Here is a 57,671-nt window from a genome sequence, read left to right as displayed (position 1 = left end):
TCATGCGTTAGCGCCCACACGCTGCGGGAGGACACGGATGCGGCCGGGCCGCCGGTGCGGCGGGCCGCGGTGGCGGCGCTGCCATTCGCGGCGGTGGCGCGGCGCGCTGCGCCTGCATCGCCGGCGCTGGCGCGGCACGAACGACCGGCGCGACCGGCGCGGGGCGCGGCGGCAGCGCTGCCGCACGCGGTGGCGGCGGCGCGGCCATTCGCGGCGGCGGCGGGGCGGCCATGCGCGGCGGCGGTGGCGCGACGCGTGCAACCGCCGGCGGAGCGACGGCGGCATGCGGTGCCGGCCGCACGACCGGCGCCGGTCTTGCGGGCGCCGCGCGGATCGCCGGCGCCGGAGCAGTCACCGGAGGCCTCACCGCACTCGGCGGCGGTGCAACGGCATGCGCGACCGGTGGCCGCACCGGCGGTCTGCCGGCAGCCGGCGGCGCGTTCGGACCGGGGAGGATCGCCGGTCTGCCGCCGGGCGCCGGTTGCGCACTGGGCGGCGCCATCGCCGCCGCCGGCGGCCTGCCGGACGGCAGCGCATTCGGCCGGGCGCCCGGTTGCGGCGCGTTGGGCGGTGCGGTCGCGCTCTGCGGCAGCGGCGGTGCGTTCCTGCCGCCCGGCAGGGTGTGGACGCCAGGTGCAGCGGGCGCGTTGGGCGCAACGGCCGCGTTCGGCACGGTCCCCGGCAAAGCTCCGGGCCGTCCACCAGGGCCGGCCTGACCGCCTTGCGGTGTGCCCTGCGGCGTCAAATTGGCGCGTTGCAAGGCGGCGGGCGGCAGCGACGGCGCTGCCGATATCCTGCCGCCCGGGATCGGCGGCCGCACTCCCGCGGCGCTAAGCTGCGCCGGCGTCGGGTTGCGGTTGTTGATCACCGTGTTGATCACGGTCGTGTTGTGAATGTTGTTGAACACGATGTTGTTCGGCGGCGGCACGACATAGCGCGGCGCGGCGATGTACGCCGGAATTGCCACGAACAGCGGCGTCGGCAGCACGTACAGATCGTCCGGCGGCGGCGGTGGCGGCAGGACCACGAAGTCCGCGGGCGGTGGCGGCAGGAAGAACACCGGCGACGGCGGTGGCGGCGCAAAGGCGAACACCGGATCGCCATAATAGAGCGCCGGACGGTCGACATATTCGATTTCATCCGGCGGCGGTGGCGGCACGTCGTAGTCGAGCGCCGCGAATTGCGGCGGCGGCTCCAGCGCGGCCGAGAGATAAGCGAGCCGGCGCCGCGCGTCGGCCGAATGCGGCCCGCGCGGATAGCGCTTCAGATAGGACCAATAGGCGTCCGGCGTGTCGGCGGAATAGGTGCGCCGCCAGGTGATGGCCTCGCGCCGCGCCGCCACGATGGCGCGCACGCGCTTGGCGAGCGGATCATTCGGATAGGCCTGCAGATATTCCTCGTAGCCCTGCAGCGTGTCGCGCTCGAGCGCCGCGGCATAGGCGTCCTGCGCCGAGAAATCGCGGATCGGTTTGGTGCGCAGCCCGGCGTCGACCTGCTGTGGCGGCGCATCCGGCTGGCGCTCGAAGAACACGAAGGGCGCATCGATCTTCTGCGCATCCCACGGGATCTGCGCGCCCTTGGTCATCTCGTTGACGCGCAGGCGGACGCGGTCGAACACTTCGGGCAAGGAGAGACCGCCGGTGCGGATCATCTCCGCCAGCGCCTGCGCATAGGGTCCGTAGGGCGGCGCGCCGTCGGGCGCGACCGTGCCGGGTGCGGAATTGAACGCGATCAAAAGCTTTGGATCGGGATCGACCAGCGCAAGACCGCCGGCCAGCGGCTGGCCTTCTTTCGCAAACGGATTGCTGCGCGCCGCATCGAGCACGATCACGCCCGCCTTGAGCGGCAGCGCCGCGAGCTGACGGCTGTAGTCGGAGATGCGGATCGCCTCGACCGGCACATCGATGTCGCGCGCGATCTTGGCATCAACCGGCACGAAATAGTTCTCGCCGGTGAGCTGCACGCCGTAGCCGGCGAGATAGACGAAAGCGACCGTATTCGGTCCGGCCTCCTGCACCTTCTGGACGAAATCGCGGAACGATTTGCGCAGCGTCTCACCGTCGAGGTCGCGCGCGCCGATCACGTCGAACCCGGCGGCCTGCAAGGTCTGCGCGATCAGGCCGGCATCGTTGGCGGCGGTCTGCAATTCGCCGGCTCGGTAGGCGCCATTGCCGACGACGAGCGCGAGCCGCTTTTCCTGCTCCTGTGCATGCGCGGGGAACGACGCCAGCGATAGACCAACGAGCAATGCCCACCAAATTCGCGCCATCGTTGTTGTCCTTCTCGACTGGAGGTCGGCGCTCACATGGAAGTGCAAGGTCTGTGAACGCGCCCTGAACAGCATTGCAGCATTGTGGCAATCCTTGGTCTCCGCGCCGGGAACCCGCTTCCCTGACCCGCCATTCGGCGATATGGAGCAGGCAAAACAGGCAAAGAGGAGCAATCGATGCCGATCGCCGGACAAGGCATGCTGCTGACGTCGATGGATGTCGACGCCCACGACGAAGCCGAATTCAATCGCTGGTATGACCGCGAACATCTCGAGGAGCGCGTCGCCATCGACGGGTTCCTCGAAGCGCGGCGCTACGTCGCCCATGACGGCAAGCCGAAATATCTGAGCCTGTACTCGACCGCGACCTTCGACGTGCTCGACAGCCCGGCCTACCGCAAGGCGCTCGCCAACCAGACCGACTGGTCGAAGGCCAACATCGCGCGCTTCAAGAACATGATCCGCGGCGTCGCGCGCATCACCATCAGCCGCGGCGTCGGCAGAGGTGCGACACTTGGCATCATCCGCCTGCGGCCGCCCGCCAATGGCGCGGACAAGCTCCGCGCTGCGTTGCGGGAACAGCTCGATCCGTCCGCGCAGGACGGCATCATCTCGATGCATCTGCTCGAGAACGATCCTGACCTGTCGAAGCCGCTCACGTCAGACGCGGCGAAGCCCGATCCGGGCGCCGGCGACTGGTTCGTGCTGATCGACGCCACCGATTTAAATGCGGCGCCGGCTGCTTCGGCGCGCATCACCGACAACGCGGCGTTCAAGCCGCTGGTCGTTACCCACGGTGTCTATCGGCTGCTGTGGGACATCGCGAAGAGCGACCTTCCGCACGGTTAACGCGCATGATGTGCGGTGCGTCATGCTGCACCGCCACATAACAAGATCGAGATGGACGCCAGACGCGCATCAGCCACGCGAAAGCTGATGATCGCCCAATTTTGCCTTTGCCTTCTCTGGAACGGCTCTAATAAGATAAGCCTATGATCCAATTCAAAAACCAAAACAACGTCGCGTGAGCGCTCGTCAACGATAAGGCCGCGCGGTCAGGCATTTCGCGCGGGTCAAAGGTAGGAATGAAACCGACTGATATCTCGGCGCCGGACTACTTCCATAAAGTGGTCGATTGCCAATGGGCCTGTCCCGCACACACCCCCGTTCCCGAGTACATCCGGTTGATTGCTGAGGGGCGTTACAGCGACGCCTACATGATCAATTGGCAGTCGAACGTGTTCCCGGGAATTTTGGGACGCACCTGCGACCGTCCCTGCGAGCCGGCCTGCCGTCGCGGCCGCGTCGAGGACAATCCGGTCGCGATCTGCCGCCTGAAGCGCGTCGCGGCCGACTTCAAGGACGACATCACGCAGCGCCTGCCGCGGCCTGCCGCAAAGAACGGCAAGCGCATCGCGCTGGTCGGCGGCGGTCCCGCCTCGCTCGCGGTGGCGCGCGACCTCGCCCCGCTCGGCTATCACTGCACGGTGTTCGACGGCGATCCTAAGGCCGGCGGCATGATGCGCAGCCAGATCCCGAAATTCCGCCTGCCCGACAGCGTGATCGACGAGGAGACCGGCTACATCCTGAACCTCGGCGTCGAGTTCAAGGGCGGCCAGCGCATCGACAGCCTGAAGCAGCTGCTCGCCGAGAACTACGACGCGATCTTTGTCGGCAGCGGCGCGCCGCGCGGCCGCGAGCTCGACATTCCCGGCCGTAAGGAGGCCGCCGCCAACATCCATATCGGAATCGAGTGGCTCGCCAACGTGTCGTTCGGCCATGTCGGCAAGATCGGCAAGCGCGTCATCGTGCTCGGCGGCGGCAACACCGCGATGGACTGCTGCCGCACCGCGCGCCGCCTCGGCGGCGAGAACGTCAAGGTGATCGTCCGCTCCGGCTTCGAGGAGATGAAGGCCTCGCCGTGGGAGAAGGAAGACGCGCTGCACGAGGACATCCCGATCCTCAACTACATGGTGCCGGTCGCATTCAAGCACGTCGCCGGCAAGCTGATCGGCGTCACCTTCCAGAAGGTGAAGGCGGAGTACGACGACAAGGGCCGCCGCAGCCTGGTGCCTTCAGGAGAGCCCGACGAAACCGTGCCCTGCGACGACGTGCTGGTCGCGGTCGGCCAGGAGAACGCATTCCCCTGGATCGAAGCCGATTGCGGCATCGAGTTCGACAAGTGGCACATGCCGAAGGTCGATCCCAAGACGTTCGCCTCCACCAATCCGATGGTGTTCTTCGGCGGCGACGCGGCGTTCGGCCCGAAGAACATCATCTGGGCGGTGGCGCATGGCCATGACGCCGCGCTCTCCATTCACAAGATGATATCAGGCGAGGACATCAACGAGCGTCCGCTGCCGGAGGTGCACGTCTCCTCGCAGAAGATGGGCATTCACGAGTGGAGCTACGACAACGACATCTCCGCCGACAAGCGCTTCAAGGTGCCGCATCGCGACAAAGTGATCGCACTGAAGGACATCCGCGCCGAGGTCGAGCTCGGCTACGACGTCAAGCTGGCGCTCGGCGAGGCGCAGCGCTGCCTGAACTGCGACGTGCAGACGGTGTTCTCCACGCCGCTCTGCATCGAATGCGACGCCTGCGTCGACATCTGCCCGATGGACTGCATCAGCTTCACCGAGAACGGCGAGGAGGATGATTTGCGGCAGCGCCTGAAGGCGCCCTCGCCGCACCACGACCAGGCGCTTTACGTCTCCGGCGACCTGAAGACCGGCCGCGTCATGGTCAAGGACGAAGACGTCTGCCTGCATTGCGGGCTGTGTGCCGAGCGCTGCCCGACCGGCGCCTGGGACATGCAGAAATATCTCATCGATATGGTTCACGCAGGATCAACATGTCAGTCCAAAGCCCGATCAGCAGCGTAAACGACTTCGTCGTCCGCTTCGCCAACGTCAACGGCTCGGGCTCGGCCTCCGCCAACGAGCTGTTCGCGCGCGCGATCCTGCGCCATGGCGTGCCGGTGTCGCCGCGCAACATCTTCCCCTCCAACATCCAGGGCCTGCCGACCTGGTACGAGGTGCGCGTCACCGAGGACGGCCATCTCGGCGCCCGCGGCGGCGTCGACATGATGGTGGCGATGAACCCGCAGACCTGGGACAAGGACGTCGCCGGCATCGAGCCTGGCGGCTATCTGTTCTACGATTCGACCAAGCCGATGCCGTCGTCGAAATTCCGCGCGGACATCACCGTGATCGGCGTGCCGCTGACCGCGATCACCAACTCGACCTACAACGATCCCAGGCAGCGCCAGCTGTTCAAGAACATCATCTATCTCGGCGCGCTCTGCGCCCTGCTCGACATGGATCCGAAACTGGTCGAGCAGCTGATCGGCGAGCAGTACAAGGGCAAGGAGAAGCTGCTCTCCTCCAACGTCCACGCGCTGCATCTCGGCCGCGACTGGGCGCTGCAGAATTTGAAATGCCCGATTGGCCTGCGGGTGAAGAAGGCCGACAAGGTCGGCGACCGCATCTTCATCGAGGGCAACAGCGCGGCCGCGCTCGGCGCGGTCTATGGCGGCGCCACGGTGTGCGCCTGGTATCCGATCACGCCGTCGTCGTCGGTGGCGGAGGCCTTCACCAGCCACTGCAAGAAGTACCGCCACGATCCGGAAACCGGAAAGGCAAAATACGCCATCGTGCAGGGCGAGGACGAGCTCGCCTCGATCGGCATCGTGATCGGCGCCTCCTGGAACGGCGCGCGCGCCTTCACCGCGACCTCGGGCCCGGGCATCTCGCTGATGACCGAATTTATCGGCCTCTCATACTTTGCCGAGATCCCGGCCGTGATCATGAACATCCAGCGCGCCGGCCCCTCGACCGGCATGCCGACCCGCACCCAGCAATGCGACGTGATCGCCTGCGCCTATGCTTCGCACGGCGACACCAAGCACGTGCTGCTGTTCCCGGAAGATCCGGCCGAAGCCTTCGAGTTCGCCGCGCATGCGTTCGATCTTGCCGAGCGGCTGCAGACCACGATCTTCCTGATGCTCGATCTCGACATCGGCATGAACCACCGTCTCTGCCGCCCGCTGAAGTGGGACGACGCAAGGCAATACGACCGCGGCAAGGTGATGACCGCAGAGATGCTCGAGGAAGGCCGCGACTTCGGCCGCTATCTCGACGTCGACGGCGACGGCATTCCCTACCGCACCTATCCCGGCACCCATCCGACCAAGGGCTCCTACTTCACCCGCGGCACCTCGCGCGACCGTTACGCGCGTTATTCGGAGGAAGGCGCGGTCTACGCCGACAACATGCAGCGCCTGGTGCGCAAGTTCGAGACCGCGCAGGACCTGGTGCCTCGGCCGCTGCAGGCCAATGCGGCGAAGCCGACCAAATACGGCGTGATCTATTTCGGCTCGACGTCGCCGGCGATGGACGAGGCGATCGGCCTCCTGGAAGCGCGCGGTCACCAGCTCGACCGCATGCGCATCCGCGCCTTCCCGTTCCACTCCAGCGTCGCGAGCTTCATCGCCGACCACGATTTCGTGTACGTGGTGGAGCAGAACCGCGACGCCCAGCTGCGCCAGCTGATCGTCAACGAGAACGGCATCGATCCGGTGCGGCTGGTGCCGATCCTGCACTATGATGGCACGCCGATCACCGCGCGCTTCATCGCCAATTCGATCGGCGACCACCAGGACCACCTCAAGGTGACCCCTCTCCGCAAGGCCGTGTCATGACCTACATTGCAAAGCCGAAATTTCATCACCCCGGCCTGAAGAAGAACGAGCTGGGCTACACCCACCGCGACTACGAGGGCAAGATCTCGACGCTGTGCGCCGGCTGCGGCCACGATTCGATCACCGCCTCGATCATCGAGGCCTGCTACGAGCTCTCGATCGAGCCGCACCGGGTGGCGAAGATTTCCGGCATCGGCTGCTCGTCGAAGACGCCGGACTACTTCCTCGGCAATTCGCACGGCTTCAACTCGGTGCACGGCCGCATGCCGTCGGTGCTGACCGGCGCCAATCTCGCCAACCGCGATTTGATCTATCTCGGCGTCTCCGGCGACGGCGACAGCGCCTCGATCGGCTTCGGCCAGTTCGCGCATTCGATCCGGCGCGGCGTCAACATGACCTACATCGTCGAGAACAACGGCGTCTACGGCCTGACCAAGGGCCAGTTCTCCGCGACTGCCGACCGCGGCTCGAAGTCCAAGAAGGGCGTCACCAACACCGACAATGCGATCGACCTGGTCGCGATCGCGCTGCAGCTCGGGGCCACCTTCGTGGCCCGCAGCTTCTCCGGCGACAAGACGCAATTGGTGCCGCTGATTGCGGCTGCGATCCGGCACAAGGGCGCCTCGTTCATCGACGTGATCAGCCCGTGCATCGCCTTCAACAACCACGCCGGCTCGACCAAGAGTTTTGACTATGTCCGCGAGCACAATGACGCGGTGAACCGGCTCGACGTGCTGGTCGGACGCGATCCGATCAGCGTCGACTATGCGCCGGGTACCGTTCAGGTGGTCGAGCAGCATGACGGCTCGCGGCTGGCGCTGCGCAAGCTCGACGCCGACTACGATCCGCATGACCGGCTCGGCGCGCAGACCTTCCTGCAGAAGCATGCGGCAAAGGGCCAGATCGTCACCGGGCTGCTCTATGTCGATCCGGACGCCGAGGACATGCACAGCCATCTCGAAACCGTCGAGACGCCGCTCAACACGCTGGATGAAGAGGACCTATGCCCGGGGTCAGCGGTACTGGACAAGATCAACTCCAGCCTGCGGTGATCGCAGCGCGGCCTCGTGGTAGGTCCTGCACAGATCGAACAGCTCGTCAGTGTCCATCGTCAGCGCTGTCGTGCCGATCATGATGCCGTCACCTCCGAGCAGCCTGTTGCTCCACGCCACGAAACGCATTGTCCTGGTCGTGTAAAGCTGCGCTTCCGCCGCAGGGCTGAGCTTCAGGAGCACGCTCTTGTTGGCGCGGGATTGCCAGAGCGAGATCGCCTCCACCGAGTGCCACGGGATCAGCCCGTGCGATGTCCGCGAATCCCGGATGCCGTGGCGGCTGACAACGATGACCGGCGCCCTCGGCGACATGAAGATCCGGATCGACTTCCAGATGGCAACAGCAAAGAGGATGATGCCGCCATAGCCGACGTAGAGATGGGCCGTATCGCCCGGCTTGTGCGGAAGTATGCCAAGGGCAATACAGGTGCACAGCACCAGCATCAGAACGAAGACGCCAGCCCAGCCCACAAGCCGCACCAGCGAATAGCCGATCTCGACGTCGGGAAGCGGCGGATAGGCGTAGGTCTTGCGAAGCATCGCTCTACGACAATCGATGGCACTGACTGTCCGGATGTTTCGCGTGGAACGTGTTAAGGACGCCTTGCAGCGATCAGTCCAAAATCGGCGGATCTGGCCGGCCAAAGCGTGACGGATCGTCGCGCTCCGGCCGGCCAGACGGCAAGCTGCTACTTGTCGCTCAAGACGTCACCGAACAGCGCCCAGGACTTGCCGTCGAACCGCGCCATCTGGATCTGCCGGATCGGCGTGACGTTGTCGGGCTCGGTCTGCACCTTGATGCCCGGCAGCAGCATCGGCAGCTCGAGCGGCTTCAGATTGGCCGCCTGCTTGATGACGTTGTCGCGGCTGTAGTCGCCGTTGCAGTTCTTCAGCACCGCAGTCATCAGCTGCGCGACGGTGTAGCCCTGCACGTTGAAGAGATCGCCGGCGTTGGCGTTCGGCTGGTACTTCTTCATCCAGGCCGAAAATTCCTTCTGGGCCGGATCATCGGCCCAGCGCGGATCGGTCGGGTCCTTCAGATAGAGGCCGGTGACGACACCGACCACGTTCTCGAAGCCGGCCGGCTCGAGCACCGCCGAGACCGAATTGGACACCGACGGCAGGATGGTAAGCGGCTTCCAGCCCAGGCTCGCCGCCTTGCGCAGCGCCTGCGCGGCGAATTTCGGCGTCGCCTCCGCGAAGAACACATCGGCGCCGGACTCGCGCATCGTCACCACCTGTGAATCGATGGTCGGATCGCTTGTCTGATAGGTGGTCTCAGCGACGATCTGGCCGACATGCTCGCCGAGCCCGTCCTTGAAACCCTTCAGGTAATCCTTGCCGGCGTCCTCGTTCGGCGTGATGACGGCGATCTTGGCATCCGGCTTGGTCTGCAGGATGTACTTCGCGTAAAGCCTACCCTCGAGCTCGTAGGTCGGATTGAAGCCGACCGTCCAGGGGAAGTGCTTTGGATCGTTCCAGCGCGTCGCGCCGGACGAGACGAACAGCTGCGGCACCTTCTTGATGTTGAGATACTTCTGCACGGAGATGTTGGGCGCGGTGCCGACCGCGCTGAAGATCGCCAGCACCTCGTCCTGCTCGACGAGCTTGCGGGTCTGCTCGACCGTCTTCGACGGCGAGTAGGCGTCGTCGAGGCTCTCGAACTCGATCTTGCGGCCGTTGATGCCGCCCTGATCGTTCAGCATCTGGAAATAGGCGCCTTCGGCGCGCGCGATGGTGCCGTAGGCGGAGGCCGGCCCGCTATAGGGCGCGGTGTTTCCGATCTTGATCGCACCTTCGGCGGCTGGGGACGGCGAGATCGACGAAGCGGTGAGAACAGTGACGGCGAGCAAGCCCGCCAGGCGTGAGTGAGTTGACAAGAGCGTATCCTTTTCTTGGTCTTCTTGACGCGGCGCACCTTATCAATCGCGTCCGCGCAGGCAATCACCAAGAAGCGCTCAAGAAATTTCGTATGCCGGCAATCACATTCGCGCGCGCAACGCGCGGTGCCCGAACGTTGCCGCGATGTTCATGATGTGAGCCGTCGATGGAATCAAAAGTTCGCCGAGCAAGACACGCATTCCGCATGACGGCGCGCGGTTGCAGGCGCGCCGTCAGTGGCGTGTTTGCTACGCCGCGACAGCTGCGGCGCGCGGGCTGATGACGTATTCCTTCAGCACATTGTCGGCGCCGTCGACCTCGGTCAGCGCGACGTCGTAGGACCAGAGGTCGGCGAGGTGCTGCAGCACCCGCCTGGTGTCGGTCTCGTTGAGCTGCGCGCCCTTCACGGTGGTGTGACGCAGCAGCAGCCGGCGGTCGCCGTCGAGATCGACGTCGACGACCTCGATATTGGCATCGACGAAGCCGACGTCGTATTGCCGCGACAGCTCGCGGCGAACCCGCCGATAGCCGCGTTCGTCGTGGATCGCGTCGACCCTGATGCCGGCGCTCTCGGCCGGATTGTCGTGCAAATGGAACATGCGGAAGCGCCGGATCAGCGCCGGGCTGAGGAACTGATTGATGAAGCTCTCGTCGCGGTAGTTGCTCCAGATCTCGCGAAGCACGCCTTCGACGTCGCCCTTGCCTGCGATGTCCGGGAACCACTCGCGGTCCTCATCCTCCGGATTGGACACGATCCGCTCGATGTCCTGCATCATGGCGAAACCGAGCGCGTAAGGGTTGAAGCCGGAGTAGCGGCGGTCGTCGAACTCGGGCTGGAACACCACATTGGTGTGCGACTGCAGGAATTCCAGGAAATTGCCGTCGGTGATCCGGCCCTGCCGGTGCAGCCGATTCAAGATGCGGTAATGGACGTAGGTCGCGGCACCCTCGTTCATCACCTTGGTCTGGCCCTGCGGGTAGAAGTACTGCGCGATGTGGCGCACGATGCGGATCAACTCGCGCTGCCAAGGGGCCAGCCGCGGCGCGGTCTTCTCGAGGAAATAGAGGACGTTCTCCTGCGGCAGCCCGAGCAGCGCGCGGCGGCGCTCCGCCGACAGCGTCGCCTTGCTCTTGGCCTTGACGTTCGGCACCGTCCGCCACAGGTCGTTGAACACGCTTTCCTCGTGCTGGCGGCGCTCACCGGCGCGCTTCTCCTCGTCGCGGAGGTCGAGCGTCTTCTTGCCGGGATAGCGATCGACGCCGTGTGACATCAGCGCATGCGCGGCGTCGAGCGTCCGCTCCACCGCCTCGCTGCCATGGCGGTCTTCGCAGGCCGCGATGTAGCCCTTGGCGAATTCGAGATAATCGAGGATGCCTTCGGCATCGGTCCACTGCTTGAACAGATAGTTGTTCTTGAAGAAGTGATTGTGCCCGAACGCCGCGTGCGCGATCACCAGCGTCTGCATGGTCGCGGTGTTCTCCTCCATCAGATAGGAGATGCACGGCGAGGAGTTGATCACGATCTCATAGGCGAGCCCCATCAGCCCCTTGCGGTAGGAGGCTTCCTGGAAGGCGAACTGCTTGCCGAACGACCAGTGCTTGTAGAACAGCGGCATGCCGACCGACGAATAGGCGTCCAGCATCTGCTCGGCGGTAATGACCTCGATCTGGTTCGGATAGACGTCGAGCCCGAGCTCCTTGCGCGCGATCTCCTCGCAGGCATCGTGAACTCGCTGCAAGGTCGGAAAATCCCAGTCGGCGCCCTCGAACAGGCGATCGCCGGAAGAAGCCATTACGCAACCCTCTCTTGCTTGCTGCGGCGCTTGAACAGGTCCTGGAACACCGGGAAGATTTCGCCGCGCTCGCTCACCTTGCGCATCGACAGCGGCGCGCCTTCATTGCGCAGCCGCTCGTAGAGCGTCCACAGCGAGGAGTCCGGCATGTCGAAGGTGTAGTTGGCGGCCTCGCCGACCTCGAGATAGGCGAAGAACTGGCACACCGGCAGGATGTTGTTGGTGAGGAGCTGTCCGGTCAACGCGCTGTCCGACGTCATGTTGTCGCCGTCGGAGGCCTGCGCAGCATAGATGTTCCAGTCGGCCGGGCGGAAGCGGGTGCGGACGATATCGTTCATCGCAACCAGCGCGCTCGACACCAGGGTGCCGCCGGAGGCCGGCCCGTGGAAGAACGTATCCTCGTCGACCTCCTCGGCGCGGTCGGTGTGACGGATGAACACGATCTCGACGTGCTTGTAGCGCCGCTTCAGGAACACGTAGAGCAGCATGTAGAACCGCTTCGCCAGGTCCTTCATGTGCTCGGACATCGAACCGGAGACGTCCATCAGGCAGAACATCACGGCCTGCGCCACCGGCTTCGGCACGGTCTCAAAACGGCGGTAGCGGATGTCGATCGGATCGATGAACGGGATCCGCTTGGCCTTGGCCTTCAGCGCCTCGAGCAGGGCCAGCAGCTCGCGGCGGCGTGGGCCGTCCTCGCACTCGGCGAGCTCGGCCTCGAGCGCCTCGATGTCGTCCTTGCGTGGCCGGCGCAGCGCGACGCGGCGGGCCAGCGCCCGGCTCACGGTGCGGCTGATCGAGATGTTGGCGGGCGAGCCCGAGGTGGCGTAGCCGGCGCGCTGGATGCCCTCGCTCTCGGTCTCCGCGAGCTTGCGCTTGGCGAGATCGGGCAGTTCGAGATCATCGAGGAACAGGTCGACGAACTCGTCGCGGCTGAGCACGAAGCGGAAGGCATCCTCGCTGTCGCCCTCGCCGGCGCCGGAGCCCTTGCCGCCACTCTGGTTCGGGCGCGGCAGGTAATCGCCTTCGACGAATTTCTTGTTGCCGGGCAGCACCATGTCGCGGGTGCCGCCTTCGCGGCGGAACCGCGGCTCGTCCATGCCGTCCAGCGGGATCGTCACCTCACCGCCCTCAAGGACGTCCTTGATGTCCCGACTTTGCGACGATTTCTTCACGGCTCCTTGCACCAGCGCCTTGGCGCGGCGCAGGAAACGCTGCCGGTTCTCCAGGCTCTTGCTACCCGGATTCAGGCGCCGATCGACGATATGCATGACCACGTTGCATCTGCCTCACGCCGGGATGCGACCACAAGCGATCGCATCATTGTTGTTTGTCGTTAGTCGAGCATGGAGCACGCAGTGTCCACCTCGGGATCCTGTCCAAATTCTTGATACGCTAGCCGGCCTGCTTCACCCGCATGTACCATTCGACGAGGCGGCGGACCTGGCGCTCGGTGTAGCCGCGCTCCACCATCCGCGCCACGAACTCGCCGTGCTTCTTCTCGGTCTCGCCGTCCTTTTTGGAACCGAACGAGATGACCGGAAGCAGATCCTCGACTTGCGAGAATATCCGCTTCTCGATCACGTCGCGGACCTTTTCATAGGAGGTCCAGCTCGGGTTCTTGCCGCCATTGTGCGCCCGGGAGCGCAGCGAGAACTTGACGACCTCGTTGCGGAAGTCCTTCGGGTTGGCAATGCCGGCCGGCTTCTCGATCTTGGTCAGCTCCTGGTTCAGCAGCTCGCGGTTCATCAGCTGGCCGGTGTCGGGATCCTTGAAGTCCTGATCCTCGATCCAGGCGTCGGCGTAGTCGACGTAACGGTCGAACAGGTTCTGGCCGTAGTCGGCGTAGGATTCCAGGTAAGCCTTCTGGATCTCGTTGCCGATGAACTCGGCATAGCGCGGCGCGAGGTCGGCCTTGATGAATTCGAGATAGCGCTTCTCGGTTTCGTCAGGCAGCTGCTCGCGGCGGATCGACTGCTCCAGCACATACATCAGGTGCACCGCGTCGGCGCCGACCTCTGTGGTGTCGTGGTTGAAGGTCGAGGCCAGCACCTTGAAGGCGAAGCGGGTGGAGACACCGTCCATGCCCTCGTCGACGCCGGCGGCGTCCTTGTATTCCTGGACGCTGCGCGCCTTCGGATCGGACTCCTTGAGGCTCTCGCCGTCATAGACCCGCATCTTGGCGAACAATGTCGAGTTCTCGTGCTTGCGCAGCCGCGACATCACCGAGAACCGCGCCATCGTCTCCAAGGTCGCCGGCGCGCAGGGCGCGGCGGCGAGCTCCGAGCTCTGGATCAGCTTCTCGTAGATCTTCTGCTCCTCGGCCACGCGCAGAACGTACGGCACCTTGATCACGCAGATGCGGTCGATGAAGGCCTCGTTGTTCTTGTTGGTCTTGAAGCTCTGCCACTCGGCCTCGTTGGAGTGCGCGAGGATGATGCCGGTGAACGGGATCGCGCCGATATTCTCGGTGCCGATGTAGTTACCCTCCTGCGTCGCGGTCAGCAGCGGGTGCAGCATCTTGATCGGCGCCTTGAACATCTCGACGAATTCGAGCACGCCCTGGTTGGCGCGGTTGAGACCGCCGGAATAGCTGTAGGCGTCGGGATCGTTCTGGGCGTAGGTCTCGAGCTTGCGGATGTCGACCTTGCCGACCAGCGAGGAGATGTCCTGGTTGTTCTCGTCACCGGGCTCGGTCTTGGCCACCGCAATCTGGCGCAGCCGCGAGGGCTGGATGCGCGCGACGCGGAATTGCGAGATGTCACCGCCGAACGCCTCGAGCCGCTTGTAGGCCCAGGGCGACATCAGCCCGCTGAGCCGGCGGCGCGGAATGCCGTACTTCTCCTCGATCATCGGCCCGAGCTGATCCGGATCGAACAGCCCTAGCGGCGACTCGAACACCGGCGAGAGTTCGTCACCGGCCTTCAGCACGTAGATCGGATGAATTTCCATCAGCGACTTGATGCGCTCGGCGAGCGACGACTTGCCGCCGCCGACCGGCCCGAGCAGATAGAGAATCTGCTTGCGCTCCTCGAGGCCCTGCGCGGCGTGGCGGAAGAAGCCGACGATGCGCTCGATCGTATCCTCCATGCCGTGGAAGCCGGCGAAGGCAGGATAGGATCTGATCGTGCGGTTCAAAAAGATACGGCCAAGGCGTGGGTCCTTGGCCGTGTCGATCATCTGGGGCTCACCGATCGCCGCTAGTAACCGCTCGGCCGCATTTGCATATCGCATCGGATCACTTCGACACGACTCCAGATACTCGGCCATCGACATGTCGGTTTGGCTTCGTGCTTCAAACGACCTGGCAAAGGCGTTGAACAAAGAATCGTTGTACATGATCCCTCTCTCCACGATATGTATCGCCGCACGACTGACACGAGTCGCAACCAGAGCGTCCTAGGATCGAATCAGCGTCGGCACGCTACGTCCATTGGACACTCGACCGACTCACTTCGGCAATGCACGGCGCGTGCAGCCACCGCCTTATCAACAGGCAGGAAGCTTAATAGTTCATCAATATCCCCCTGTTTTTGGCCGTTGTAGCCCCGCCGCCACATCCGTGGTTTACCGGGGCCTGGCCTCCAAAGGCGGGACTTCCGAACGGGCGACTTCCTGCCCGGCGATCAACGCTGGCCTCCCTGAAAAGGTGTGACTGTCCAGCCTTGGCGTCAAGATGGTGCGTCACAGCGGCGGATGAACAATCATTCAGGCACGCCTGAACGCGCCTCCTTGTCGCCGCGACTAAGGCAGCGAGCCCACACAGTTCCTGACGGCATCCACGTGCCGCGCAGGACGGTGATGCGGCACCGGCATCGCTTATTCCCGAGGCCCGTCATGAAGCTGTCTTCCTTCGTTGTCCTCGCAGTTGCGGCATGCGCCGGAGCCCTGTCGACCGCCCAGGCGCAGGAGGCCGCCGGCAAGGCGCAGGCAGCCGCCTTCGACAAGCGGATGTTCGCGGGTCCCCTTGGCGCCAAAAGCCTCGCCTGCTTCGTACGGCGCTACGACGCCAACCATCTCGCGCAGCATCCGAAGCAGAAGGTCAGCGCGATGAAGCTCTTGGTCGAGGCCAAGACCGTGCCGCAGGACAAGACCATCAACTACTCCTTCCGCGTCGGCATTCAGTACCGCGATCGCCCGGGCAATTTCGACTCCGGCGGCTACTGCAATCACGCGCTTCCGACCAAAGCCGGCCGCGTCACGGCTTACGAATGCGGCGTCGATTGTGAGGGCGGTGGCCTAACTGTGGCATTGTCGAACGATAATAAATCGGCGACTGCCCGCATCGGGCGCATCATGGTCTCGGATCGCAGCAAGCCGGATGCCGAACCGGCCGAGATGCAAACCGACGGCAGCGACGACAAGGTGTTTCGGGTCGATCGCGCCGAGGCAAGCGAATGCGCCGAACTCGTGACCGATCGGAACTCGCCGCCCTCAGCCACAAGTGATAGGCTGCAAGTGATGGGCCTTAAGTGATCGGGCGTTAGGTGATCAGGCTTGGCCTGATCAACAATAATTGTGGGAGGATGCCATGCATCGACGCAGCATCTTGTCGGGCGCGCTCTCGGCGATCGGCGCCGCCTTCGCCACCTCGCGCGCGCACGCCGCGACGGAAGCGCCCGCGAAGCTGAAGGTGGTCTATCACCTCAACGACCTCGACAAGGTCAGCTTCGTGATCGGCAACATCCAGAACCATCTCGACGGCGTCGGCGGGCCGGACAACGTGACGATCGCGCTCGTGGTGCACGGTCAGGCGCTGAAGGCGTTTCATTCCGCCGCCGCCAATCCCGACCTGTCGCGGCATGTCGGGCAGTTCTCCAAGGCCGGAATCGAGCTTGCCGCCTGCGGCAACACCATGAAATCGCAGCATATCACGCTGAATGACCTGCTTCCCGGCTTCGTCGCCGCCGAGCGGGGCGGCGTGGTCCGCCTCGCCGAGTTGCAGTCGCAGGGCTACCTGTATCTGCGGCCATAACCTGACCGGACCAGCTGACCGGGCGCCGCGACACGTCATAAAAATGTGCTGAGATGGGGTTCAGGCTTGGATCGCGTCCGAGGGATCGAACTTTTGTGAATGGCGTTATCCCTTGGGAATGCTGACATTCCGCCCCGGGGCCCCCCATGTTGACAATCCGCCTCCGCGCCCGAAAGCTGCCCGGGAACCCAAAAATCGACCCTCGATCGAACGAGAACAGGCATCCATGAACCCCGTCAAAGCACTCGAAAATCACGGCCAGGCGGTCTGGCTGGACTTCCTCGCCCGCGGCTTCGTCGCCAAGGGCGACCTGAAGCGGCTGATCGAGACCGACGGCGTCAAAGGCGTGACGTCCAACCCGTCGATTTTCGAAAAGGCGATCGGCAGTTCGGACGAATATGACGGGGCGATCGGCCAGGCCCTCAAGTCAGGCGACCGCTCGGTCGCCGACCTGTTCGAGCATCTGGCGATCGAGGACATCCAGCACGCCGCCGACGTGCTGCGCCCGGTCTACGACCACAGCGACGGCGGCGACGGCTTCGTCAGCCTCGAAGTGTCGCCCTATCTCGCGATGGACACCAAGGGCACGATCGCTGAAGCCGAGCGGCTCTGGAAGGAGGTTCATCGCAAGAACCTGATGGTCAAGGTGCCGGCGACGCCCGAAGGCCTGCCGGCGATCGAGCAGCTGATCGGCGAAGGCATCAGCATCAACATCACGCTGTTGTTCTCGCAGAAGGTCTACCGCCAGGTCGCCGAAGCCTATCTCAAGGGGCTGGAGAAATACGTCGCCAAGGGCGGCGATCCCTCCCATGTCGCCAGCGTCGCCAGCTTCTTCGTCAGCCGGATCGATTCGGCCGTCGACAAGCAGCTCGACGAGAAGATCGCCCGCGCCAACGACCCGTCCGAAAAGGAGCGGCTGGCCGCGCTAAAGGGCAAGGTCGCGATCGCGAATGCAAAGCTCGCCTACCAGGACTACAAGCGCCTGTTCGCGGGCGGCCGCTGGGACAAGCTGAAGGCAAAGGGCGCCAAGCCGCAGCGGCTGCTGTGGGCCTCGACCGGCACCAAGAACAAGGACTACAGCGACGTGCTCTATGTCGAGGAGCTGATCGGCCCCGACACCGTCAACACCGTGCCGCCGGCCACCCTCGACGCCTTCCGCGACCACGGCAAGACCCGCGACAGCCTCGAAGAGAATGTCGAGGACGCCCGCCACGTGCTGGAGGAGCTGGAGAAATCCGGCATCTCGCTCGACGCCATCACCGAGGAGCTGGTCAAGGACGGCGTCAAGCTGTTCGCCGACGCGGCCGACAAGCTCTACGGCGCCGTCGCCCACAAGCGCGCGACCTCGCTCGGCGGCGGCATCGACCGCCAGAAGCTTGCGCTTGGCGCGACCATCGAGAAGGCGGTCGAGAAGAGCACCGAGGAATGGCGCGCCGCGGCAAAAATCCGCCGGCTCTGGCAGAAGGACAAGTCGGTCTGGACCGGCGACGACGAGAACAAATGGCTGGGCTGGCTGACCAGCGCCGCCACCGCCGATGTCGCCGACTACGAGGATTTTGCCCAGCGCGTGAAGGGGCAGAATTTCACCGACGCCGTCGTGCTCGGCATGGGCGGATCGAGCCTCGGGCCGGAGGTGCTGGCCGAGACCTTCCCGCACCGATCGGGCTTCCCGCGACTGCACGTGCTCGACTCCACCGATCCGGCGCAGGTGCGCGCGATGGAGGAGTATGTCGACATCTCGAAGACGCTGTTCATCGTCACCTCCAAATCCGGCGGCACCACCGAGCCGAACGTGATGAAGGACTACTTCTTCGACCGCGTCAGCCAGGCGATCGGCAAGGACAAGGCCGGCCACCGCTTCATCGCGGTGACCGATCCCGGCTCGTCGCTGCAGAAGGTCGCGATCAAGCAGGGCTTTGCCCGCATCTTCTACGGCGACCCCGCGATCGGCGGCCGTTATTCCGTGCTGTCGCCGTTCGGCCTGGTGCCGGCGGCCGCCGCCGGCATCGATGTCCGCAGCCTGCTCGGGCACACGCTGTCGATGGTGCGCTCCTGCGGCGCCGACGTGCCGCCGCATGAAAACCCCGGCGTGCAGCTTGGCCTGGCGATGGGCATCGCCGGGCTCGAGGGCCGCGACAAGGTGACGATCTTCGCCTCGCCCAGCGTTGCCGATTTCGGCGCCTGGACCGAGCAGCTGATCGCGGAATCGACCGGCAAGGACGGCAAGGGCCTGATCCCGATCGAGGGCGAGACCATCGGCGACGCCGCCGTCTACGGCAACGACCGCTTCTTCATCGACCTGCGTACCGAGGACGAGCACGATGCCGCGCACGAGTCAAAGCTCGCGGCGCTGGAGGCCGCAGGCCATCCGGTGGCGCGCATCGTGATGAAATCGATCGATCACATCGGCCAGGAGTTCTTCCGCTTCGAGATCGCGACCGCGGTCGCGGGCTCGATCCTCGGCATCAACCCGTTCAACCAGCCCGACGTCGAAGCCGCCAAGATCAAGACCCGCGAGCTCACCGCAGCGTTCGAGAAGACCGGCGCGCTACCGGCGGAGGAGCCGGTGGTGTCGGCGGCGGACGTCGAGCTCTATACCGACGCGCAGAACGCCGACGAGTTGCGCAAGGCCGGCGCCAATGGCGATCTCAACTCCTGGATCAGGGCGCATCTGTCGCGCTCCGGCCGCGGCGACTATGTCGCCCTGCTCGCCTATATCGAGCGCGACGGCGACACCATCGACGCCATGCAGGCGATGCGGCTGAGGCTGCGCGACGCCAGGCACCTGGCGACCTGCGCCGAGTTCGGCCCGCGCTTCCTGCACTCGACCGGGCAGGCCTACAAGGGCGGGCCCGACTCTGGCGTGTTCCTGCAAGTCACGGTCGATGACGCCGAGGACCTCGCGGTGCCCGGCCAGAAGGCCAGCTTCGGCGTGATCAAGGCGGCGCAGGCGCGCGGCGATTTCGACGTGCTCACCGAGCGCGGGCGGCGTGCGCTGCGCGTGCATCTCAAGGGCGACCTCACCTCCGGGCTCGCGGCGCTCCACGCCGCGATCTCGGCGGCGCTGAACTGACGGGAGGCAGGCAATGCAACTCGGCATGATCGGCCTCGGGCGGATGGGCGGCAACATCGTCCGCCGCCTGATGGCGCACGGCCACACCACCGTCGTCTACGACAAGGATCCCAAGGCGGTGGCGGCGCTGGTCGCCGACAATGCCGCGGGCGCCGCCTCGCTGGAGGATTTCGTCCTCAAGCTGGAAGCGCCGCGCACCGCCTGGGTGATGCTGCCGGCCGGCAAGATCACCGAGGCCACCATCGAGGCCTTGTCGAAGCTGATGTCGCCCGGCGACGTCATCATCGACGGCGGCAACACGTTCTGGCAGGACGACGTCCGCCGCGGCAAGACACTGCGGGAGCGCGGGCTGCACTATGTCGATGTCGGCACCAGCGGCGGCATCTGGGGCATCGAGCGCGGCTACTGCATGATGATCGGCGGCGACAAGGCCGTGGTCGACCGGCTCGACCCGATCTTCAAGGCTATGGCGCCCGGCATCGGCGACATCCCGCGCACGCCCGGCCGCGAGGGCCGCGATCCCAGGATCGAGCAGGGCTACATCCACGCCGGCCCGATCGGCGCCGGGCACTTCGTCAAGATGATCCACAACGGCATCGAATACGGCCTGATGCAGGCCTATGCCGAAGGTTTTGACATCCTCAAGAACGCCAGCAGCGAGACGCTGCCTGCGGAGCATCGCTTCGACCTCGACATCGCCGACATTGCCGAAGTGTGGCGGCGCGGCAGCGTGATCCCGTCCTGGTTGCTCGATCTCACCGCGATCGCGCTTGCCGAGAACCATACGCTCGACAATTACTCGGGCTTCGTCGAGGATTCCGGCGAGGGCCGCTGGACCGTCAACGCCGCGATCGACGAGGCCGTGCCGGCCGAGGTGCTGACGGCCGCGCTGTTCGCGCGTTTCCGCTCGCGCAAGGATCATACCTTCGCGGAGAAGATCCTCTCGGCGATGCGCGCAGGTTTTGGCGGCCACAAGGAACCGCCGAAGAAAGCTTAAGATCAACCGCGGAAGGTCACGTGCAGAAGAAACCCGATCCCTGCTCCTTCGTCATCTTCGGCGCCACCGGCGACCTGACCCACCGCCTGGTGATTCCGGCGCTCTACAATCTCGCCGCCGGCAATCTGCTGCCGGACAAATTCTGCGTCGTCGGCATCGTCCGCAGGGGCATGTCGAGCGAGCAGTTGACGGACAGCCTGATGCAGGGCTTGCGCAAGTTCGCCACCCGCCCCGTCGACGAGGCGATCGCCAAGCGGCTGTTCGAATGCGTGACCGCGATCGAGGCCGATCCCCGCGACCCTGCATCGTTCGATGCCATGAGCGAGCGGCTCGACAGGCTGGAGAAGGCGCGCGAGACCGGCGGCAACCGGCTGTTCTATCTCGCGACCCCCCCGAGCGCCTTCCTGCCGATCAGCGAGCAGCTCGGCCGCACCGGCATGCTGGAAGAGAACGGCGCCTGGCGGCGGCTGGTGGTGGAAAAACCGTTCGGCACCGACCTCGCCTCGGCCAAGGCGCTGAACGCCGCGCTGCTGAAGCTGGTCGATGAGCATCAGATCTACCGGATCGATCATTATCTCGGCAAGGAAACCGTCCAGAACATTTTGGTGCTGCGCTTCGCCAACGGCATGTTCGAGCCGATCTGGAATCGCAACCACATCGACCACGTCCAGATCACCGTCGACGAGAAGCTCGGCGTCGGCCACCGCGGCAGCTTCTACGACGCCACCGGCGCGCTGCGCGACATGGTGCCGAACCATCTGTTCCAGCTGCTGTCGCTGGTGACGATGGAGCCGCCGGCGCGCTTCGACGCCCATGCGGTGCGCTCGGAGAAGGCCGAGGTGCTGAGCGCGATCCAGATCCAGACCGAACAGGAAGCGCTGTCGAATTCGGTGCGTGGCCAGTATCACGCGGGCAAGATCGGCGACACCGAGATCAGCGATTATCTGAAGACCCCGGACGTCAGACCCGACAGCTCGACCGAGACCTATGCCGCGCTGAAGCTGACCATCGACAATTGGCGCTGGGCCGGCGTGCCGTTCTACCTGCGCACCGGCAAGGCGCTGACCAGCAAGCGCACCGAAATCGCGATCAAGTTCAAGCAGGCGCCGTTCGCGATGTTCCGCGATACGGCGGTCGACCGGCTGTCGCAGAATTACCTCGTCATCTCCACCGAGCCCACTGAAGGCATCGAGCTGCAGTTCAACACCAAGGTGCCGGGCCCCGTCATCAACATCGACGGCGTCGAGATGAAGTTCCGCTACAAGGACTACTTCAAGGCCGAGCCGTCGACCGGCTACGAGACGCTGATCTATGACTGCATGATCGGCGACAACATCCTGTTCCAGCGCGCCGACAGCGTCGAGGCTGGCTGGCAGGCGGTGCAGCCCTTCCTCGACGCCTGGAAGAGCGCCGGCGGCCGCGGTCTGCAGCCCTACAAGGCCGGCAGCGAAGGGCCGGAAGCCGCCAACGCGCTGCTGACCCGCGACGGCCGCAGTTGGCGAAAGCTGGGCTGACCATGGCCACCAGCCACGAGCGCAAGATCATCCCGGTCGCCGACCCGGCGGCACTGGCGAAGGCGGCGGCCGAGCGGGTGATCGCAAGGATCGAACAAAACCCCGGCCGGGTGGCGGTCTGCCTCACCGGCGGCTCGAGCCCGAAGGCGCTCTATCAGCTGCTGGCAACGCGGGAGTATCGCGACACTATCCCGTGGGACCGCATCGACTGGTTCATCGGTGACGAGCGGCTGGTGCCGAGGAAGGATCCGCTGCACAACATGTGCATGGCGCGCCAGGCCTTCCTCGACCGTTGCGCGCCGGCCGCCAACGTCCATCCGATCGCGACCGATACCGCCGATCTCAACGACCCCGACGTCAGCGCCGCGCTTTACGAGAACGAGTTGATGGCCTTTTACGGCGCCGAGCAGCTCGACCCGGCGCGGCCGCTGTTCGATCTCGTCCTGATGGGCGTCGGCCCCGACGGCCACACCGCCTCGCTGTTTCCCGGCTACCCCGCGGTCGCGGAAAGCGCACGCTGGGTGGTTGGCGTGCCCAAGGCCAATGTCGAGCCGTTCGTGCCGCGCGTCACGCTGACCCTGCCGACGCTCGCCTCCTGCCGCGAGATGCTGTTCGAGATCGCAGGCGAGAGCAAGCGCGCGATCCTGGCGCGGCTGCTCGCCGGCGAGGACCTGCCGGCGAACCGCGCGCGGTCGCAGCACGAAACCGTCTGGCTGGTCGATCAGGCCGCGCTGCCGGAGGATTTTCGTGGCTGACGGGGAAAACCCCTGCGCGCTGGTGGTGATGGGCGTATCGGGCTCCGGCAAGAGCACCATCGCCGATCACCTCGCGGTCAGGATCGGTTGGCGCTACGAGGACGGCGACACGTTTCACCCGCCGAGCAACGTCTCGAAGATGCATTCCGGGCAGCCGCTGACCGACGAGGACCGCTGGCCATGGCTAAGAGCCATCGCCGCAGAGATCGACCGCACCTGCAAGGCGAACGAGCGCGCGGTGATCGCCTGCTCGGCCTTGAAGCGCAGCTATCGCGACATCCTGGTGCATGGCCGCCGGGATGTCCGCATCGTCTTCCTCGACGGCACGCAGGAGCTGATCGCCTCACGGCTGATCGTGCGCAAGGGCCATTTCATGCCGCCGGGCCTCTTGGCGAGCCAATTCAAGACGCTGGAGCCGCCGACGCCGGATGAACGCCCGATCACCGTCGCGATCGACCGCACCGTCGACCTGATCGTCGAAGACATCGTCAACCAACTGAAGCTGGACCGCCCATGACCCGCATCGCCCTTGTCGTATCAGACGTCGACGGCACGCTCCTGACCAAGGACAAGATCCTGACCGACGGCGCACGGGCGGCGGTCCGCAAGCTGCACGAGGCCGGCATCGGCTTCACCATCGTCTCCAGCCGGCCGACGATCGGAATGGGATTCCTGGTGGAGCCGCTCGCGATCACGCAGCCGATCGGCGCCTTCAACGGCAGTTCGATCGTCGATCCAAAGCTGCGGCCGCTGGAGCAGCACGTCATCCCGCCCGCCGTGGCCAAGCGCAGCGTCGATATGCTGCGCGATCATGGCGTCGACATCTGGCTGTTCACCAACGACCGCTGGCTGACGCGCAATCCCGAGGGCGAATACACCGCCCACGAGCAGCACACCATCAAGCATGATCCGACCATCATCAGCGATTTCACGCCCTATCTCGATCAGGCCTGCAAGATCGTCGGCGCGAGCCCGGATGCCGCGCTGCTGCAGCGCTGCGAAAAGGAGATGCAGCAGATGGTCGGCAATCAGGCGACCGCAGTCCGCTCGCAGACCTATTATCTCGACGTCACCCCGCCCGGCCACGACAAGGGCACCTTCGTCGAGGCAATCGCGAAACGTCTCGGCGTGCCGCTGGAGAACGTGGCAACGATCGGCGACATGCAGAACGATCTGCCGATGTTCGCGCGAAGTGGCACCTCCTTCGCGATGGGCAACGCCAGCGACGACGTCAAGGCGCGCGCAACGCATGTGACCGAGAGCAACGAGCACGACGGCTTCGCGCGCGCGATGGACCGCGTACTGCAGCTCCGCTGAGCCCGCGAATCCGATCTGCGCCCAGACGGAGCGCAGCTTCACCGTGATCTACAGCACATTTCCAGACGCCGGATCGCGCCATACTGGTTGTGTGATCACGTCACACTGATCATGCGACCGTTTGTCGCACTACGGTGTCACATCGACCGGGTTCGCGGTTCCCGGCGCCCCATCAAAGGCGGCATGCCGCCCGTCGCCCACCCAAAGGAGTCGCCCCAGCACATTCGCGTCAGATCCCCTCTCAGCCGTTTGCGTTCCGGAATTTTTTTGACGTCGTCCGATCCCACCTTGTCGAGCCTCGCGGATCAGTCCCCGCACGTTTTGCGGACACGGACACGTCAGCGCTTTTTGGAGTCATGCCATGGCCGTCATCGCCAATCTCGCCGCTGGAACCCTCACCGTCACCGGCGATGCCGCTGACAATTCCATCACCACCAGCCGCGACCTTGCAGGCACCCTTGAGATCAACGGCGGCGCGGTACCGATCGCGGGAGGGCCCTCCACCACCGCCAATACGACGGCGCTTCAGGTCCTGGGCCAGGACGGCAGCGATACCCTCACGCTCGACGCAAGCAATGGCGCGCTACCCAATGTCGTGCTCGAGGGCGGCAACAACACCGACACCGCGGACATCGAGGGCGAAGACGCAGGCGAAGTCTTCACCATCGTCCCGAACGGCTCGCGCGTCAGATTCGATCGGGTCAGCCCGGATCCGTTTTCCGTGGACATCGGCACCACCGAGAATCTGGTGCTGCATGCCAATGGCGGCGACGACACCATCACGGCCTCGAACGGGCTCGCAGCCCTGATCTCGCTCACGCTGGATGGCGGCGCCGGCAACGACACCATCACCGGCGGCGACGGCGCCGACCTCCTGATCGGCGGGACCGGCAACGACACCGTCGCCGGTGGCCGCGGCAACGACACCGCGCTGCTCGGCGACGGCGACGACACCTTCATCTGGAATCCCGGTGACGGCAGCGACAGTGTCGAGGGCCAGGACGGCAACGACACGCTGCAGTTCAACGGCGCCAATATCGCGGAGCAAATCGACATCTCCGCCAACGGCTCGCGCGTGCGCTTCACCCGCGACGTCGCCAGCATCGTGATGGACCTCAACGGCGTCGAGAAGGTTGCCTTCCTGGCCCGTGGCGGCGCGGACCACGTCACGGTTCACGATCTCACCGGCACCGACACCAATCAGGTTCTGGTCGATCTCGCGGCCACGCCCGGCGGCAGCACCGGTGATGGCGCGGCCGACACGGTGACTGTCGAGGGCACAGCCGCCGCCGATCAGATCAACATATCCCAGAGCGGCAGCAACATCCTGGTGAACGGCCTGGCCGCCGAGGTATCGATATCCGGCCAGGAAGGCGCCAACGACGCGCTGGAGATCAATGCGTTCGGCGGCAACGACACCATCAATGCGTCCGCATTGCTCGCCGGCCAGCTTCACCTCACCATCGATGCCGGCGACGGCGACGACACCGTGATCGGCAGCGCTGGCGCCGACACGATCATCGGCGGCATCGGCAATGACACGGTCACCGGCGGCCGCGGCGACGACACCGCACTGCTCGGCGACGGCGACGACACCTTGATCTGGAATCTCGGTGACGGCAGCGACGTTGTCGAAGGTCAGGCCGGCACCGACACGCTGCAGTTCAACGGCGCCAACATCGCCGAGAAATTCGATATCTCCGCCAACGGCGGCCGCGTTCGCTTCACCCGCGACGTCGCCAACATCGTGATGGATCTCAACGGTGTCGAGAAGATCAACATCGATGCGCTGGGCGGCGCCGATACGGTCACGGTCAACGATCTCTCCGGCACCAACGCACAGCAGATCGCAATCGACCTCTCCGCTTCGGGCGGCAGCGCCGATGGCGCGCTCGACACGGTGGTCGCCAACGCCACGGCCGGCGCCGACACCATCAGCGTCACCAACAGCGGCAACGACGTGCTGGTGAACGGCCTCGCCGCCCAGGTCGTGGTGCACGGCCAGGATGCGAGCGACGTCCTGCAGGTCAACGGATTGGGCGGCGACGACCAGATCAACGCCTCCGGCCTTGCCGCCGGACTGATCGCGCTCGCCATCAATGCCGGGGCCGGCAATGATCTGATCATCGGCAGCGCCGGTGGCGACACCGTGATCGGCGGACAAGGCAACGACACCGCCCTGCTTGGCGGCGGCGACGACACCTTCACCTGGAATCCCGGCGACGGCAGCGACACCGTCGAGGGCCAGGGCGGCAACGACACGCTGCAGTTCAACGGCGCCAATATCGCCGAGAACATCGACATCTCGGCCAACGGCTCGCGCGTGCGCTTCACCCGCGACGTCGCCAGCATCGTGATGGAACTCAACGGCGTCGAGAAGATCGCCTTCCAGGCCCTTGGCGGCGCGGATCACGTCACCGTTCACGATCTCACCGGCACCGACACCAATCAGGTTGTGGTCGATCTCGCGGCCACGCCCGGCGGCAGCACCGGTGACGGCGCGGCCGACACGGTGACAGTCGAGGGCACGGCCGTCGCCGACCAGATCAACGTAACCCAGAGCGGCAGCAAGATCCTGGTGGACGGCCTGGCGGCCGAGGTGTCGGTAACCGGCCAGGAAGCCGCCAACGACACGCTCACCATCAACGCCGGTGACGGCGACGACATCATCGATGCATCCGGGCTCGGCGCCGGGCAGATCAAGGTCGTCATCGACGCCAGCATCGGCGACGACATCATCACGGGCAGCGCGGGCGGCGACCGGGTCACGCTCGGCGCCGGCAACGACTCCTATGTCTACAAGCCGACCGGAGGGCCCGACACCGTCACGGACTTCGTCGCCGGCGCAGGCACGGACGACAGGATCGATCTCAGACCATTTGCCAGCCTCGGCTTTCACGAGCTCGCAACTGTGCTGCCGCTCGCGGCCCAGGTCGGCGCGGATACGGTCATCAATTTTGGCGGCGGCAACACGCTGACGCTGCTGAACGTCCTCAAGACCAACCTGAGCGACGACGATTTCATCTTTGGCGGCCCCGGCGTCACCTCGGTGACCACGTCGGGGACGGGCATTACCGCCGGCAACGGCCTGCTGACGGTCAATGACGAAGTCACCTTCACGGTGACGTTCGACGAGCCTGTGATCGTGACCGGTCAGCCGGCCCTGCTTCTCAACGATGGCGGGATTGCGACCTTCTCCACCGGCAGCGGCACTGCAACGCTGACATTCATCTACCAGGTCGCGGCAGGTCAAAGCACATCCGACCTCGCCATTGCCGGCATCGATCTCGACACCGCCACCATGACAGACGGTCTCGGCAAGGACGCCGAGCTGTCCGGCCTCATCGTCAATCCTGCAGGCGTTCTGCAGATCGACGCCGTTGCGCCGCAGGTCACCGCCGTGACCGCCACACCGGCGGATGGTCACGAGGGCGTCGGATCGGTGATCACGCTCGCTGTCGCCTTCGACGAGGCTGTCACCGTCACTGGCACCCCGCTGCTGACGCTCAACGATGGCGGCCTCGCGCATTATGTGAACGGCAGCGGCACCGGGACGCTGACCTATCAGTACATCGTCGCAGCCGGCGAAAACACCGCCGATCTCGCCGTGACCGGTTCGAATCTCAATGGCGGGACGATCAGGGACCAGGCCGGCAATGACGCCGATCTCGCAGGCGCCGCGGTCAATCCGGCCGGCACCTTGCAGATCGATACGACGGCAGCGCATGTGACCGGCGTCGCGGCCACGCCTTCGGACGGCCACGAAGCCGCGGGTTCGGTCATCACCTTCGCGGTCGCCTTCGACGAGATCGTCAATGTTGCCGGCGGCAATCCGACCTTGACGTTGAACGACGGCGGAGTAGCGCATCTCGCCGGCGGCAGCGGGACCGCTACGCTGACCTATCAGTACACGGTAGCCGCCGGTGAAAACACCGCCGACCTTGCAGTCACCGGCTCCAGCCTCAATGGCGCGACGATCAGGGATCAGGCCGGCAACGACGCGGATCTGGCGGGTGCAGTGGGCAACCCGACGGGCACGCTGCACATCGATACGACAGCGCCGCAGCTCGGCGACATCACCGCGTCGCCTGCGAGCGGCAATCAGGCGGCCGGGGCGCTGATCCAGTTCACCCTCGACTTCGACGAAGCGGTGCAGGTGGCCGGCGGAACGCCGACGCTTTCGCTCAACGACGGCGGCACAGCCAGTTTCGACGCCGTGGCTTCGGCCCTGCTCGGCGATGCGAGCAAGCTGGTGTTCGACTATTTCGTTGCCGCCAGCGATGCACCGACGGCATCGCTTGCGATCATCGGCCTCGATACGCATGGCGCTGTCGTGACCGATCTCGCCGGCAACCTCGCCGACCTCGGTCACGTCTCGGAGCTGTTCAGCGGTCTGTCGGTGAACGAGAACGCGCCCCCGGCAGGCAATCCTCCACCCGACAATCCTCCGCCCGGCAATTCTCCGGGGGGCAATTCCAATGTCCTTCCGGCGTTCACGATCAACGGCTTCACGCGGCCGGAGCTGCACCTGGATTCGACAGGCCACATCCTGCTCGACGCGACGGCCGCCGCATTTGCTGGCCAATTTGGCCTTGAATACCTCTATCTCGGCGCACCTTCGGGAACGCCGTTCCCGCCGGTCGACCTGCACTGACCGGGAAGGCGCGACGGAATTCGCGTCAGGTGGAGCGCTGCACCGCCGGCTTCTTGGCCTCGGCCTGCGCCGCGCTGAGATTGTGCGCGGTGTTGATCAGCGCGATATGGGTCAGCGCCTGCGGAAAATTGCCGGTCTGCCGGCCGGCGCCGGAATCGAACTCCTCGGCCAGCAGGCCCAGGTCGTTGGCGACCGCCACGACGCGGTCGAACATGGTCTGCGCCTTGCCGATCTCGCCCGCCAGCACATAGGCGTCGGCGAGCCACAGGCTGCAGGCCAGGAACGCGCCCTCGATCGGCTGCGTCTCGTCGGAGACTTCGCGCGGGTCGTGGCGCAGCACGAAGCCGTCGCGCATCATGTGCTGCTCGATCGCCGCGATGGTGCCGCGGATCTGCGGATCGGTCGGCCGCAGGAAGCCGACCGCCGGCAGCAGCAGCAGGCTGGCATCGAGCAGCTTCGAGCCGTAGCTCTCGACAAAACTGTTCAGCTCGCGGTCAAATCCGCGGTGGCAGACGTCGCGATGAATCGCCTCGCGCATCACCCGCCATTTGACCAGCGGCGCCTTGAAGCCGAACCGCTCCGCGCTCTTGATCGCGCGGTCGAACGCGACCCAGCACATCACCTTGGAGAACACGTAGTGCCTCGGCACGCCGCGGCGCTCCCAGATGCCGTGGTCGGGCCTGTCCCAGACCTCGGCAAGGTGATTGACCACGGTGCACTCCAGCGCCCAGTTTTCCTCGTCGAGCTTCAGCTCCGCCATCCGGGACTGGTGGAAGGCGTCGATCAGCTCGCCATAGACGTCGAGCTGCAGCTGCGCATGGGCAGCGTTGCCGACCCGCACCGGCTGCGCGCCTTCATAGCCGGGCAGCCATCCGGCCTCCCACTCCAACAGGCGCCGCTGGCCCACGATGCCGTACATGATCTGCATGTTGGCCGGCGCGCCCGCCGCCGCGCGCAGCAGCCAGTTGTGCCAGGCCGCTGCCTCTTCGGTGTAGCCGGAGTTCATCAGCGCCAATAGCGTGAAGGTGGCGTCGCGGAGCCAGCAGAACCGGTAGTCCCAGTTGCGCGCGCCGCCGAGCTTTTCCGGCAACGAGGTGGTGGGCGCGGCGACGATGCCACCGGTCGGCCTGAAGGTCAGCGCCTTCAGCGTGATCAGCGAGCGCATCACGAGGTTGCGCGCATAGCCGCCGTCATAGGTCGCGCGGCTGCACCATTCCCGCCAGTACTCCTCGGTGTCCTTCAGCGCAGCCTCGGGATCGATCGGGTCCGGCACCGGGGAATAGGACGCGCCGTAGGTCAGCACGAACGGCATGGTGTCGCCCTCGCCGACCTCGAAATCGGCGATCGTGGTCAGATCCTTGCCGCGGGTCTCGACCGGCGTGCGCAGCACGGTCATGTCCTGCCCGGCGATCGCGAGCAGCCCGTCGCCATCCGGATTTTTCCTGACCCAGGGCACGTCGACGCCGAAGCCGAAGCGCAGCACCAGCTCCATGTGCATTTTCACGCGGCCGCGGATGCCGCGGACCAGACGCACCACGTCGGAGGCGTTACCGCGCGGCGGCATGAAATCGATCAGCGCCACCACGCCGCCTTGGGTCTCGAACCGCGTCTCCAGGATCAGCGTATCGTCCCAGTAGCGGCGCGACGTTGCGGTGACCTCCTCGGCGGGCGCGATCAGCCAGCGGCCATGGCGGGACGTGCCGAGCAGCGCCGCGAAGCAGGCGTCGGAATCGAAGGCCGGCCAGCACAGCCAGTCGATCGAGCCGTCACGGCCGACCAGCGCCGCGGTCTCGCAATCGCCGATCAGTCCATAGTCTTCGATACGCGAGGCCAAATGCAGCGCTCCGCATCATGATCCGTTGCGCGAGCGCTCGCGGGTCGCGTGCTTCAGCGCATCGACGTCGATCGCCGAGGCCAGCTGCGCGATCGAGACCGGAAGCCGCCGCTTCCAGTTCGGGTGCTCATAGACTGTGCCGGGGATATTCGGCTGGTCGACCAGGCCCAGCAGGTCCTCCATCGAGACCACCATGATCCGCGACCGGGTCCGCGCCAGAAAACTCACCACCGAATAGAGATCGTGATGGTGGATGTCGTGCCGGCGCAGCACGGCGTCGAGTTGGCCGAGCGCATCCCAGCGCATCTGGTCGGTCTCGCCGGGATCGATGCCGAGCGCGCGCTTGGTCTTGAGATCGCTGAACGAGCGCCAGCCGGCATAGGTCGAGAGGTCGTGGGTGTTGAAGGTGACGAGCGCATCAGTGAGGTAATGGTCGGCGTTGTAGAACACGCCCCCTCCGTCACGCTCGAACATCATCACCAGATAGGACCAGATGCCCCAGCCGTTCATCTGCTCGCGAAAACCCTCGGGCACGGTGCCGAGATCCTCGCCGATCACGACGCAGCGGCTTGCGACGCTCTCCTGCGCCGTCGCCGCCAGCAGCGCCTCGAACGGCATCAGCACATAGGCGCCGTTGGCGGGACCGAAGCCGCGCGGCACCAGATAGAGCCGCTTCAGCCCGAAGGCGTGATCGAGCCGGATCGCGCCGGCATGGCGCATCGAGGCGCGCAGCATCTGCTTGAACGGCGCAAAGGAGCGCAGCTCGAGGCCCGCGGCATTGAAGCCGGCGAGCCCCCAATCCTGGCCAGCGGTGTTGAGCGGATCGGGCGGCGCGCCGACGCCGAGCTGGCGCGAAATCGCGGTCTGCTCATTCCAGGCGTCGAAACCATCCGACTGCACGCCGACCGCGACGTCGAGATAGAGGCCGACGCGCATGCCGAGCTTGTGCGCCAGCGCCTGGCAGGCGGCGAGCTGGCGGTCGGCGGTCCATTGCACGAACTCGACGAACTCGACCTCGCCGGCGGTGTCGCGCGCCCGGCGCAGCCTGGCACAGGCCGCATCGTTGGGCTGCCGCCATTCGTCCGGCCATTCCCACCACGGCGTGTTGAAGCTGTGCCGCATCACCTCGAAGCAGGCGAAGCGCGACAGCAGCGCGCCCTGCTCGGCGCGATAATTCTCAAAGTCCTGCCAGCGGCCGAGCCCCGGATTGGCCTTGAAAGCCGTAAACGCCGCACGCAGCGCGCGCCATTTCAGCGGGCCGACGGCGACGTAATCGACCATGTCGCGGGTGCGGAGCTGCGCCAGCGCGGCCCGCGTCTCGGCATCGATGCGGAATTCGGGAATCTTCTCGACGTCGATATAGAGCGCGTTGAGGAACAGCCGGCTGTTCGGCGAATACGGGCTGCAGTCGCCCGGCCGATCGTCGAACAGCGCGTGCAGCGGGTTGAGCCCGATGCCGTCGGCGCCGACCGAGTGCGCGAATTCGAGCAGGTTTTGCAGGTCGGCGAAGTCGCCGATGCCCCAGTTGCGCGCCGAGCGCACGCCGTAGAGCTGCACTGCGATCACCCAGCAGCGGTCGAACTCGCCGCCGAACGCGGCCTGCGGCCCAACCAGCAGCGGTATTTCCTCGCGCGCGCCCGATGCGTCCGATAGCTGGAGCCGATGCACGCCTTCGGGCAGACCGGATGGCCATGCCACGGTCCGCTCGCGCGCCTCGCCCTGCGCAAGCAGGCTGGAGCCATGCGTAACCTTCCAATGCACCGGAAGCTGCGCGGCCTCCGACAGTTCGGTGTGCGCGGCGCGGCCCGCTCTGATCACCACGGGCTCGGCGACGATCCGCCGCGGTGTCTCCGGCGGCAGCGCCGCGAGGATCGCCGCGAGCGCCTCGGCGGTCGTCACACGCAGCTGACCGCTGCCGTCGATATACTCGGTCTGGATACCCAGGGTCTTGGCTTTGGAGTAAAGGTCCATTGGGCACGCTGCTGGCTCGCAACGGGATCCGGACCGTTGCTAAATTGTACAGATAAGGGAAAGGGATAGATGATGATTAACGCTCTACCCTGTCCGGCGTTCCGCCGGGAACCATTACCCGGCGAGCGGCTTACTATATGGGTCTGGCGTGCCTCCTTTGCAGCGCCGGGACGTCATTTGCATTTCTAATGGCGGCGGCATCACCGTGAACAAAACTGCCCGGCCTGTCGAGAGTGCGCACGGCACTTTTCATATCACCGATGTTTATCCATCGGTCGATGGCGGTCGCTTCCCGGTCAAGCGCATCGTGGGCGAGCCGGTCGAGGTCTGGGCCGATATCTACCGTGACGGACATGACGTGATCGCGGCCGCGCTGGTGTGGCGGCACGAGGGCGACGGCGAATGGCAGCACGCGCCGATGACCTTGCACAGCGACGACCGCTGGGGCGGCGCCTTCGTGCCCGACCGGCCGGGCCGCTACACCTACGCGATCGAGGCCTGGACCGACCAGTTCGCCAGCTGGCGGCATCGCTTCGCGCAGAAGCAGCGCGACGGCAGCGACCACACGCTGGACGCGCTCGAAGGCGCAGGCATGCTGACCCAGGCGCAGGCCGGTGGCCCGGGAGCGGCCGCCGTGATCATCAGGCAGTGCGAGATCTATCTGCAGACCGGCGAGGCCGGCGCGCTGCTCGCGCCGGAATTGCAGGACGCGATGGCCGGCAGCCAGTTTCGCCCCGACCTCACGCGTTCGCAGCTGTTCCCGCTGATTGCCGACCGGCCGCGGGCGCGCGCCGGCGCCTGGTACCAGATGTTTCCCCGCAGCCAGGGCAAGGTGCCGGGCGCGCATGGCACCTTCGGCGATTGCATCGCGCGGCTGCCCGATATTGCGGCGATGGGCTTTGACGTCGTGCTGCTCGCGCCGATCCATCCGATCGGGCGGCAGCACTGCAAGGGCCGCAACAATGCGGCGATCGCGCAAGGCGGCGATCCCGGCAGCCCCTATGCGATCGGCGCGGCCGAGGGCGGTCATGACGCCGTGCACCCGGAGCTCGGGACGCTTGACGATTTCCGCGGCTTCGTGGCGGCGTGCGAGGGTCATGGCCTTGAGGTCGCGCTCGACTTCGCAGTGCAGTGCTCGGCCGATCACCCCTGGCTGACGCAGCATCCGCAATGGTTCAAGCGCCGCCCGGACGGATCGATGCGCACCGCCGAGCACCCGCCGCAGCGCTGGGATGACGTCGTCAACCCGGATTTCGGATGCGAGGACGCCGGCGCATTGTGGCACGCGCTGCGCGACGTCGTTTTGTTCTGGGTCGAGCAGGGCGTCAAAATCTTCCGGGTCGACAATCCCCACACCAAGCCGCTGCCGTTTTGGGAATGGCTGATCCGCGAGGTGCAGCAGCACGATCCCGAAGTGCTGTTCCTGGCGGAAGGCTTCGTGCGGCCGAAGCTGATGAAGGGCCTGGCCAAGCTCGGCTTCACCCAGTCCTACAGCTATTTCACCTGGCGCACGCAGCGCTGCGAGCTCGAGCAATATCTCGGCGAATTGACCGGTTATCCCGAGCGTGACTTCTTTCGGCCGAATTTCTTCGTCAACACGCCGGATATCCTGCCCTTCCACCTGCAGAGCGGCGAATCCTGGATGTTCAAGTCGCGTCTCGCGCTGGCCGCGACGCTGTCTGGCAACTATGGCATCTACAGCGGCTTCGAGCTGCTGGAGCACACGCCGATCCCGGGCCGCGAGGAATACCTCAACTCCGAGAAATACGCGATCAGGGTGCGGGACTGGGACCAGGCGGGGAACATCAAGCCGTACATCGCGGCGCTCAATCGGATCAGACGCAGCCACTTAGCGCTGCAACAATTCGCCAATCTGCGCTTTATCAATACCGATGACGGCGGCGTGATCGGCTTCGTCAAGGAGGCGGTCGATCAGAGCAACGTGATCGCGGCCGCGATTGCATTGTCGCCGGAGGCACGTGACGTCTGGCTTCCGCTCGGCGACATTGCGGTCGGCCGCGGCGAGGCGCGTCGTCCCGTCACGGCCGTGGAAGATCTTGTCACCGGCGAGCGCCATCCGCTCGAATGGGGAGGCATCCGCCTGCATATCGATCCTGCGCGCGATCCCGCGTTGCTGCTGCGCTGTATCGCCTGAAGGAGCCGTCATGAACGTATTCTCCACTGTCGATATCAAGGAGAAGATCGCGACCGCGACCGCGGACGAGCTCTGGTACAAGGACGCCATCATCTACCAGCTGCACGTCAAGGCGTTCGCCGACAGCAACAATGACGGCATCGGCGACTTCGCCGGCCTGACGGAGAAGCTCGGCTATTTGCAGGAACTCGGCGTCACCACGCTGTGGCTGTTGCCGTTCTATCCCTCGCCCGGCCGCGACGACGGTTACGACATTGCCGACTATGGCGACATCAATCCCGATTTCGGGACGATGAAGGACTTCAAGCGCTTCATCCAGGAGGCCAAGAAGCGCGGCCTGCGCGTCATCACCGAGCTCGTGGTCAACCACACCTCCGACCAGCATGCCTGGTTCAAGCGCGCACGCCGCAGCCCGCCGAATTCGAGCGCGCGGAGCTGGTACGTCTGGAGCGACACCGACCAGAAATACCTTGATACGCGGATTATTTTTACCGACACGGAAAAGTCGAACTGGACCTGGGATCCCGAAGCCGGCCAGTTCTACTGGCATCGCTTCTTCTCGCACCAGCCGGACCTGAATTTCGACAATCCCCGCGTCGTCAGCGCCATCGTGCAGGTGATGAAGCGCTGGCTCGACACCGGCGTCGACGGCTTCCGGCTCGACGCGATTCCCTATCTGTGCGAGCGCGACGGCACCAACAACGAGAACCTGCCGGAGACGCATGCCATCATCAAGCGGCTGCGCAAGGAGCTCGACGCCTACGCCAAGGGCAAGGTGCTGCTTGCCGAGGCCAATCAATGGCCGGAGGACGTGCAGGAATATTTCGGCCATGGCGACGAATGCCACATGGCCTACCACTTCCCGCTGATGCCGCGCATCTACATGGCGATCGCCCAGGAGGATCGCTTTCCGATCACCGATATCCTCCGGCAGACGCCCGACATCCCGTCCGCCTGCCAGTGGGCGCTGTTCCTGCGCAATCACGACGAGCTGACGCTGGAAATGGTCACCGACGTCGAGCGCGACTATCTATGGTCGACCTACGCCAACGACCCGCGCGCCCGCATCAATGTCGGAATCCGCCGGCGCCTTGCCCCGCTGATGGACAATGACCGGCGCAAGATCGAGCTGATGAATTCGCTGCTGCTGTCGTTCCCCGGCACGCCGATCATCTATTACGGCGACGAGATCGGCATGGGCGACAACATCTATCTCGGCGACCGCAACGGCGTGCGGACGCCGATGCAATGGTCGCCGGACCGCAATGGCGGTTTTTCGCGCGCCGATCCCGCACGGCTTTATGCGCCGACGATCATGGACCCGGTCTACGGCTACGAGGCCGTCAATGTCGAGGCACAGTCGCGCAGCCTGTCGTCGCTGTTGTCGGCGACCAAGCGGCTGATCGCGGTGCGCAAGTCGACGCTCGCCTTCGGGCGCGGCACCATGACCTTCATCCGCCCGGAGAACCGCTCGGTGCTCGCCTATGTGCGCCAGTACAACGGCGAGGTGATCCTCTGCGTCGCCAATCTGTCGCGTTCGGCACAGGCCACGCAGCTCGACCTCTCCGCGTTCAAGGACCGCATTCCGCTGGAGATGCTGGGCCGGACGCGCTTTCCGGCGATCGGCGAACTGCCCTACATGATCACGCTCGCGCCGTACGGCTTCTACTGGTTCCAGCTGCAGGAGCGCGACAAGTCCGAGCCGGTCGTCCCGCGCGCGGTGCCGGAGTTCGAGACGCTGGTGGTGCCGCTGAACTCGACCTGGACGTCGCTGGCGCGCGAGCGCGGCGTGTTCGAGCACGACGTGCTGCCCGGCCATCTCGCGCGCTGCCGCTGGTATTCGGAACATTCCGCCAAGGCGATCCAGCCAAAGCTGGTGTCGGCGATCCCGTTCTGCGACATCGGCGACAACCGCCCCTGGCTGATCTTCTTCGAAACCACCGAGCGCGGCACCACCAGCCGCTACGTGCTGCCGATGCAGATCGAGTGGGTGCGCTTCGACCGCGAGCGCTACAATCCGCGCGCGTTTGCCGCCGTGCGCCAGGGCGCGCGCGAAGGCACGCTGCTCGATGTCGCCACCGACCAGATCTTCACCGGACTGTTCCTGCGCAATCTGCGGGAGAACCTCGTGGTCGACGAAAGCGAGCAAGGCCTCAGGCTCGAATTCCGGCCGACCAGCCGCTTCTCGGACCGGCCGGTCCGGCAGCCGGAGCGCATCCGTGTTTTCGAGAACGATCAGCCGCACTCGACCGCGCTGGTCGACAATGAGTACGTCACCAAGATCTACCGCAAGCTCGAGGTCGGCCTCAATCCGGAGATCGAGATGGGCCGCTTCCTCACCGAGGTGATCGGCTTCCCCAACACGCCTGCCCTGCTCGGCACCGCCGAGCTGGTCGAGGGCGACAAGCGCAGCGCGGTCGCCGTCCTGCATGCCATGGTGGTCAACCAAGGCGACCTCTGGACGGTTGGGGCCTCGCACCTCGATCGCCTCGTCGAAAGGCAACGCTTGCTCGCCGCGAGCGAGGACCCGGCGGAGAACGGCGATCACGCCACTTACATGCGTCACATGGCGCAGGGCGGAAAGCGTCTCGCCGAACTGCATATTGCGCTCGCCAGCAAGGACATGCCGGACTTCTCGCCCGAGCCGACCAAGCCGGAGGACCTCCAGCGCTGGAGCGACGAGATCATGGCGCGCGCCGAGCGCGTGTTCGACACGCTGAAGCAGCGCCGCGACGGCCTGAAGGATGCCGAGCGGTTGCTGGCCGACCAGCTGCTGGCGCAGCACGACCTGCTGCCGGACCGGCTCAAGGCGCTGCTGCCGCGCGACACCGACGGGCTCAACATCCGCCATCACGGTGACCTGCATCTCGGCCAGTTGCTGGTCGTCAAGGACGATATCTTCATCATCGATTTCGATGGCGGGCCGGGCCGCACCATCGCCGAGCGCCGCCGTAAGGCGCCGGCCGCGCGCGACGTCGCCGGCGTGATCCGCTCGATCGATTACGCGGCCACGGCGGCGCTGGAGCGCGCGCTCAGGGTCGCGCCGGACGAGAGCGGCAGGCTGAGCCTCGCCCTCGCCGAATGGCGCGACCAGGCCGCGGATGCGTTCCTTGCGGCCTATCGCGAGGTGATGGCCGGCCAGCGCCTGTGGCCTGCCGACGCCAGGGCGGCCGAGCGCCTGCTCAGCTTTTTCCTGCTTGAGAAAGCCTTCTACGAGATCGAATATGAGCTCACGAACCGGCCGGATTGGCTGCGGGTGCCGCTGACCGGCCTGTTGAGGATCCTGGCGCAACAGCCGCATGAGGTTGCATGAACAAGCTGCCAGCCGAAGCCTACGCCATCATCGAGGGCCGCCACTCCGATCCCTTCCATTATCTCGGGCGTCATACCGAGGGGGATCGCAGCGTCGTGCGCGCCTTCCTGCCCGACGCCAGCAAGGTCGAGGCGATCGGCGAGCATGGCGAGACGGCGGCGCTGGCGCGCATCCATGACTCCGGGCTGTTCGCCGGCACGCTGCCGAACGGCTCGACGCGCTACCAGCTTCGCGCGCAGTTCGGCGACAACGTCGTCGAATTCGAGGACGCCTACCGCTTTCCGCCGATCCTGAGCGACTTCGATCTCTATTTGCTCGGCGAAGGCACCCATCAGCGGGTCTACGACACGCTTGGCGCGCATCCGATGACGCTCGAGGGCGTCGACGGCATCGGCTTCGTGGTGCTGGCGCCGAACGCGCGGCGCGTCAGCGTGGTCGGCGACTTCAATTTCTGGGACGGGCGGCGGCACCCGATGCGGGTGCGCGGCCCGGGCTATTGGGAGTTGTTCATCCCGCGCGCGCGGGTCGGCGACCACTACAAGTTCGAGATCATCGGGCGCAACGGCCAGCATTTGCCGCTGAAATCCGATCCCCTCGCCTTCGCCGCCGAAGTCCGCCCCAAGACCGCATCGATCGTGATCGACGAACGCAACATCCCGCATCCGCGCCCGGCGCCCGACCGCGTCAATGCGCTGAGCTCGCCGATGTCGATCTACGAGGTCCATCTCGGCTCCTGGCGGCGCAAGGGACGCAATGAGTGGCTGAGCTATCGCGAGATGGCCGAGCAGCTTCCGGCCTACGCGCGCGACCTCGGCTTCACCCATGTCGAATTCCTGCCGATATCAGAACATCCGTTCGACGGCTCCTGGGGCTATCAGCCGACCGGCATGTTCGCGCCGACCAGCCGCTTCGGCTCGCCGCAGGATTTCGCCGCGCTGGTCGATGCCTGCCATCGCGAGGGTCTCGGCGTGCTGCTCGACTGGGTGCCCGGGCATTTTCCCGACGATCCGCATGGTCTCGGCCATTTCGACGGCACCGCGCTCTACGAGCACGCCAACCCGCTGCAGGGCCGCCATCTCGACTGGGGCACGCTGATCTACAATTACGGGCGCACCGAGGTCACCAACTTCCTGGTGTCGAACGCGCTGTTCTGGCTCGATCGCTACGGCATCGACGGCCTGCGCGTCGATGCCGTCGCCTCCATGCTCTACCTCGATTACAGCCGCCCCTCCGGCGGCTGGATCCCGAACAAATATGGCGGCCGCGAAAACATCGAGGCGATCGACTTCCTGCGCCGCTTCAACACCGAGGTGTTCGCGCGCTTTCCGCAGGCGACGACGGCGGCGGAGGAATCCACCGCGTGGCCGCAGGTCTCGCGCCCGGTCGAATATGGCGGGCTCGGCTTCGGCTACAAGTGGAACATGGGCTGGATGCACGACACGCTGAAATATATCGGCAAGGACCCGATCCACCGCAAATACCATCACGGCGACATCCTGTTCGGCCTGCACTACGCCTTCTCGGAAAACTTCATCCTGCCGCTGTCGCATGACGAGGTCGTGCACGGCAAGCACTCGATCCTCGGCCGCATGCCCGGCGACGACTGGCAGCGCTTTGCCAATCTGCGCGTGTACTACAGCTTCATGTTCGGCCACCCCGGCAAAAAGCTGATGTTCATGGGCTGCGAGTTCGGCCAGGAGCGCGAGTGGAACCACGACCACTCGATCGATTGGCATCTGCTGGATCAGCCGAGGCACCGCGGCATTCAAAGCCTGATCCGCGACCTCAACCGGCTCTATTGCGCGGTGCCGGCGCTGCACGAGCTCGACTGCGACCAGGCCGGCTTCGAATGGGTGATTGCCGACGACGCCGCCAACAACGTGTTCGCCTGGATCCGCAAGGGCAGTGACGCACGCGCGCGCTGCCTCGTGGTCGCGAATTTCTCGCCCAACGTCTATCGCGACTATCGCGTCCGCGTGCCGTTCGCGGGCAAGTGGCACGAGGTGCTCAACTCGGATTCCACACACTACGGCGGCACCAATGTCGGCAATGCCGGCGAGATTCGCGCCGCGGAGGGAGCAACGCCCGAGCTCAGCCTGACCATTCCGCCGCTGGCTGCGATCTTCCTCGTACCGGAAAGCTGAATGATGCGACTGACCGAGGGAACGCCGTCGCGGCTTGGTGCCAGCTGGGACGGCAGGGGCACCAATTTTGCGTTGTTCTCAGCCAATGCGGAGAAGGTCGAGCTTTGCCTGTTCGACGGCCAGGGTCGCCGCGAGCTAGAGCGCATCGAGCTGCCCGAGCGCACCGAGGACGTCTGGCACGGCTATCTCAACGACGTCTCGCCGGGCCAGCTCTACGGCTATCGCGTCTACGGGCCGTATGCGCCGGAGCGCGGCCACCGCTTCAACCCGAACAAGCTGCTGCTCGATCCCTATGCCAAGCGGCTGGTCGGACGGCTGGTGTGGAGCGACGCGCATTTCGCCTACCGCACCGGCAGCGCGCGCGAGGACCTCTCGTTCGACCGGCGCGACAACGCCCGCGGCATGCCGAAGGCCGCGGTGGTCGACGAGAGCTTCAACTGGGGCCGCCGCGAGATGCGGCCGCACATTCCCTGGGAAGACACCATCATCTATGAGGCCCACGTCAAGGGCCTGACGCAGAAGCGCGAGGATGTGCCGCCGAACCTGCGCGGCACCTATGGCGGGCTGTCGTCGCCGGCGATGATCGAGCACCTCAAGCGGCTTGGCGTCACCACGATCGAGCTATTGCCGATCCACGGCCTGATCGACGACCGCATCCTGGTCGAGAAGAAGCTGGCGAACTACTGGGGCTACAACAGCATCGCGTTCTTCGCGCCGGAGGTCCGCTACGCCCAGGACAATCCGCTCGACTCCTTCCGCACCACGGTGGCGCGGCTGCACGATGCCGGCATCGAGGTCATGCTCGACGTGGTCTACAACCATACCGCCGAGGGCAACCATTTGGGCCCGACGCTGAGCTTTCGCGGCATCGACAACGCCTCCTATTACTGGCTGAACCGCGAGAACCCGCGGTTCTACGACGACTTCACCGGCTGCGGCAGCTCGGTCAACCTCACCCATCCGCGGGTGCTGCAGATGGTAATGGACTCGCTGCGCTACTGGGTCGAGGTCTGCCATGTCGACGGCTTCCGCTTCGACCTCGCCACCACCCTGGCGCGCGGGCCGAACGGCTTTGACCGCGGCCACGCCTTCCTCACCGCCGTGCGCCAGGACCCAGTGCTGGCTACCGCCAAGATGGTCGCCGAACCCTGGGACCTCGGCCTCGGCGGCTACCAGGTCGGCGCGTTTCCGTCGCAATGGTCGGAGTGGAACGACCGCTATCGCAGCGCGATGCGGCGCTACTGGAGCGGCGAAGGCAGCCTGATCGGCGATATCTCAAGCCGGATGACCGCATCCTCCGACCTGTTCCACCACGACAACCGCGCCACCCGCGCCAGCATCAACCACATCACGGTGCACGACGGTTTCACCCTCGCCGACCTGTTCAGCTACAACGAGAAGCACAACGAGGCCAATGGCGAGGACAATCGCGACGGCTCCAACGACAATCACAGCAACAATTGCGGCCATGAGGGCCCGACCAACGATCCCGCCATCAACGCGTTGCGCCGCCAGCTGCGCAAGAATGCGCTGGCCTGCCTGCTGCTCGCGCAGGGCACGCCGCTGATCCTCGCCGGGGACGAGGTCGCCAACACCCAGAACGGCAACAACAACGCCTACTGCCAGGACAACGAGACGGGCTGGGTCGGCTGGGAGAATCTCGGCAGCGAGGACGACTTCATCGACTTCGTCGGCCATCTCACCGCGCTGCGCCGCCGCTTCGGCCAGATCCGCTGCCAGCGCTGGCTCGACGGCCGCCGCGGCGACGGCAGCTATGGCGTGCTGTGGTTGACGCCGTCGGCGGAGGAGATGAAGGAATCCGACTGGAAATTTCCGGAAAGCCGGTTTGTGGCTTATGTTCTGGGGCCGATGGAACAAGGTCAGGCGCCGATCTTTGTCGTGCTCAATGCCGCACCGCAGGAGATCGCGTTCAAGATGCCGAAAATGCCCGAATACAGGAGCTGGCAGCAGGTGCTGAACACGACCAGGACCGTGCAGACGGCCGAGCAGTTTCTCTCCGGCGTTGAAACCAAGGCGCCGCCGCGCGCGGTGCTGGCCTTCGCAGGCGCCCCATGAGTGCGCAGCATCTCGGCCCGGAGCTGACATCGGACGGCGCGCGTTTTCGGCTGTGGGCGCCGGCGGCGAAGCGTGTCGACGTCCTGCTCGACAAGCCGCATCCGCTGACGCGCGACGCGGCCGGCTGGTACGTCGCGGAGATTCCCGGCGTGCGCGCCGGCACGCGCTACAGATTCCGCATCGATGACAAGATCGACGTGCCAGACCCGGCCTCTGCGTTCCAGCCGGATGACGTGTTCGGCCCGAGCGAGGTGATCGATCACACAGCCTTCAAATGGCGCGCGACCGAGTGGCGCGGGCGACCGTGGCATGAGGCTGTCGTGCTCGAGGCTCATGTCGGCACCTTCACGCGTGAGGGCACCTACCGCGCCATGATCGACAAGCTCGATCATCTGGTCGCAACCGGCATCACGGCGCTGGAGCTGATGCCGCTCGCGGATTTTGCAGGCAAGCGCAACTGGGGCTATGACGGCGTGCTGTGGTACGCGCCCGACAGCGCCTACGGCCGCCCCGAAGACCTCAAGACCCTGATCGACGAGGCGCATCTGCGCGGGCTGATGGTGATGCTCGACGTGGTCTACAACCATTTCGGCCCCGAGGGGAATTATCTCGGCCGCTACGCGCCCTCCTTCTTCACCGATGCGCACACGCCGTGGGGCAGCGCGATCGACTATCGCGTGCCTGAAGTGCGTGCCTTTGCGATCGGCAGCGTGGTGAGCTGGCTGCGCGATTATCGCTTCGACGGGCTCCGGTTCGACGCGGTGAACATGATCGTCGAGGCCGGCGAGGTCGCCGTCGTGCACGACTTCAGCAAGGCGGCAGGACATCTCGTCGCCAACGACAGCCGGCATATCAACCTCGTGCTCGAAAACGGCGACAATCTCGCGAGCCTGCTCGACGCCGCGGAGGATCCACCGCACGGCAAATTCCGCGGCCAGTGGAACGACGACTATCATCACGTCTGGCACGTGATGCTGACCGGGGAAACGCAGGGCTATTACGGCGACTACCGCGCGCCAAAGCAGGAGCTCGCCCGCGCGCTGTCCTCCGGCTATGTCTACCAGGGCGAGGTCTCGGCATTCTGGGGCAACAAGCCGCGCGGCGAGCGGAGCGGCGCGCTGTCGCCGATCTGCTTCATCAACTTCCTGCAGAACCACGACCAGATCGGCAACCGGCCGCTCGGCGACCGGCTCGTCAGCATCGCGAAGCCTGAGGCGGTTGCCGCCGCGCTCGCGGTCACCTTGATCGCGCCGACCACGCCGATGCTGTTCATGGGCGAGGAATGGGGCGCGACCTCGCCGTTCCCGTTCTTCTGCGATTTCAAGGGCGACCTTGCCAATGCCGTGCGCAAGGGACGGCGCGAGGAGTTCGCCTGGGCCTATGCCAAATACGGCGACGACATTCCCGATCCGCTCGACGAGAAGACCATGCAATCCGCGGTGCTCGACTGGACCGCGCTCGCCCGCGACCCCGGCCGGGCCCGCCTGGCGCTGGTGCGCGACCTGCTCGCCGTACGCCGACGCGAGATCACGCCGCGGCTCGCAGGCGCGCGCTTCGGCGATGCCATCGCCGCCGGCGATCTCCTGACCGCGCACTGGCGGATGGGCGATGGCAGCACGCTGCGGCTCACCGCCAACCTGTCGGACCGCGCGATCGCTGATGCGCCGGAGCCGAAGGGAACCGGGATCTGGGGCGGCGCGTTGTCGGGGGGCCTCCCCGGCTGGGCGGTGCGCTGGAACCTCGGATAGCTCGATGCCTCTCGCGATCCCGATCGCGACATACCGCCTGCAACTCACTGCCGATTTCGACTTCGATGCTGCCGCGCGTGTCGTGCCGTATCTGAAGAGGCTCGGCATCAGCCACGTCTATGCCTCGCCGTTCATGAAGGCGCGCAAGGGCTCGACCCACGGCTATGACGTCGTTGACCACACCAAATTCAATCCGGAGCTCGGCGGCGAAGCGGGCTTTGCACGGCTGAGCGAGGCGCTGAAGCAGAACGATCTCGGCCTGATCCTGGATTTCGTGCCGAACCATGTCGGCGTGCATTTCGCCGACAATCCGTGGTGGCTCGACGTGCTGGAGTGGGGCCCGGCCTCGCCGCACGCGGTCTCCTTCGACATCGACTGGGACCTGCTGCCGTATCGGGCGCGCGGCGGTGTGCTGCTGCCGATCCTCGGTTCGTCCTACGGCCAGGCGCTGGAGCGCGGCGAGATCGAACTGCGCTACGACGCGAGCGAGGGCAGCCTTTCGGCCTGGTATTACGAGCACCGCCTGCCGATCGCGCCGGAGCGCTATGGCGAGGTGCTGCGCACCGTCGTGCGCGAAGCCGGCGCCGAGGACAGCGCGGCCGGACGCGCCGTGCTCCAGCTCGCTGCGCAATATCGCGGACTGCGTCACCCCAACCGCATCGAGGCGCCGGCCTTCAAGGCGGCGCTGCGCGCCATCGACGGCGCTGCCGACATCATTGCGCGCGGGCTCGCCGCGTATCGCGCCGGCGACGGCGCAAGCCAGACGCTGGCGCTGCATCATCTCTTGGAGCGCCAGCATTACAAGCTCGGCCACTGGCGGCTCGCCTCCAGCGACATCAACTACCGCCGCTTCTTCGACATCAACACGCTGGCGGGGCTGCGCGTCGAGGACGCCGCGACCTTCGAGGCCAGCCACAGTCTGGTGAAGCGGCTGATCGCGGAGGACCGGCTACAGGGCCTGCGGCTCGACCACATCGACGGCCTGCGCGACCCCGCCCAATATTTCCAACGGCTGCGCCGATTGATCCGCGCCGCGCAGGGGCCAAAGGCAAAGCCGTTCTACATGGTGGTCGAAAAGATCCTCGGCGAGGACGAGAAGCTGCCGCGCTTTGCCGGCGTCCACGGCACCACCGGCTATGAATGGATGAACGTGATCGGCCAGCTGCTGGTCGACGGCAGCGGGCTCGATCCGCTCGGCGAGATCTGGCGCCAGATCAGCAACCGCTCGCCGAACCTCGTGCCGGTGCTGCGCGAGGCCAAGCGGCGGGTGCTGGAGACCCTGCTGACCAGCGAATTCACCGTGCTGGCGCGCATTCTGGCGCGCATCGCCAACGGCCACTACAGCAGCCGGGACTTTTCCGCCGACAGCCTGCGCCAGGCGCTCGAGCTCTATGTGCTGCATTTCCCGGTGTACCGCACCTACCTCACCGCCGCGGGACCGACAACGCATGACCGCGCGCTGATCAGCGCGACCATCGCGCGCGCCCGCGCCGACTGGTTCGCCGCCGACGAAGGCATTTTCGATTTCCTGCGCGACGCGCTGACCATGGATTTGTTGAAGCCCGGCCGTCCGCCGCACTCGACGCCGCGGGTGCGCCGCTTCGCGCTGAAGGTGCAGCAGTTCACCGGGCCGATGATGGCGAAGTCGCTGGAGGACACCACGTTCTATCGCTACCACCGCCTGCTGGCGCTGAACGAGGTCGGCGGCGATCCCGCGGCGAGCGCGCTGCCGGCCGATGACTTTCACGCCATGATGCAGGCGCGCGCTCGCGACTGGCCGCACGGCATGACGGCGACGGCAACCCACGACACCAAGCGCGGCGAGGATGCTCGCGCCCGCATCATGGCGCTGGCCGAGATTCCCGGCGAATGGACCAGCGCGGTGGCGCGCTGGAAGGTCTTGAACGCGCCGCATCTCGTGCTCGACGGTGAGATGCGGGCGCCGTCGGCGACGTTCGAATACATGCTGTATCAGGCCCTGCTCGGCGCCTGGGATCCAGCCGACAAGGATTTTGTCGACCGCATCCAGGCCTACGCCCTTAAGGCCGCGCGCGAGGGCAAGCAGGAGACCAGCTGGCTCAATCCGCATGCGCCCTATGAAGACGGCATCAAGACCTTCATCGAGCGGATTCTGGATCGCAACACCTCGCCCGAGTTTCTGGAGGCACTGGATACGCTGGCGCAACGCACCGCACTGATCGGCGCACTGAACTCGCTCAGCCAGGTGACGCTGAAGGCGACCATGCCGGGCGTGCCGGATTTCTACCAGGGCACCGAATTGTGGGATTTTTCGCTGGTCGATCCCGACAACCGCCGGCCGGTCGATTTTGCCGAACGCGCGGCGGCGCTAAAGGCGCTCGAAACGCCGGATTGGGATGCGCTGGCGCAACACTGGCGTGACGGCCGGCTGAAGTTCGCCTGGACACGGCATCTCCTGCGGCTGCGCAACGAACTGCCCGATGTCTTCACCAGTGGCGACTATGCACCGCTCGCGGTCAGCGGCCCGCATCGCGATCGTGTCGTGGCCTTCGCAAGGCGTCACGGCCGCGACGCTGTCATCGTCGCGGTGGCAAAATCGTTTGCTCCCTTCACGCAAGGCGGGCGGGCATGGCCGCGTCCCGAGACATTCGAGGGCGCGATCGATGTGGCGGGATATGCGCTCCCGGGCGGCGGCAGAGAGATTGAACTCTCGAAGCTCTTCGCCCCTCTGCCGGTCGCGGTGCTGAAGACAAAGGTCGCGGCGAGCGCAAAACGAGCGGCCAAGCGGTCGCCCTCACACGCCTAGAGCATGATCCGGAAAAGTGCAAAGCGGTTTTCCGGAAAGATCATGCTCAAGCAAATGGCTAAGCTGCAGGTCAGCGCTTGGTCAGCAGCAATTGCCCGTGCTTCTGAATGGCGGCCTGTGCGACTTCGGCAAACCGCTGCAGCAGCCATGGCAGCGTCACCTCGACCCGCACATAGGCATCCTCGACCTCGACCTGTCCGGCCGCGACCTGTCCCAGCGCGCGGACGCGAAAGTTCATGCGGTTGTCGTCCCAGCGCTCCTCGTCGACGCTCAGCACCGGCACGCTCGCGGCCGCGCGCGACAAGCCGGTCTTGAGACGCCGCATGGCCTCGTCGCGGCCGAGGCTGTGCGGAATCGAGACGATCAGTGGCGCCGACATGCGGGCGGTCCTCCCTCGATTTCGTTGATGTAGTTCGGTTCCTCGAAAACGGAAGACGCACACAGTTTTATCGCGCTGCGGGAGCCGGAACCTTCGCAGATGCGGATTGTTGGCTTTTCCGAAGGGCAGAAAGAGTGAGGCCCGCGGGGCTGAGGAGACACGAGATGTCAATTGGAACCATCATTCTCATCATTCTGGTGATCGCGCTGCTCGGCGGCTTCAGCGGGATCGGCGGCGGCCCGTTCTACGGCACCGGCTATTACGGCGGCGGCGGCCTGGGCCTCGTGATCGTGATCCTGCTGATCCTGCTGCTGCTGGGACGGCTCTAGCGGCATACGGCTTCCACAAAACGACTGTCATCACCCGCGAAAGCGGGTGATCCAGTATTCCAGAGACGGCGTTGATTGAACCGATAAGCCGCGGCGTACTGGATACCCCGCTTTCGCGGGGTATGACGGAGAGAGGCTACTGCGCCGCGAGCTTCTTGACCGCCGTCTTGATCGATGACGCCGCGTCCTCGTAGCCGTCCCAGGCCTTGGTCTTCGCCAGCAGCGCCGGCACGGTGCGCAGCGTGTAGGCCTTCGGATCGAGATCGCCGCGCAGTTGCGCCCAGGTCAGCGGCATCGATACCGTGGCGCCCGGACGCGCCCGCGGCGACAGCACCGCGACCGCGGTCGAGAGCCGGTCGTTGCGCAGATAGTCGAGAAAGATCTTTCCCTTGCGCTTGGCCTTGGACATGTTGATCAGATAGCGCGCGGGATCGTCCTGCTCCATCCATTGGCAGATCGCCTGCGCGAAGGCCTTGGCCTCCTTCCACGTCGCCTTGTCCCTGGCGCCGGACAGCAGCGGCGCCACCACGTGCAGGCCCTTGCCGCCGGTGGTCTTGCAGAAGCTTTCGAGACCGACCGCGGAGAGCCGCCGGCGCATGTCCTTGGCGGCCTCGACCACATCCGGGAACGCGACATCGGGCGCGGGATCGAGGTCGAACACCAGCCGGCCCGGCGTGTCATAGGCATCGGGTGCGCAATTCCACGGATGCAGCTCGAGCCCGCCGGCCTGCGCGACCGCGGCGAGGCCCTCGACCTGGTCGATCTGCAGATAGGGTTTGCGGTCGCCGGAGACTTTGGCGAGCTTCAGCAGTTTCGACGTGCCGGCCATCGCGTGGCGCTGGAAGAAGGTCTCGCCCTTGATGCCGTCGGGCGCGCGCACGATCGAGCACGGCCGGCCCTTGAGATAGCCGATCATCCATGCGCCGACCGCCTCGAAATATCTTGCCAGCTCGAGCTTGGTCACCGCCTCGCCGTCGCCGGCATCGGGCCACAGCGCCTTGTCCGGGTTCGAGATGGCGACCCCCATCACACCGCCGGACGCCTTCCCCGCAGCTTTGGCCATCGGCTTCACCACTGTGGTTTTGACCGGCGTCTCGGCTTCCACCTCGTGCGCCGGCTTGTCCTGGCGCAGGCCCTTGAACGCGGCCTGGCGGATATTGCCGGCGTCGGTCCAGCCGGCGAACTCGATCTCGGCGACCAGCTCCGGCTTCAGCCAGTGCACGTCGCGCGTCTTCTTCGGCGCGTCCTTGCCGCCGAACGGGCTCTTGTCAGCTTCCGCCGCCTTCAGCGCCGGCATGATGCGGCGAACCGTGTCTGCGCCAAAGCCGGTACCGACGATGCCGACAAAGGCGAGATGATCGCCGCGGTAGACGCCGGCCATCAGCGAGCGGAATTTGCCGCCGGTGGTCTTCCAGCCGCCGATCACCACCTCGTGGCCGGCACGGATTTTGGCCTTGGTCCAGTCATCGGAGCGGCCCGAGCGGTAGGCGCCGTCGAGCCGCTTGGAGACGATGCCTTCGAGCTTGAGCTTGCGCGCCGAGTCCAGCACCGCCGGGCCGCTCTGCTCGAAATGCTCGACATAGCGGATCACGGGATTCTTGCCCTTGCGCGCCTCGAGCAACGCCTTCAGCCGCGCCTTGCGCTCGGCGAGCGGCAGCGGGCGCAGGTCGGAGGTCGCCTCGAACAGCAGATCGAAGGCGTAGAAGATCAGCCGATCGGTCTTGCCGTCGGACAGCGCGGCCTGCAGGGTGGAAAAATGCGGTGTGCCGTGCTTGTCGAGCGCGACGATCTCGCCGTCGATCAGCACGTCCGGCAGCTTACCAGCCTCCTTCGCGATCGCGCCGAACTTGTCGGTCCAGTCGAGCGCCTTGCGGGTCTTCAGCACCGCCGCGCCGTCCGCGACGCGCAGCTGCATTCGGTAGCCGTCGAACTTGATCTCATGGCACCAGCCGGCGCCGCCGGGCGGCGTTTCGACCGCGGCGCAGAGCTGCGGCGCGACGAAATCCGGCATCTCCGAGACCTGCTTCGGCTTGGCCTGGCGCGGCGCCTCCGTGGGCGGTGCCTTGGTCGGCCGAGCCTCCTTCAATCGCTGCTTGGGCGCCGGCGCCTTGGTCCTGGCGCGCGCCTCCGCGGCGATGCCGTGATTGGAGTGCCAGACCGCGTCGGCTTTGGTCTTGCCGTTGCCCTTGGCCAGCATGAACGGTTTTGGCGCCCGCCCCTTGCCGGATGCGATCTGCGCCATCGAGCGCCCCGAGGCGACCGAGCGATCCTCGGCAAGAATGTCTTCGCCGTTGCCGTCGACGGCATATTCGTCGCGGTGCTTGATCAGGAGCCAGTTGGTGCGCTTGCCGCCATAGCGATCGCTCTTCATCCGCACCAGCACCCAGCTGCCATGCAGCTTGTCGCCTTGAAGCGTGAATTTCAAATCGCCCTTCCTGAAGCCGCGCTCGGGATCGTCCGATTCCCAAGTGCCGCGATCCCACAGCTGTACGGTGCCGCCGCCATACTGGTCGTTCGGAATGGTGCCTTCGAAATCGCCGTAGTCGAGCGGATGATCCTCGACCTCGACCGCGAGCCGCTTGTCATGCGGATCGAGCGAGGGGCCGCGCGTCACCGCCCAGGACTTGAAGACGCCGTCGAACTCGAGCCTGAAATCATAGTGCAGCCGCGTCGCATCATGCTTCTGGATGACGAAGCGCCGCTGCTTGGCCGGCGCAACCTTGACGTCGCCGGATGGCTCGTTGGTCTTCTCGAAATCGCGTTTCTTGCGATAGGTCGACAGGTTTTTCAGCGGCACGTCAGAAATCCCGGGGCAAACGACGGCCGCCGCCCGCGCGGCCATTCAGGAACCAAAACCCACGGTATCCGTTCAAGTTCCAAACTCAAGCTGTTTGGAGACGATGATGGCCGCTCCCCGCGCCTACTGGAAAGGCACGCTCAAACTCTCGCTGGTGTCGTGCCCGGTGGCGCTGTACCCGGCCTCGACCGCGGTCGAAAAAACCCGCTTCCACATGATCAATCGCGAGACCGGCAACCGGCTCAAGCAGCAGATGGTCGACGCCGAGACCGGCGACGTCGTCGAGGGCGACCAGAAGGGCCGCGGCTACGAGGTCAGCAAGGGCAAATATGTCGAGATCGAGAAGGACGAGCTCGAGGCGGTGCAGATCGAGAGCAACCACACCATCGACATCGACAGCTTCGTGCCCGAGGGCGAGATCGACAAGCGCTATCTCGACCATCCCTATTACATCCGGCCCGACGGCAAGGCCGGCGTCGACGCCTTTGCGGTGATCCGCGACGCCATGAAGGACCAGGACCGCGTCGCGCTGGCCCGCATCGTCCTGACCAACCGCGAGCACGTCATCGCGATCGAGCCGCTCGACAAGGGCATGCTCGGCACCACGCTGCGCTACCCCTACGAGCTGCGCGATGCCGACGATTATTTCGAGGACATCAGGAGCCCGAAGGTGACAAAGGACATGATCGAGCTGGCCGGCCACATCCTCGACAGCAAGGCTGCGCATTTCGATCCGTCGAAATTCAAGGACGAGTACGAAACCGCGCTGAAGGCGCTGGTCCGCCGCAAGGCCACCGGCAAGCCGATCAGGGCCGCCGAGCGCGAGGAGAAGCCGAGCAACGTGGTGAATTTGATGGATGCCCTGAAGCAGAGCCTGAAGGGCGGCGGCGCGCGGCGCGCGGGCTCGACCGCACGGCGCCAGACGCCACACCGGCGTGCGGCAAAGAAGTCGCACCGGTCGAGCGCGCGGCGGCGGAAGGCGGGATAACTCTCTCCACCGTCATTGCGAGGAGCGAAGCGACGACTTGTCCGCCGTAGCTCGAAGAGCGAAGGCGGAAGCAATCCATCGATCCGCAGATGCGGAGGGATGGATTGCTTCGCTTCGCTCGCAATGACGGTGGATGGGCTACCGCTTCTTCGCAGCCTTGCGCTTCTTCGACGTCTTGCGCTTCTTTGATGCCTTCTTCGGCACCTTCCTGCCCTTGGCGCGGGCTTCCGACAGGCCGATCGCGATCGCCTGCTTGCGGCTCTTCACTTTCTTCTTGGAGCGACCGCTGCGCAGCGTGCCGGTCTTGCGTTTCTTCATCGCACGCTCGACGTCGCCCGATGCCTTTCGCGAGTACTTTCTTGCCATGGTTTCTCTCCCGGTGCAGGAAACCAATCCTCGATCGGAACGAAGGTTCCGAACCGGAGCAGATCCGGCTCGCAGGGGCGCGCCGCCAAAAAACTCGAAAAACAACCCCATGCAAAGTAGCCGGCGGTGGCGGACGGCGGTAGCGGGTGGTGGACCGCGCTCGAATCGGCGACTCGAACAGGCGATTGTCCAAGCCACTTGACACGTCGGGCAACTCAGCATTACCCTTCCAAAATTCCGAAATCGTGGAAGCCCCCGGATATCGCTTTCACCTCATCCGGCTACAAGAGCGCAGCTAATCCGCTGCGCGCAGCCGGTAGCCGATGCCGGTCTCGGTGAGCACGAATTGCGGGCGCTCGGGATCGGCCTCGATCTTCTGGCGCAGCTGGCGCACATAGACCCGCAGATATTGCGCGTCGGTCAGCTCGTCCCACAATTCCTTGAGCAGGAAGCGGTGCGTCAGCACCTTGCCGGCGTGCTGCACCAGCACGCGCAGCAGGTCGTACTCCTTCGGCGACAGTTTTATATCCCTCTCGCCGACCTTGACGATCCGGCGCACAAGGTCGACCGAGAGATCGCCGGAGCGGAACACCGGCCGCTCGCCCTGCACCTGCAGCTGGTGCCGCAGCGCGGCGCGCAGCCGTGCCAGCAGCTCGTCCATGCCGAACGGCTTGGTCAGATAGTCGTCGGCGCCGAGATCGAGCGCCTGCACCTTGCCGGCCTCGTCGCCGCGGCTCGACAGCACCACGATCGGGACGGCCTCGTTACGGCCGCGGATCATACGCAGGAGGTCGTGGCCCTGGATGTCGGGCAGTCCGAGATCGAGGATGATCAGCGCCGGGTCCTCGGCCAGTTTCTCCAGGGCGATCTTGCCGTTGGACGCTTCGAGGATGTCGTAGCCCTGCGTGCTCAGGCCCATCCGCAGCAGCTTGCGGATCGGCGGCTCGTCGTCGATGACCAGGACTTTGATCGGCGTGGCATTCATGCGGCAGTATCCAGCGCGTTGGTGTCCGCCGTAACGGGCAGGCGGATGGTGATGACGGCGCCGCTGCGGTCGGAGCGGTTCGCCGCCGCGATCGTGCCGCGCATCGCCTCGACGAAGCCGCGCGAGATCGCAAGGCCGAGGCCGGTGCCGGGGCGGACATGGTCGCCCTTCTCGGCGCGATAGAACTTGTCGAACACGCTTTCCAGCTCGGCCGCCGGAATGCCATTGCCCTCGTCGAGCACCTGCAGCGTCACCGCATCGCGGTCACGGAGGCCGCGGATCGCGATCGTGGTGTCGGACGGCGCATATTTCGCGGCGTTGTCGAGCAAATTGAACAGCACCTGCTCGAACAGCACGGCGTCGAGCTCCAGCATCGGCAGGTCGGCCGCCAGATCCAGCGAGACCTTGTGATGCACCAGGATTTTTGCCGCGCGGCGCAGCGCGCTGCCGATGATCTCGCCGACATCGTGCCGCGCGGTGTTGGGCACGATCGCGCCGGATTCCAGCTTGGTCATGTCGAGCAGATTGGCGATAAACCGATTCAGCCGCTCGGATTCGTCGATCACGGTGGCGAGCAGATCATGCTTCTGCGCGTCGCTCAAATTGGCGCCGAGATCGCGCAGGGTCGAGGCCGAGCCGAGCACCGAGGCGAGCGGCGTCTTGAGGTCGTGCGAGATCGAGGTCAGCAGCGCGCCGCGCAACCGGTCGGATTCGACCGTGCGCTTGACGCGGTCCATGTCCTCGACCAGCAGCACCCGCTCGATCGCGAGCGCGCCCTGATCGACCAGCGCGTCGAGCAGGCGGCGCTGGTCCGGCGTCAGCAACGGTCCGGTGCGGTCGTCGTCGACGCCGATCACGCCGATCGGTCCGCGGCCGGTGCGCATCGGCAGGAACAACCTTTTGCCGCCCGGCAGCGTATCCGAGCCGCGGCCGGCCGGGCGGTCGTTACCCCAGGCCCAGTTGGCGGCGGCGAGATCGGCCTGATCGAGCTGGTCCTCCGGCGGATAGCCGCTCTTCACCGTCAGGACGCCATCCTCGGGCAGCAGCAGCACCACCCGCACCTTCAGCATCAGGGCGATCTGATAGGCCGTCGCCCACAGCACGTCGTCCAGCGTCGCGGTGCCCGCGAGCTTGCGGCTGAACGCATAGAGCGACTCGGTGGTGCGGACGCGGCTGAGGGCGGTATCGGCCTGGATCCGCACCCGCGCCGCGACGTTGGAGACCAAGAGCGCGATCAGCATGAAGAAGAAGAACGCCGCGACATTGGTCGGGTCGGTGATGGTGAAGGTGTAGACCGGCGGCAGGAAGAAGAAATTGTAGCACAGCGAGGCGGCGACGCTGGCCAGCAGCGACGGCCCCAGGCCATAGCGCGCGGCAGAACCGACCACGGCGGTGAGGAACACCAGGTCGACGTTCTCGATCCCGAAATACGGCTGGATCAGCTTGGCCGCGCCGAGGCCGATTGCCGCCAAGAGCAGCGACATCAGATAGGGCCGCGGATTGAACGGCTCCGGCCGCTGCGCGGTCTGCACCGCCGCCTTGCCGACCGGCTGCTCGTCGCCGGCAATCACATTGACGCTGATATTGCCGGCGCGGCGCACCAGGTCATGGACCACCGAGCCATGGGTCAGCTCGAACCAGCGCGAGCGCGTCGACTTGCCGATGATGATTTGGGTGACGTTGTTGGCCTGCGCGAAACTGATGATGTCGTCGGCGATGCGGCGGCCGACCCCGGGAATGGTCAGCGCCTCGCCGCCGAGCGATTCGGCCAGCCGCATGGTGTCGGCGAGCCGGTCGCGCTGCTCGTCGCTGAGCTGCAGGCTGCGCCGAGTCTCGATGCTGAGCGCGGTCCATTGCGCATGCAGCCGGTCGGCCAGCCGCTTGGTGTAGCGCACGAGGCCGGCCGCGCGCGGGTCTTCGCTGAGGCAGACCAGAATGCGCTCGCCCGCCGCCCAGGGGCCGGCGATCGCATTGGCCTGCATGTGGTTGAGCAGCTGTTCGTCGACCCGCTCGGCGGTGCGGCGCAGCGCCAGCTCGCGCAGCGCGGTCAGATTGCCCGGCGAGAAATAATGCTCCAACGCCCGCTCCGCCTGCCGCGGCACATAAACCTTGCCCTCCTTCAGCCGCTGGATCAGGTCGTCGGGGGTGAGGTCGATCAGCTCGATGGCGTCGGCGCGATCGATCACCGAGTCCGGCACGGTCTCGCGCACCCGCACATGGGTGATCTGCGCGACCACGTCGTTGAGGCTTTCGATGTGCTGGATGTTGATCGCGGTGTAGACGTCGATGCCGTTCGACAGCAATTCCTCGACGTCGAGATAGCGCTTGGGGTGCCGGCTGCCCGGCGCGTTGGTATGGGCGAGCTCGTCGACCAGCGCGAGCTGCGGACGCCGCGCCAGCACGGCGTCGAGGTCCATCTCCTCGAGGGTCTGGTCGCGGTAGGCGAGGCGCTTGCGTGGCACCACTTCGAGGCCCTTCACCAGCGCCTCGGTCTCGACCCGTCCGTGGGTCTCGACCACGCCGACCACGACATCGACGCCCGCCTTGAGGCGGCCGTGCGCGCTCTGCAGCATCTCGTAGGTCTTGCCGACGCCGGGGGCGGCGCCGATGAAGATCTTCAGCCGCCCGGAACGATCGGTCTCCCGGCGCGCCGCCTCCAGCAGCGCATCCGGCGAGGGTCTTTTTTCAGGGTCGCGGCGCTGACTGGCCATACCGCAATATAGTCATCCCGGCGGATCGAGCCTACTCCCCTATTTCGCGCCGGCGCCGTCCAGCGCCAGGTTGAGCGCAAGAACGTTAACGCGTGGCTCGCCGAGCACGCCGGCAAAGCGGCCCTGCGTGTTCTGCGTCACCAGCTCGCGCACCGCATCCGCGGACATGCCGCGCGCCTTGGCGACCCGCGGCACCTGGAACAGCGCGGCCTCCGGCGAGATGTCGGGATCGAGCCCGCTGGCGGACGTCGTGACGAGATCGACCGGCACCTGAGCGTTGGGGTTCTCGGCCTTCAGCTTCTCGACATCATCCTTCAGGCGGTCGGCCAGCGCCTTGCTGGTCGGGCCGAGGTTGGAGCCGCCGGAATTGGCCGCGTTATACGGCGCCGGCACGGTCTTGGTGGAATCGTTCGGATCGGGCGCCAGCGTTGCCGACGGCCGGCCGTGGAAGTACTTATCCTCCTTGAACTCCTGCCCGATCAGGGCGGAGCCGATCACCTTGCCGTCCTTCTCGATCAGGCTGCCCTGCGCCTGTCGCGGGAAAATAACGCCGGCGATCCCGGTGATGGCGAGCGGATAGGCGAGGCCGGTGATCGCGGTCAGCAGGACCAGGACCAGAATGGCGGGGCGAATTTCTCTCAACATGACAGGTCTCCGAAGTCTCTGTCGTCATTGCGAGGAGCGAAGCGACGAAGCAATCCACACTTTCTTCGCGGACAGATGGATTGCTTCGCTGCGCTCGCAATGACGGGGTGGTCAGGCCAGGCCCAGGGCGGCGACCAAGAGGTCGATCGCCTTGATGCCGATGAACGGAATGATGATGCCGCCGACGCCGTAGATCATCAGGTTGCGGCTGAGCAGCGCGCCGGCACCGATTGCACGATACTTGACGCCTTTCAGGGCCAGCGGGATCAGCGCGATGATGATCAGCGCGTTGAAGATGATCGCCGACAGGATCGCGCTCTGCGGGCTCGCGAGGTGCATGATGTTCAGCACCTGAAGCTGCGGATAGAACGCGAGGAACATCGCCGGGATGATCGCAAAGTACTTTGCGACGTCGTTGGCGATCGAGAACGTGGTCAGCGCGCCACGGGTCATCAAGAGCTGCTTGCCGATCTCGACCACCTCGATCAGCTTGGTCGGGTTGGAGTCGAGGTCGACCATGTTGCCGGCCTCGCGCGCGGCCTGGGTGCCGGTGTTCATGGCGACGCCGACGTCGGCCTGCGCGAGCGCCGGCGCGTCGTTGGTGCCGTCGCCGCACATCGCCACCAGCTTGCCCTTGGACTGCTCGTCGCGGATCAGCTTGAGCTTGTCCTCGGGGGTGGCCTGCGCCAGGAAGTCGTCGACGCCGGCTTCGGCGGCGATCGCGGCCGCGGTCATCGGGTTGTCGCCGGTGATCATCACGGTGCGGATGCCCATCCGGCGCAGCTCGGCAAAGCGCTCGCGGATACCGCCCTTGACGATGTCCTTCAGGTGCACGACGCCGAGCAGCTTGCCGTCCTTGGCCACGGCCAGCGGGGTGCCGCCGGCCTTGGCGATCTCGTCGGCAATCGCCTGGATCTCGCGCGCCTCGGCGCTCATCGTCGCCGCGATCGAGCGGACCGTGTTGCCGGAGGCGACGGTGCGAGGCTCGCCGCCCTCGACATAGCCGAGGATCGCATCCACCGCGCCCTTGCGGACCGACGAAGAGCCGGCGTCGATGCCGCTCATGCGGGTCTGCGCGGTGAACGGCACGAAGGTCGCCGCGAGCTCGTGCATGTCACGGCCGCGGATGCCGTACTTCTCTTTGGCCAGCACCACGATGGAGCGGCCTTCCGGGGTTTCGTCGGCGAGCGAGGCGAGCTGGGCGGCATCCGCCAGGTCCTGCTCGGTGACGCCGCGGATCGGCCGGAACGCGGTGGCCTGGCGGTTGCCGAGCGTGATGGTGCCGGTCTTGTCGAGCAGCAGCGTGTCGACGTCGCCGGCGGCTTCGACCGCGCGGCCGGACATCGCCAGCACGTTGAAGCGCACCAGGCGGTCCATGCCGGCGATGCCGATCGCCGACAGCAGCGCGCCGATCGTGGTCGGGATCAGGGTGACGAACAGCGCCACCAGCACCACGACCGAGA

The 57,671-nt window shown here is 65.7% G+C and carries 36 protein-coding genes (1 of these 36 running past the window's edge); 21 read left to right on the top strand and 15 right to left on the bottom strand.

All coding sequences use genetic code 11. The annotated features are described in order from the left end of the window. Positions 1–7 precede the first annotated feature (7 nt). Positions 8–2,269 (bottom strand): caspase family protein, encoded by a 2,262-nt coding sequence (locus tag CI41S_RS36790; protein WP_139863944.1) that lies wholly within the window; start codon positions 2,267–2,269, stop codon positions 8–10. A gap of 177 nt (positions 2,270–2,446) precedes the next feature. Here CI41S_RS36790 and CI41S_RS36785 point away from each other — a divergent pair, with 177 nt between their 5' ends. The 4 genes from CI41S_RS36785 to CI41S_RS36770 all read left to right on the top strand — a co-directional run bounded on the left by CI41S_RS36785 (position 2,447) and on the right by CI41S_RS36770 (position 8,023). Beyond that, entirely contained in the window at positions 2,447–3,118 is a 672-nt protein-coding gene (locus tag CI41S_RS36785; RefSeq protein WP_139863943.1) for a DUF4286 family protein, read from the top strand. 236 nt (positions 3,119–3,354) lie between these two features. Beyond that, complete coding sequence (locus tag CI41S_RS36780; protein ID WP_139863942.1) at positions 3,355–5,154, top strand: FAD-dependent oxidoreductase; 1,800 nt, start codon at positions 3,355–3,357, stop codon at positions 5,152–5,154. Continuing rightward, on the top strand, positions 5,124–6,971 hold the full coding sequence (locus CI41S_RS36775) for a 2-oxoacid:acceptor oxidoreductase subunit alpha (RefSeq protein WP_172627092.1): 1,848 nt from the start codon (positions 5,124–5,126) through the stop codon (positions 6,969–6,971). The genes CI41S_RS36780 and CI41S_RS36775 overlap by 31 nt, the downstream gene beginning before the upstream one ends. Further along, complete coding sequence (locus CI41S_RS36770; RefSeq protein WP_139485956.1) at positions 6,968–8,023, top strand: 2-oxoacid:ferredoxin oxidoreductase subunit beta; 1,056 nt, start codon at positions 6,968–6,970, stop codon at positions 8,021–8,023. Before CI41S_RS36775 ends, CI41S_RS36770 begins: the two co-directional genes overlap by 4 nt. On the opposite strand, the gene CI41S_RS36765 is transcribed toward CI41S_RS36770, so the two are convergent. From CI41S_RS36765 to CI41S_RS36745, 5 genes are all read right to left on the bottom strand, one after another. Continuing rightward, positions 7,985–8,563: an STM3941 family protein gene (locus CI41S_RS36765; RefSeq protein WP_139863940.1), complete on the bottom strand. Its 579-nt coding sequence runs from the start codon at positions 8,561–8,563 to the stop codon at positions 7,985–7,987. The two genes, CI41S_RS36770 and CI41S_RS36765, sit on opposite strands and share 39 nt — an antisense overlap. A gap of 149 nt (positions 8,564–8,712) precedes the next feature. Further along, positions 8,713–9,903 carry an ABC transporter substrate-binding protein gene (locus tag CI41S_RS36760; protein ID WP_139863939.1) on the bottom strand — a complete coding sequence of 397 codons (1,191 nt, stop codon included), beginning with the start codon at positions 9,901–9,903 and terminating at the stop codon, positions 8,713–8,715. A 249-nt stretch (positions 9,904–10,152) separates the two neighbouring features. Then, a complete protein-coding gene (locus CI41S_RS36755; RefSeq protein WP_139863938.1) occupies positions 10,153–11,697 on the bottom strand; it encodes a SpoVR family protein in 1,545 nt (514 codons plus the stop codon). After that, positions 11,697–12,968: a YeaH/YhbH family protein gene (locus tag CI41S_RS36750; protein WP_172627094.1), complete on the bottom strand. Its 1,272-nt coding sequence runs from the start codon at positions 12,966–12,968 to the stop codon at positions 11,697–11,699. Before CI41S_RS36750 ends, CI41S_RS36755 begins: the two co-directional genes overlap by 1 nt. Positions 12,969–13,092: 124 nt before the next feature. Beyond that, complete coding sequence (locus CI41S_RS36745; RefSeq protein WP_139485951.1) at positions 13,093–15,036, bottom strand: PrkA family serine protein kinase; 1,944 nt, start codon at positions 15,034–15,036, stop codon at positions 13,093–13,095. Positions 15,037–15,534: 498 nt separating this feature from the next. Between CI41S_RS36745 and CI41S_RS36740 the strand changes: the two genes are divergently transcribed. From CI41S_RS36740 to CI41S_RS36700, 9 genes are all read left to right on the top strand, one after another. Continuing rightward, positions 15,535–16,173: a hypothetical protein gene (locus CI41S_RS36740; protein ID WP_347339282.1), complete on the top strand. Its 639-nt coding sequence runs from the start codon at positions 15,535–15,537 to the stop codon at positions 16,171–16,173. 55 nt (positions 16,174–16,228) lie between these two features. Further along, a complete protein-coding gene (locus CI41S_RS36735) occupies positions 16,229–16,672 on the top strand; it encodes a DsrE family protein (RefSeq protein ID WP_139863937.1) in 444 nt (147 codons plus the stop codon). A 226-nt stretch (positions 16,673–16,898) separates the two neighbouring features. Continuing rightward, positions 16,899–19,745, top strand: a complete 2,847-nt coding sequence (locus CI41S_RS36730; protein ID WP_139863936.1) for a bifunctional transaldolase/phosoglucose isomerase — start codon at positions 16,899–16,901, stop codon at positions 19,743–19,745. A 13-nt stretch (positions 19,746–19,758) separates the two neighbouring features. After that, entirely contained in the window at positions 19,759–20,742 is a 984-nt protein-coding gene (gene gnd, locus CI41S_RS36725; protein ID WP_139863935.1) for a phosphogluconate dehydrogenase (NAD(+)-dependent, decarboxylating), read from the top strand. Positions 20,743–20,762: 20 nt separating this feature from the next. Next, a complete protein-coding gene (zwf, locus tag CI41S_RS36720) occupies positions 20,763–22,256 on the top strand; it encodes a glucose-6-phosphate dehydrogenase (RefSeq protein ID WP_139863934.1) in 1,494 nt (497 codons plus the stop codon). A gap of 2 nt (positions 22,257–22,258) precedes the next feature. After that, positions 22,259–23,011 carry a 6-phosphogluconolactonase gene (gene pgl, locus CI41S_RS36715; RefSeq protein WP_139863991.1) on the top strand — a complete coding sequence of 251 codons (753 nt, stop codon included), beginning with the start codon at positions 22,259–22,261 and terminating at the stop codon, positions 23,009–23,011. 28 nt (positions 23,012–23,039) lie between these two features. Beyond that, entirely contained in the window at positions 23,040–23,528 is a 489-nt protein-coding gene (locus CI41S_RS36710; RefSeq protein ID WP_139863990.1) for a gluconokinase, read from the top strand. Beyond that, positions 23,525–24,328, top strand: a complete 804-nt coding sequence (locus tag CI41S_RS36705; protein ID WP_139863933.1) for a Cof-type HAD-IIB family hydrolase — start codon at positions 23,525–23,527, stop codon at positions 24,326–24,328. The genes CI41S_RS36710 and CI41S_RS36705 overlap by 4 nt, the downstream gene beginning before the upstream one ends. 361 nt (positions 24,329–24,689) lie before the next feature. Beyond that, positions 24,690–28,982: a beta strand repeat-containing protein gene (locus tag CI41S_RS36700; RefSeq protein ID WP_139863932.1), complete on the top strand. Its 4,293-nt coding sequence runs from the start codon at positions 24,690–24,692 to the stop codon at positions 28,980–28,982. Between the two features lie 25 nt (positions 28,983–29,007). On the opposite strand, the gene CI41S_RS36695 is transcribed toward CI41S_RS36700, so the two are convergent. Beyond that, positions 29,008–30,816 (bottom strand): glycoside hydrolase family 15 protein, encoded by a 1,809-nt coding sequence (locus CI41S_RS36695; RefSeq protein ID WP_139485941.1) that lies wholly within the window; start codon positions 30,814–30,816, stop codon positions 29,008–29,010. Between the two features lie 15 nt (positions 30,817–30,831). Continuing rightward, complete coding sequence (gene malQ, locus CI41S_RS36690) at positions 30,832–32,787, bottom strand: 4-alpha-glucanotransferase (RefSeq protein WP_139863931.1); 1,956 nt, start codon at positions 32,785–32,787, stop codon at positions 30,832–30,834. 205 nt (positions 32,788–32,992) lie between these two features. Here malQ and CI41S_RS36685 point away from each other — a divergent pair, with 205 nt between their 5' ends. From CI41S_RS36685 to treY, 6 genes are read left to right on the top strand one after another with little or no spacing between them, the layout of a single operon-like run. Continuing rightward, the gene (locus CI41S_RS36685; protein WP_139863930.1) at positions 32,993–34,942 is read left to right on the top strand and encodes an alpha-1,4-glucan--maltose-1-phosphate maltosyltransferase; all 1,950 of its coding nucleotides are present in this window, start codon (positions 32,993–32,995) and stop codon (positions 34,940–34,942) included. Positions 34,943–34,952: 10 nt separating this feature from the next. Further along, positions 34,953–38,255, top strand: a complete 3,303-nt coding sequence (treS, locus tag CI41S_RS36680) for a maltose alpha-D-glucosyltransferase (RefSeq protein ID WP_139863929.1) — start codon at positions 34,953–34,955, stop codon at positions 38,253–38,255. After that, complete coding sequence (glgB, locus tag CI41S_RS36675) at positions 38,252–40,399, top strand: 1,4-alpha-glucan branching protein GlgB (protein WP_139863928.1); 2,148 nt, start codon at positions 38,252–38,254, stop codon at positions 40,397–40,399. Before treS ends, glgB begins: the two co-directional genes overlap by 4 nt. A gap of 3 nt (positions 40,400–40,402) precedes the next feature. Beyond that, complete coding sequence (glgX, locus tag CI41S_RS36670) at positions 40,403–42,475, top strand: glycogen debranching protein GlgX (RefSeq protein ID WP_139863989.1); 2,073 nt, start codon at positions 40,403–40,405, stop codon at positions 42,473–42,475. Further along, a complete protein-coding gene (treZ, locus tag CI41S_RS36665) occupies positions 42,472–44,223 on the top strand; it encodes a malto-oligosyltrehalose trehalohydrolase (protein WP_139863927.1) in 1,752 nt (583 codons plus the stop codon). Before glgX ends, treZ begins: the two co-directional genes overlap by 4 nt. A 4-nt stretch (positions 44,224–44,227) precedes the next feature. Continuing rightward, the gene (gene treY / locus CI41S_RS36660) at positions 44,228–47,008 is read left to right on the top strand and encodes a malto-oligosyltrehalose synthase (RefSeq protein WP_139863926.1); all 2,781 of its coding nucleotides are present in this window, start codon (positions 44,228–44,230) and stop codon (positions 47,006–47,008) included. A 70-nt stretch (positions 47,009–47,078) separates the two neighbouring features. On the opposite strand, the gene CI41S_RS36655 is transcribed toward treY, so the two are convergent. After that, a complete protein-coding gene (locus CI41S_RS36655) occupies positions 47,079–47,387 on the bottom strand; it encodes a polyhydroxyalkanoic acid system family protein (protein ID WP_139863925.1) in 309 nt (102 codons plus the stop codon). 164 nt (positions 47,388–47,551) lie between these two features. Here CI41S_RS36655 and CI41S_RS36650 point away from each other — a divergent pair, with 164 nt between their 5' ends. Further along, positions 47,552–47,716, top strand: coding sequence for a DUF3309 family protein (locus CI41S_RS36650; protein WP_021080901.1), 165 nt, complete (start codon positions 47,552–47,554; stop codon positions 47,714–47,716). A gap of 136 nt (positions 47,717–47,852) precedes the next feature. Here the strand turns inward: CI41S_RS36650 and ligD are convergent, their stop codons facing one another. Next, entirely contained in the window at positions 47,853–50,558 is a 2,706-nt protein-coding gene (ligD, locus tag CI41S_RS36645; RefSeq protein ID WP_139863924.1) for a DNA ligase D, read from the bottom strand. Positions 50,559–50,619: 61 nt separating this feature from the next. Here ligD and ku point away from each other — a divergent pair, with 61 nt between their 5' ends. Further along, positions 50,620–51,501 (top strand): non-homologous end joining protein Ku, encoded by an 882-nt coding sequence (gene ku / locus CI41S_RS36640; RefSeq protein ID WP_139863923.1) that lies wholly within the window; start codon positions 50,620–50,622, stop codon positions 51,499–51,501. A 138-nt stretch (positions 51,502–51,639) separates the two neighbouring features. On the opposite strand, the gene CI41S_RS36635 is transcribed toward ku, so the two are convergent. From CI41S_RS36635 to kdpB, 5 genes are all read right to left on the bottom strand, one after another. Next, positions 51,640–51,867 carry a DUF6496 domain-containing protein gene (locus tag CI41S_RS36635; RefSeq protein WP_139863922.1) on the bottom strand — a complete coding sequence of 76 codons (228 nt, stop codon included), beginning with the start codon at positions 51,865–51,867 and terminating at the stop codon, positions 51,640–51,642. Between the two features lie 295 nt (positions 51,868–52,162). Beyond that, positions 52,163–52,852 (bottom strand): response regulator, encoded by a 690-nt coding sequence (locus CI41S_RS36630; protein WP_139485930.1) that lies wholly within the window; start codon positions 52,850–52,852, stop codon positions 52,163–52,165. Further along, positions 52,849–55,563 carry a sensor histidine kinase gene (locus CI41S_RS36625; protein WP_139863921.1) on the bottom strand — a complete coding sequence of 905 codons (2,715 nt, stop codon included), beginning with the start codon at positions 55,561–55,563 and terminating at the stop codon, positions 52,849–52,851. Before CI41S_RS36625 ends, CI41S_RS36630 begins: the two co-directional genes overlap by 4 nt. Before the next feature lie 39 nt (positions 55,564–55,602). Next, positions 55,603–56,208 carry a K(+)-transporting ATPase subunit C gene (locus CI41S_RS36620; RefSeq protein WP_139863920.1) on the bottom strand — a complete coding sequence of 202 codons (606 nt, stop codon included), beginning with the start codon at positions 56,206–56,208 and terminating at the stop codon, positions 55,603–55,605. A gap of 111 nt (positions 56,209–56,319) precedes the next feature. Beyond that, positions 56,320–57,671, bottom strand: partial view of a potassium-transporting ATPase subunit KdpB gene (gene kdpB / locus CI41S_RS36615; protein WP_139863919.1) — the 3' portion only. 760 nt of this gene lie beyond the right edge of the window; the window shows 1,352 of its 2,112 coding nt (coding positions 761–2,112); its start codon lies beyond the right edge, outside the window — the gene reads right to left on this strand; its stop codon occupies positions 56,320–56,322.

Source organism: Bradyrhizobium ivorense, from assembly GCF_900696085.1.
In the GTDB taxonomy this organism is placed as follows: domain Bacteria; phylum Pseudomonadota; class Alphaproteobacteria; order Rhizobiales; family Xanthobacteraceae; genus Bradyrhizobium; species Bradyrhizobium ivorense.
Note: the sequence above shows the minus strand (reverse complement) of the source record. Positions and strands in the feature narration are given on the sequence as shown.

What these genes read in the sequence shown, in the direction of transcription:
- CI41S_RS36790 (WP_139863944.1), bottom strand. Translation starts at nt 2,269, where the DNA reads ATGGCGCGAATTTGGTGGGCATTGCTCGTTGGTCTATCGCTGGCGTCG.
- CI41S_RS36785 (WP_139863943.1), top strand. Translation starts at nt 2,447, where the DNA reads ATGCCGATCGCCGGACAAGGCATGCTGCTGACGTCGATGGATGTCGAC.
- CI41S_RS36780 (WP_139863942.1), top strand. Translation starts at nt 3,355, where the DNA reads ATGAAACCGACTGATATCTCGGCGCCGGACTACTTCCATAAAGTGGTC.
- CI41S_RS36775 (WP_172627092.1), top strand. Translation starts at nt 5,124, where the DNA reads ATGTCAGTCCAAAGCCCGATCAGCAGCGTAAACGACTTCGTCGTCCGC.
- CI41S_RS36770 (WP_139485956.1), top strand. Translation starts at nt 6,968, where the DNA reads ATGACCTACATTGCAAAGCCGAAATTTCATCACCCCGGCCTGAAGAAG.
- CI41S_RS36765 (WP_139863940.1), bottom strand. Translation starts at nt 8,563, where the DNA reads ATGCTTCGCAAGACCTACGCCTATCCGCCGCTTCCCGACGTCGAGATC.
- CI41S_RS36755 (WP_139863938.1), bottom strand. Translation starts at nt 11,697, where the DNA reads ATGGCTTCTTCCGGCGATCGCCTGTTCGAGGGCGCCGACTGGGATTTT.
- CI41S_RS36750 (WP_172627094.1), bottom strand. Translation starts at nt 12,968, where the DNA reads ATGCATATCGTCGATCGGCGCCTGAATCCGGGTAGCAAGAGCCTGGAG.
- CI41S_RS36745 (WP_139485951.1), bottom strand. Translation starts at nt 15,036, where the DNA reads ATGTACAACGATTCTTTGTTCAACGCCTTTGCCAGGTCGTTTGAAGCA.
- CI41S_RS36740 (WP_347339282.1), top strand. Translation starts at nt 15,535, where the DNA reads ATGAAGCTGTCTTCCTTCGTTGTCCTCGCAGTTGCGGCATGCGCCGGA.
- CI41S_RS36735 (WP_139863937.1), top strand. Translation starts at nt 16,229, where the DNA reads ATGCATCGACGCAGCATCTTGTCGGGCGCGCTCTCGGCGATCGGCGCC.
- CI41S_RS36730 (WP_139863936.1), top strand. Translation starts at nt 16,899, where the DNA reads ATGAACCCCGTCAAAGCACTCGAAAATCACGGCCAGGCGGTCTGGCTG.
- gnd (WP_139863935.1), top strand. Translation starts at nt 19,759, where the DNA reads ATGCAACTCGGCATGATCGGCCTCGGGCGGATGGGCGGCAACATCGTC.
- pgl (WP_139863991.1), top strand. Translation starts at nt 22,259, where the DNA reads ATGGCCACCAGCCACGAGCGCAAGATCATCCCGGTCGCCGACCCGGCG.
- CI41S_RS36710 (WP_139863990.1), top strand. Translation starts at nt 23,040, where the DNA reads ATGGGCGTATCGGGCTCCGGCAAGAGCACCATCGCCGATCACCTCGCG.
- CI41S_RS36705 (WP_139863933.1), top strand. Translation starts at nt 23,525, where the DNA reads ATGACCCGCATCGCCCTTGTCGTATCAGACGTCGACGGCACGCTCCTG.
- CI41S_RS36700 (WP_139863932.1), top strand. Translation starts at nt 24,690, where the DNA reads ATGGCCGTCATCGCCAATCTCGCCGCTGGAACCCTCACCGTCACCGGC.
- malQ (WP_139863931.1), bottom strand. Translation starts at nt 32,787, where the DNA reads ATGGACCTTTACTCCAAAGCCAAGACCCTGGGTATCCAGACCGAGTAT.
- treS (WP_139863929.1), top strand. Translation starts at nt 34,953, where the DNA reads ATGAACGTATTCTCCACTGTCGATATCAAGGAGAAGATCGCGACCGCG.
- glgB (WP_139863928.1), top strand. Translation starts at nt 38,252, where the DNA reads ATGAACAAGCTGCCAGCCGAAGCCTACGCCATCATCGAGGGCCGCCAC.
- glgX (WP_139863989.1), top strand. Translation starts at nt 40,403, where the DNA reads ATGCGACTGACCGAGGGAACGCCGTCGCGGCTTGGTGCCAGCTGGGAC.
- treZ (WP_139863927.1), top strand. Translation starts at nt 42,472, where the DNA reads ATGAGTGCGCAGCATCTCGGCCCGGAGCTGACATCGGACGGCGCGCGT.
- treY (WP_139863926.1), top strand. Translation starts at nt 44,228, where the DNA reads ATGCCTCTCGCGATCCCGATCGCGACATACCGCCTGCAACTCACTGCC.
- CI41S_RS36655 (WP_139863925.1), bottom strand. Translation starts at nt 47,387, where the DNA reads ATGTCGGCGCCACTGATCGTCTCGATTCCGCACAGCCTCGGCCGCGAC.
- CI41S_RS36650 (WP_021080901.1), top strand. Translation starts at nt 47,552, where the DNA reads ATGTCAATTGGAACCATCATTCTCATCATTCTGGTGATCGCGCTGCTC.
- ligD (WP_139863924.1), bottom strand. Translation starts at nt 50,558, where the DNA reads ATGGCCGCGCGGGCGGCGGCCGTCGTTTGCCCCGGGATTTCTGACGTG.
- ku (WP_139863923.1), top strand. Translation starts at nt 50,620, where the DNA reads ATGGCCGCTCCCCGCGCCTACTGGAAAGGCACGCTCAAACTCTCGCTG.
- CI41S_RS36635 (WP_139863922.1), bottom strand. Translation starts at nt 51,867, where the DNA reads ATGGCAAGAAAGTACTCGCGAAAGGCATCGGGCGACGTCGAGCGTGCG.
- CI41S_RS36630 (WP_139485930.1), bottom strand. Translation starts at nt 52,852, where the DNA reads ATGAATGCCACGCCGATCAAAGTCCTGGTCATCGACGACGAGCCGCCG.
- CI41S_RS36625 (WP_139863921.1), bottom strand. Translation starts at nt 55,563, where the DNA reads ATGGCCAGTCAGCGCCGCGACCCTGAAAAAAGACCCTCGCCGGATGCG.
- CI41S_RS36620 (WP_139863920.1), bottom strand. Translation starts at nt 56,208, where the DNA reads ATGTTGAGAGAAATTCGCCCCGCCATTCTGGTCCTGGTCCTGCTGACC.